Below are 57,113 nucleotides of genomic sequence, written 5' to 3'. Positions count from 1 at the left end.
CCTCCCCGGACGCCGTGCTGATCCGCCGGACCATGGCCGAGGTGACCCCCGTGGCCGACAAGGTCACCTCGTACTTCTACGCGCTGCTCTTCGTCCGCCACCCCGAACTGCGCCCGCTCTTCCCGCCCGCGATGGACACCCAGCGCGACCGGCTGCTCAAGGCCCTGCTCACCGCAGCGGAACACATCGACAACACGCCGGTCCTCGTGGACTACCTGCAACACCTCGGTCGAGGCCACCGCAAGTACGGAACCCGCCCCGAGCACTACCCGGCCGTCGGCGAGTGCCTCATCGGGGCGCTGAGCAAGTACTCCGGGTCCGTGTGGGACGCCGAGACCGAGGCGGCCTGGGTGCGGGCCTACACGACGATCTCCCAGGTCATGATCGACGCAGCGGCCGCCGACGAGCTGCGCGCGCCGGCCTGGTGGTACGCGGAGGTCGTCTCCCACGACCTGAGAACCTCGGACGTCGCCGTCCTCACCCTGCGCCCCGACCAGCCCTACCCCTTCCTCGCCGGGCAGTACGCGAGCCTGGAGACGCCGTGGTGGCCGCGGATCTGGCGGCACTACTCCTTCGCCTCGGCCCCCCGCTCCGACGGACTGCTGACGTTCCATGTGAAGGCCGTCCCCGCGGGCTGGGTCTCCAACGCGCTGGTCCACCGCGCCCGGCCCGGCGACGTGGTCCGCCTCGGCCCGCCGGCCGGCTCGATGACCGTCGACCACACCAGCGACCGCGGACTGCTCTGTCTGGGCGGCGGCACCGGCATAGCTCCCATCAAGGCCCTCGTCGAGGACGTCGCCGAGCACGGCGCCCGCCGCCCGGTCGAGGTCTTCTACGGCGCCCGCAGTGACCACGACCTGTACGACATCGACACGATGCTCAGGCTCCAGAAGTCCCACCCCTGGCTGGAGGTCCGCCCGGTGGTCGACCGCGACGGTCTGCTCCAGCTCCCCGACGCCATACGGGCCTACGGCCCCTGGACCGCGTACGACGCCTACCTCTCCGGCCCGCCAGGCATGATCCGCAGCGGAGTGGACGCCCTGCGCGGCGTCGGCATCCCGGCGGAGCGCATACGCCACGACTCGGTCGAAGAGCTCGTCGCCGCCGGACACTGAGCCGGCGCCGCAGACGTCACCCCAGATCGGGGGCGTGCATGGCGCGTACGCCCTCGATGTTGCCGTCGAGGTAGTGCCGTAGCGACAGCGGCACGAGGTGGACGGAGGCGATGCCGACCCGGGTGAACGGCACCCGGACGATCTCGTACTCGCCGATGGGCTCGTCGATCTCGGGGCCGTGCCGCAGGGCCGGATCCATGGACTCCAGACGGCAGACGAAGAAGTGCTGCACCTTCACACCGGTCGCGCCACCGTCCTCGCCGATGTGCTCGACGGTGTCGACGAAGCAGGGCACCACGTCGGTGATCTTGGCGCCGAGCTCCTCGTACACCTCGCGGTGCAGGGCGTCGACGACGGTCGTGTCCTCCGGCTCGACCCCGCCTCCCGGCGTGAGCCAGTACGGATCCATGCCGGGCTTGGTGCGCTTGATCAGGATCAGGTCGTCACCGTCCAGCAGAACGGCGCGGGCGGTGCGCTTGACCACGGGTCGGACGGTCATGGGAGAAATGTGGCCCGGCTGGTTCCACGTGAAACATCGCGAAACGTCACCGAACGACCTCACCCCGTGATACGCCGGGGAAACCCGTTCAGCACCAGTCGGCAGCCGTCCTCAGCAGCCATTCATGGGCCCGCGCGATGTGCGGCATCGCCAGCGTGCCGGTACGCGCCACCAGCACGTATGTCCGCAGCGGCGGTACCGCGGGCTCATGCAGTTCGATGACGTCACCCCGGTCGAGTGCGGCCGTACACAGATAGCGGGGCAGTACCGCGAGGCCGGCGCCCGCGATCGCACAGGCGAGGACCGCGCGCAGGTCGGGCACGATGACGGTGCCCGAGGCGGCGGGGCGCGAGTCGAAGACGGAGGCCCAGTAACGGGAGACGAAAGGCAGCGACTCGTGGACCTCGACGACGGGGAGGTTCTCCAGCGCGGACGCACCCTTGCGGCGCAGCGTCTGCGCACCGCTGAGCGCGGCCCGGTGCGGGGCGGCGACCAGGACGTGCTCCTCGTCGCACAACGGGGTGGCGGTGAGGAGCGCGCCGCGGGGCCGGACGGTACTGATGGCGAGGTCGTGGTGTCCGGCGGCCAGCCCCTCCAGGACCTCCTCGGCGGTTCCGAAGGAGGCACGCAGCGCGAGCCCCTGCCCGGCGTCGCCGGCCAGCTCGGTGAGGGCGGGAAGAGCCCGCTCGGCGGTGAACTCGGGGGGTCCGGCGAGATGCAGGGTCCGCACGGAGGACTCGTCGTCGAGACCGGTCTCGGCGATCTCGACCAGCGCGTCCAGATGGGGTGCGGCCTTGTGGGCGAGCTCGTCGCCGATGGTCGTCGGCGTGACGCCGCGGGCCTGGCGCAGGAACAGGGGGCGCCCCAGCTGCCGTTCCAGCGTGCGGATCTGGGAGGTCACGGCCGGCTGGGACAGGCCCAGCAGAGCGGCGGCGCGGGTGAAGGAACCAGCCCGGTGCACGGTCACGAAGGTGCGCAGCAAGGCCAGATCCACGGACGTTCCCCCCTTCCCTGCCCTTCTCCCGGCCCCGGGGCAGGGCCCAACTATAAATAAGTCGATAGGTCTCTGTCGCTACTGTGATTGGACACTGACAGACAGTCAACTAGCCTTGGTCGCGCGGTTCTTCGCGCGCAGAACCGTGGACGGTCCGAGCCACGAGGGGGGAGGCTCGGACCGTCCGATGTGCGTAGCGGGACACCGTCGGGGCGTCCGTCAACCGTTCACCGCGCCGACTCCTCCAGCGCACGCAGCACGTCCGCCACCAGGTCCTCGGGATCCTCCGCGCCGACCGACAGGCGGATGAAGCCCTCCGGCACCGCGTCCCCACCCCAGCGCCCGCGCCGCTCCGCCGTCGACCGCACTCCGCCGAAGCTCGTCGCGTCGTCCACCAACCGCAGCGCCTCGAGGAAACGCTCGGCACGCGCGCGCGTGGGCAGCGTGAAGGAGACCACGCATCCGAAGCGCCGCATCTGTCGTGCGGCCACCCGGTGGGACGGATCGTCGGGCAGCCCCGGATAGCGCAGACCGGTCACCTCGGGCCTCTTCCGCAGCGCCTCGGCGACGGCCAGGGCACTGGCGCTCTGCCGGTCGACGCGCAACGGGAGCGTGGCGATCGACCGGTGCGCGAGCCAGGCCTCCATGGGCCCCGGGATCGCCCCGACGATCTTGCGCCAGCGCCGTACGGCCGTCATCGGCTCGCCCTGGCGTCCTGTGACACAGCCGAGGAGGACGTCGCCGTGTCCGGTGAGCTGCTTGGTGCCGCTGGCCACCGAGAAGTCGGCCCCGAGTTCCAGCGGGCGCTGCCCGAGCGGCGTCGCGAGCGTGTTGTCGACGGCCACCAGGGCGCCACGCGCGTGTGCCGCCTCGACGAGCCGCCGGATGTCGCACACGTCGAGCCCGGGGTTCGACGGTGACTCGATCCACAGCAACTGCGCGCCGTCGAGGACACCGAGCTGGGCGTCGTCACCGGTCGGCGCGGTGCGCACCTCGATGCCGTACGCCTCCAGCTGGGCGCGGACCAGGGGCAGCGCCTGATAGCCGTCGCTGGGCAGGACGACGGCGTCCCCGGCGCGCAGCTGGGAGAAGAGCACCGAGGAGATCGCGGCCATGCCGGAGGCGAACACGAGCGTCTCAACACCGTCCTGCCCGGGCGCCTCCAGCTCGCCGATGGCCCGCTCCAGGTGCGTCCAGGTCGGATTCTCGTCGCGGCCGTAGGTGTACGGCCCCGTGGGCTCGCCCGGGAGGTGGAAGTGGGCGGCGAACACCGGACCCGGCAGGGTCGGCTCGTACTTCACCGGCTCCGGCAGGCCGGCCCGCACCGCGCGCGTGCCCTCGCCCGTGGGGAGCTCCCCGTCCCTGGCGGAATCGTTCATGCCACGCGTCCTTCCACGTCCTCGCGTACCGCGCTGAGCAGCCCCTCGCTCGCCTTCTCCACCATCCCAAGGCATTCCTCGAAACCGTCCCGACCCCCGTAGTAGGGGTCGGGGACGTCGAGATCGTGGCCGGCGGCGGGGTCGTACGCGCGCAGCAGGCGCACCTTGTGGGCGTCCTCGTCGGTGGGCGCGAGGCGGCGCAGTGCCCTGAGGTGGCCGGAGTCCAGGGCGATCACGAGGTCGAGACGCGCGAACCAGGACCGCTCGAACATCCGGGCGGTGTGCGCGAGGACGTACCCGTTCTCCTCGAGGACCGACACGGTGCGCGGGTCGGCGCCCTCGCCCACATGCCAGTCGCCCGTGCCCGCGCTGTCGACCTCGACCAGCCCGTCGAGGCCGGCCTCCGCCACCCGCGCGCGGAAGACCGACTCGGCCATCGGGGAGCGGCAGATGTTGCCGGTGCAGACGAAGCAGACGCGGTAGGTCATCGCGGGCTCAGTCCTTGTCGGGCAGGACGACGTTGAGCGCCCAGGAGACGACGGAGATGATCAGGCCGCCCACGACCGCGGTCCAGAAGCCCTCGACGTGGAAACTCAGGTCGAGCCTGTCCGCGAGCCACGACGTGAGCAGCAGCATCAGCGCGTTGACGACCAGTGTGATCAGGCCGAGCGTCAGGATGAAGAGCGGGAAGGTGAGCACCTTCACGATCGGCTTCACCAGGAAGTTGACGAGGCCGAAAAGCAGCGCCACCACGATGAGGGTGCCGACCTTCTTGCCCGTGCTGTCGCCGGTCAGAGTGATCTTGTCCAGCAGCCAGACGGCGACCGCCAGGGCGCCCGCGTTGGCGATCGTCTTGACTACGAAATTCTTCATGTGTCTGATCGTGGCAGAAGAGATCGGTTGCGAGCGTGGGCGAGGGCGATGAAGGCATTCCGGTTGGACGAACTGGAGGCGGAGCGAGCCGCCAACGACGGCGCTTATCTGCAGTTCCTGCGGGAGCGGAACATGTCGGTGGGGCTGTATGCGCTCGACGCCGGGCAGCATGATCCACAGAATCCGCACAACCAGGACGAGGTGTACCTCGTCGTGAGCGGGCGGGCCTCCCTCACCGTCGGCCTGGAGACCACCCAGGTGGCGCGCGGCAGCGTGGTGTACGTGCCGGCCGGGGTCGCCCACAAGTTCCACCACATCAGCGAGGACCTGCGGGTCGTGGTCGTGTTCTCGCCACCCGAGGGCTGATCGTCTCCGCCCGGGAGGTGATGCGCCGCCTCGAGATTCCCTAGGGGACCGGTCAGGGGAGGACAAGGGGTGCGAGGCCCCCGTACGCACATGCTTCGGACCTAGCATCGACGGCAGAACACCAGAAGGATCCGGCCCGCCAGAGGTGCCGGACACCGGAGCGAACGAGGACAGGGACGAGGACAAGGGCGATGCGAGAGATCTTTGCGGGACTGCCGTGGTGGGTGAAGTGGGTGGCGGTGCCGGTCATCGCCCTGGTCGTGTTCGGCGGACTGATAGCCAGTGTCGTCGGCTTCGTGATCGGCCTGCTCTTCAAACTGCTGGTCTTCGTGGCGCTGGTCGGCGGACTGATCTACGTCGTACGGAAGTTCACGTCGAGTTCCTCCTCGCGCGGCGACTGGTGAACGATGCCCGGGACCGGTGATCGGTAACAGGTATCGCCGGTTCCCTCGGCCGGGGGAAGTTTCCCGCAGGGCCCGTCCGTGAGCGGTGGCGGACGGTTAAAGTCCGGAACCCGACGTGGGGACGAGCCCCGCGAGCGGTCTTTCCCCCTCCCGTGTTCCCCGCACGGACCGCCCTCTCGCGCTTCGGGAGTGACCCTTGGCCACCGTTGACACCGCCTCAGCGGAACCGTACGCACCCCCCGCCCGCCCCTGTTCCACCACGCCCCCGCTCCAGCGCCCGCCGGGTGCCGGCGTCCCGGAACAGCCGCAGCCCGCGACCACGCTCATCGGTTCCGTGCAGCGTGCGATGCGCCTGCTGGAGAGGGTCGCCGAGCACGCCTGCGGGGCTCCGGCCAAGCAACTGGCCCGCGAGACCGGCCTCGCGCTCCCCACGGCGTACCACCTGCTGCGCACGCTGGTGCACGAGGGCTATCTCCACCGGGACAAAGGGTTGTTCTTCCTCGGTGAGGCGGCCGAGCGGCTGGGCAGCAGCGGAGCGGCGCAGAAACGTCGCAGCACGGTCGTCGACATCCTGGCCCACTGGCGTGATGCGATCGGTGCTCCCGTGTACTACGCCGTGTACCGCGAGGGCGAGATCGAGGTCATGTGTGTCGCCGACTCCCCGGGCAATCCGGCGGTCGAGGAATGGGCCGACTTCCGTGAGACGGGGCATGCGCACGCCGTCGGCCAGTGCCTGCTGTCCCAGCTCGACGAGGAGTCCCGCCGCGACCACCTGGACCGCTACCCCGTGCAGTCCCTCACCCCGTACACGGTCCGCGACGACCACACCCTGCTGCGGCGGCTGGACCGCGTACGGCGGACGGAGACGGTCGTCGAACGGCAGGAGTACGCGCTGGGCGCGGTCTGCGCCGCGATCCCCGTCACCGTGGGCACGACGGCCGCCACCATCGCCATCTCCCTCCCCGCCCACCAGGCCGATCGGCTGATGCCGACGGCCCGGCAACTGCAGGACGAGGCCGGGCGGATGCTGGGATCACTCGCGATCTCTATCAGTATCTGAAAACTCACTCCTTGTGATCTGTTGTGTACTTTCAGCAAGATGCCATGCAATGTGAGGGGTTCATTCCCAGCCATTCGACGGCCATGACGGGGTAAGGCGATGCGCGAGTCCGTGCAAGTAGTACAGGCAGAGGTCATGATGAGCTTTCTCGTCTCCGAGGAGCTCTCGTTCCGCATCCCGGTGGAGCTGGGCTACGAGACCTGCGATCCCTACGCCGTACGCCTCACCTTTCACCTGCCCGGTGATGCCCCGGTGACCTGGGCCTTCGGTCGGGAGCTGCTCATCGACGGGGTGGGCAGACCGTGCGGTGAGGGAGATGTGCGGGTCTCGCCGGTCGACCCGGATGCACTGAGCGAGGTCCTGATCCGGCTCCAGGTCGGGAGCGACCAGGCGGTGTTCCGCTCCTCGGCGGCACCGCTCGTGGCCTTCCTCGACCGCACCGACAAGCTGGTGCCGTTGGGCCAGGAGGGTGCGCTCGCCGACTTCGACGCCCATCTCGACGAGGCGCTGGACCGGATCCTGGCGGAGGAGCAGAGCGCCGGCTGAGGGGTGCGGCGGCGAACGGTGGCGGAACGCTTCGGCAGGGGTGGGGCTGTGCAGGAACGCTTCTTCTGAGCGGCGGCGGTGCCCCGAACCCGCCCTGGCGCCGGGCCTCCGAGCAAGAGGGAGGTCCCGGCCCCGACACCGCGCTGCCGAGGATCGAGGAGGCGCCGATTTGCCGTGGGAGTGCGCCAAGCGCCGGACGTGCGGGCCGCACCAGCGATCGTGCAGGCCGCACAACGATCGCAGGCCGCACAGCGATCGCAGGCTGCCTAGCGATCGTGCGGGCCGGTCGTCGGTACCGGCTCGCACGCACGCCGCGTCAGCGCTTGCGTCGCCTGCCGCGACCGCCTCGGGCCGCCTGCGGCGCCGGGCCTGCCGTACCGGCCGGCGTCGCCCCCGGTGCCCCCTCCGGGGCCGTCCCGGTCGCCGTACCGGGCTGCGGTCGGTCGGCCGAGACCACCAGGGCCGCCAGGGCCGTGGTCACCGGCACCGACGCGACCAGCCCGATCGAGCCCACCAGCGTGCGCACGATCTCCTCGGCGACCAACTCGCTGTTGGCGACCGTACCGACGCTGCTCTGGGCGATCGAGAAGAGCAGCAGCAGCGGCAACGCGGCGCCGGCGTAGGCGAGGACGAGCGTGTTCACCACGGACGCGATGTGGTCGCGGCCGATCCGGATGCCGGCCCGGTACAGCCCGCGCCAGCCCATCGACGGGTTGGCCTCGTGCAGTTCCCAGACCGCCGACGTCTGGGTGACCGTCACGTCGTCGAGGACACCGAGTGAGCCGATGATGATGCCGGCGAGCAGCAGACCGCTCATGTCGATCGACGGATACAGGCCGTGGATGAGACCGGTGTTGTCGTCCGTGTTGCCGGTCAGCGCGGCCCAGTCGATGAACCACGAGCCGAGGACGCCGATCAGCAACAGGGAGATGAGCGTCCCGAGGACCGCGACCGAGGTGCGGGCCGAGAGGCCATGACACAGATAGAGCGCGATCAGCATGATCGCACTCGACCCCACCACCGCCACGACCAGTGGGTTCGAGCCCTGAAGGATCGCGGGCAGGATGAAGAAGTTCAGGATCAGGAAGCTGATGGTCAGCGCGACCAGCGCCATGACGCCCCGCAGCCGCCCGACGACCACGACGGCGACGGCGAAGATGGCGGCGAGCAGTCCCAGGGGAACGCGGCGGTTCACGTCGGTGACCGAGTACTGCAGGTCCTTCGGCGCGGAGGGCTCGTAGGCGACCACGACCTCCTGGCCCTCGCGCAACTGCCGTGACTGGTCCGGCTGCACGATCTCGGTGAACGTACGGCCCTTGTCGTTGCCGGTGTCCACCCGGATGGTGGCCCGCTTGCAGGTGCCGTTCGCCTGCTGCTGGGCGGAGGAGCCCTCGGCCGTGGAGGTGTCGCCGGTCGGGGTGTCGCCCGAGGCGTTCACCGACGAGCAGCTCACGCTCACGACCTCGGTGACTGTCGCGTGCTGGGTCTGCCGGTCGAAGCCGACTCCCGTTCGCTCGTGCGGCGGGGCACCGCCGGGCCACAGCACGACCAGCCCGGCCAGCACGGCCACGGCGAAGGGGATGAGGACGGCCGCGATGACCTTGCGCAGGTGCTGGGAGACGGGAGCGGCCGGGCCGTGACCATGGCTGTGCGAGTGCCCGTGCCCACCGCCGGAACCCGGGCCGTTGCCCCCACCGGGGCCCGGGCCGTTGCCGCCACCGGGACCCGGGCCATGCCCACCGCTGTGTCCGTCGCCGGGGCCGTGTCCGTGCCCGTGTCCGTGGCCACCGTCCTGCCCACCACCAGGACCGCGCTCGCCCCCACCGGGGCCTCGCCCGGCGCCACTGGAGCCGTACTCACCATCACCGAACCCATGCCCGGCGCCACGGGAGCCGCGCTCCCCGCCACCGGACCCGGGTCCGCCATACCCGCCGCCCGGCTGCTGATCGCCGTCACGCCTCTGCGCACCGCCGAAGCCAGGGCGACCGCCGCCGTATCCAGGACCCTGGGGCCGGCCGCTGCCGGCGAAATCGCGATCGTCTCCAGGGCCAGGACCAGGACCAAGACCAGAGCCAGGACTGGCACCGGGACCGGCATCGGGGCCATGGCCGCGGCTGCGGCCGGTGCCGGAGCTGGGGCCGTGGCCGCCTCCGGCACCCGTTCCGCGGGGCGGCTCGGGCGGTGGGTACGGGGGATGGTGTGTCGTGGTCACCGACCGATCATCGCAAGAACGACCGGGGCCCCCTGTTCACCGCGCCCGAATTGCCGCTAGCGTGGGGTCAACCTTTGCACACGCGGGAGCTCGGAGCACCGGGCTGAGAGGGCGCTGACCTCCGTCTTCGCGATGTTTCACGTGGAACGTCACCGGAATCGAGTGATGTTTCACATGAAACGTCGGCAGACGGTAGCCGCTGCGTCGACCGCTGAACCTGTTACCGGGTAATGCCGGCGTAGGGAGTAGGTCTCATGACCAACAAGGACGCACGCACGCCTGCCTCCACGCAGATCTCCACGGAGATCTCCGCCAACGGGGAGGCCGGGAAGTCCATCGGCTGGCACAAGGCGTATGTCGAGGGCGCACGCCCCGACCTGCGGGTGCCGGTCCGTCAGGTGCACCTCACCAACGGGCAGTCGGTCACGCTGTACGACACGTCCGGTCCGTACACCGATCCGCTCGTCGAGACCGACGTCCGCAGGGGCCTGCCGCCGCTGCGGGAGAACTGGATCATCGCCCGCGGCGACACCGAGGAGTACGCGGGCCGCCCCGTCCGTCCCGAGGACGACGGCATCAAGCACACCGCACCGCGCGGTGGGCTGCGCAACCTCGACGCCGTTTTCCCCGGGCGGCCTCGTCTGCCGCGCCGGAGCCGCGACGGCAAGGCGGTCACCCAGCTCGCGTACGCACGCCGGGGCGAGATCACGCCCGAGATGGAGTACGTGGCCATCCGGGAGAACGTGTCGCCCGAGGTGGTCCGCGAGGAGATCGCGGCAGGCCGGGCGGTCCTGCCCGCGAACGTCAACCACCCGGAGATCGAGCCGATGATCATCGGCAAGCGGTTCCTGGTGAAGGTCAACGCCAATATCGGCAACTCCGCCGTCACCTCCTCCATCGAGGAGGAGGTCGAGAAGATGACCTGGGCGACCCGCTGGGGTGCCGACACGGTCATGGACCTGTCCACCGGTCGCAACATCCACACCACTCGCGAGTGGGTGCTGCGCAACTCCCCCGTCCCCATCGGCACCGTGCCGCTCTACCAGGCCCTCGAGAAGGTCGACGGCAGGGCCGAGGAGCTGACCTGGGAGATCTACAAGGACACGGTCATCGAGCAGGCCGAGCAGGGCGTGGACTACATGACGGTCCACGCGGGCGTGCGTCTGCCGTACGTCCCGCTGACGGCGAACCGCAAGACCGGCATCGTCTCGCGTGGCGGCTCGATCATGGCGGCGTGGTGCCTGGCCCACCACAAGGAATCGTTCCTCTACGAGAACTTCGAGGAACTCTGCGAGATCCTCGCCGCCTACGACGTCACGTACTCGCTCGGGGACGGTCTGCGGCCCGGTTCGATCGCGGACGCCAATGACGAGGCGCAGTTCGCGGAGTTGCGCACGCTCGGGGAACTCAACCGGATCGCGAAGCGTTTCCATGTTCAGACGATGATCGAGGGCCCGGGACATGTCCCGATGCACAAGATCAAGGAGAACATCGACCTTCAGCAGGAGATCTGCGATGAAGCTCCGTTCTATACGCTCGGTCCGCTGACGACGGACGTCGCGCCGGCGTACGACCACATCACCTCCGGCATCGGTGCCGCGATGATCGCCTGGTGGGGCACGGCCATGCTCTGCTACGTCACGCCCAAGGAACATCTGGGCCTGCCCAACCGTGACGACGTCAAGACCGGCGTCATCACCTACAAGATCGCCGCCCACGCAGCCGACCTCGCCAAGGGGCACCCCGGTGCGCAGGAATGGGACGACGCGCTGTCCGACGCCCGCTTCGAGTTCCGCTGGGAGGACCAGTTCAACCTGGCCCTCGACCCGGACACGGCCCGTGAGTTCCACGACGAGACACTGCCGGCGGAGCCGGCCAAGACCGCTCACTTCTGCTCGATGTGCGGGCCGAAGTTCTGCTCGATGAAGATCTCCCAGGACATCCGCCGCGAACACGGCGGAACGCGCACGGAGATCGAGGAGGGGATGGCCCAGAAGTCGAAGGAGTTCGCGGCGGCGGGCAACCGGGTGTATCTGCCGTTGGCGGACTGACACCCACCCGCGTCGGTCCACCGGCTCGTGTCGGCCCGTCGGCTGCCGCCCACCCGGGGCGGGCTCGTCGGCGCGTCGGTCCGGGGTGGTGCTCTCCGGTTCCGGTGAGCCGAGGCGAGCGCCGCCCCTGTGCCCACGGCGACCGACCCGGGGCGTCGCGGGCACGCCCATCGCGTGCCGGCGGTGAGGTCCGGCCCGCCCGGCCCGTCCCCGGCCCGTTCAGTCCGCCCGGCCCGTTCGGCTCATTCGGCCCGTCCGGTCCGTCCGGTCCGTCCAGCCGTCCGGCCTCCCAAGAGGCTTGCTCGTGGGGCGTGGGTCGGCAGACTGGCCCCATGACAGCGCGATCCATGAGCAAGGGCGCCAATCTGCCGGTCGACGCGTCGGCCGTGCGCGTCGAGATCAGCTGGGCCGAGAGGGCCGGTGGGCCGGACGTCGACGCGTCGGCACTGTTGTTGACCGCGGCCGGGAGGGTGCGCGACGACGGCGACTTCGTCTTCTACAACCAGCCGCGGCATGCCTCCGATGCCGTGACCCACCTGGGGAAGCGCAGTGACGCCGGTGTCACGACGGACGCGGTGGAGGTGGACCTGCGGGCGCTGGAGAGTGCGGTCGCGCGTGTGGAGCTGTGTGCGTCGGCGGACGGGGGCACCTTCGGGCAGGTGAATGGTCTGACACTGAGGCTGCTCGACTCGGGGAGCCTGGCCGAGCTGGCGCGCTTCGAGATGCAGGGGGAGACGGAGACTGCGTTCATCGGCGGCGAGTTGTACCTGCGCGAGGGGAGGTGGAAGTTCCGGGCGGTCGGACAGGGGTACGCCTCCGGGCTCGCGGGACTGGCCACCGACTTCGGCATCACCGTCGATGACGAACCGTCAGAGACGGTCGCTCCCCAGGCAACGGTCACCTCCCCGGCGACGGCCCTCGCCCCGGCACCGTATCCCCAGGCACCGCCCGTCCACCCTGCCCCGCCGGTTTCCCCTCCGGCTCAGGCACCTGCCGGTCCTCGCCTGACGAAGGGCGAGGAGCGACTCCCCGTCGACATGCGCAAGCGGCTGTCCCTGCGCAAGGAGCAGGTGGCCGTCAGCCTGAGCAAGCGGGGAGCGACGGGTGTCAGGGCGAGGGTCGTGCTCGTGCTCGACGCCTCCGGATCCATGGCCTTCCTCTACTCCCGGGGCGTGGTCGCGGACGTCGTGGAACGCATGGCGGCGGTGGCGGCCCAGCTCGACGACGACGGCGAGATGCAGGCCTGGACGTTCGCCTCCCACGCTGCCCGCCTGCCCGACCTGCGCCTGGGTGAACTCCCCGAGTGGCTGCGGCTGCATGTGCGGGTGGGGGAGATCAACCTCTTCCGTCGTGGCAAGAAGCCGAGGAGGGGCCTGGAACCCGGGCAGGTCGACATGCGGACGGTCGGTATCCAGAACGAGGAGCAGAAGGCGATCGCCCAGGTCAGAGAGTATGTACGGGAGAACCCGGCGGCCGCCCCGACCCTGGTGCTGTTCTTCTCCGACGGCGGTGTCTACCGGGACGCCGCGATCGAACGGGAACTGCGTGCCGCGGTGGAGGAGCCGATCTTCTGGCAGTTCGTGGGCCTCGGCCGGTCCAACTACGGGGTGCTGGAACGCTTCGACACCCTCCCCGGTCGCCGCGTCGACAACGTCGGCTTCTTCGCCGTCGACGACATCAGCACCGTCCCGGACCAGGAGCTGTACGACCGGCTCCTGTCCGAGTTCCCGTCCTGGATCACGGCGGCCGGCCGAGCGGGCATCCTCTGACCTCGCCAGGTCGCTCCCGGCAGCGAGCGGTGAGCCGGTCGCCGAGACCGGCAGTTCCCCGATTTCAGCCGGGCGTACGGCTTGCGCTCCCCTTCGGCGGGGGCGCAAGCCGAAGGCCTATTCCGGCTGGTTTTCCGGGCCTCCGAAGTCCGGGCTGGTGTAGTCCGGGCTGCTGAAGCTGGGGCGGGAGCCGGCCGAGCGTCCGTCGCCGGGGCTGGTGAAGCCCGGACGGTCGTAGCCGATCTTCGGCAGACGGCCGGTGGGCGCCGGCGGGGCCGGTTCGGGGTGCAGTGCGGCGGCCGTGCCGGGGTCGGCGAGGGCCTCGCGCAGAAACGGCAGGATGCCCCGTCGCAGCAGGGCTTCCCGCCAGGCTTCCTTGGCGCGGGCGACCTCCTCGCTCAGTTCGCCGTACGGCCCGGCCTCCAGGGAGGGCCGGTTACGCAGGGCGGTGAGCAGGAGTCCGACGGTGGCGACGAGGATCGCGGCCGCGGCGATGCCCCCGAACGCCCAACCGGCGGTCACCATGGCCTGGGCGAACGACTGCTCGGGGTCGAGCATCCGGAGGACGTATCCGACGAGCAGGAAGATCACCGCGGCGGTTCCGGCGAGAACGGGGGTGAGGACGGCGGCGACGGCGACGGCGCCCGCTCCGGCGGTCTCGGCGACCTGGGCCGCCTCCCCCATGGTGGCGGCGAGCCCCATCCCGCCCACGCCCGGCTCACCGGAGCCGGACGCATGGGTGGGTGACGACGGGGTGGACGGCGCCGGGTGGCGCAGTTCCTCGCGGACCTTCACGTAGTGCTGGTACTCGGTCGCCGCGGCCGCCGTGATGAGTGCGGTGGCGTTGAGTGCCATGGTGCGCAGTTGTTCGGCGTTGAGCCGCTGGCCGACAGCGGCCAGTTCCGGGTGGTGTGGTGCGGAGCGCAGCGCCTCGTCGAGGATCCGCTCGTACTCCTGGCGGTCCTCGCTGTGCAGGTGCTGCGGAACGCTGTTCATGTGCATCCCCCGATGCTCCGTAGGGCTTGGGGCTCGCATGCCAACGAGCCGTCGGGCAGAAACGGAGGGGAGCCTGCTACGGATAAGCCGATGGTAGAGCGGCGACGGCATGAGGTAACAGGGGGTTTGCCGAAATTGGCCCCTGGCCTGCGGCGTCGTCGAACGCGTCCGGCGTGGCCGTCGCCGGACGCGTGAACGGTCAGACGGCGAGCGGCAGTTGCTGGACCAGCAGCTTTCCGGCCATCGTCACGCCGCCGTCCATCGCGATGGCGAGTCCGTCGGCGTAGACGTGCGGTCCCTCGACCACGGGGCCGGCCGTGTCCTCGCCGTCCTCGGAACCGACCTCGCCCAGCAGGTACGGGATCGGGCTGTGGCCGTGAACGATGCGGGTCCCGCCGTACGTATCCAGCAGTGACCGGACGGCGTCGGCGCCGCCCTCGTCGCGGAAGGAGAAGCGCTTGGTGAACTTGCGGAAGAGATCCCACACTTCGTCCGCGTCATTGCGGGTGATCGTCTCGCGGATGGTGTCGTTGACCGCCTCGATCGAGTCGCCGTAGTCGAGGTAGGCGGTGGTGTCCGAGTGCACGAGCAGATGGCCGTCGACCTCCTCGACGGCGTCGAGGCGGGCCATCCACTGCAGGTGGTGGTCCTGGAGGCGGTCCATGTCGGACTTCTGGCCGCCGTTGAGCAGCCAGGCCGCCTGGAAGGTGGCGGTTCCGGCCCCGGAGTTGACGGGGGTGTCGCCGAACCGCTTGGCGCCGAGCAGGAGCAGTTCGTGGTTGCCCATGAGCGCCTTGCAGTAGCCGCCGGCCGCGGCGGCCTCGGCGGACAGCCGCATCACGAGGTCGATGACGCCGATGCCGTCCGGGCCGCGGTCGGTGAAGTCTCCGAGGAACCACAGCCGGGCGGTGCCCGCGCACCAGTGGCCGGCCGCGTCGATCAGGCCCTTTTCCCGCAGGGCGGCGACCAACTCGTCGAGGTAGCCGTGCACGTCGCCGACGACGAACAGCGGGCCGGGGCCGGTCGCGGGCTGCGGGGCCTGGACGGCCGCGGGGTCGACGGTGACCTGAAGGGTGTCGCCCCGGTTGATGACGGGCAGGTCGCGCTGGGTGGGTGTGTAGCCCTCGGGCTGCTCCAGCGGATCCTCGAGGGGCGGCGCCGCATTCCCGGGATGCGTGTTGTGAGCGTACGGACCGGTCTCGTGGACGTACGCGGGCACCCGGAAATCGCGCACCGTCGCCGTACGCTCCACCTCGGGTCCCTGACCGGCCCCCTGAGTCATCAGACCCCTCCACCATCGCGCCGCATCTGCACCGCTTCGGACTGCCTGGTCGCGACGGCCCGCGGTGCCGTGGGCCCATCATAGGAATGCGGAACGTTCCGTGTGATGACCCAGGGGTGCTGAATCGGAGCAAGCCTCCAGTTCATCGCGGCATTCGCCCCGATTGGACTGGCTTCGGCAGCCCTTCACTCACCCCGCGCACACCGTGCCCACACCCTCGCCCCACGCATCCCCGCTGTCACACACCGGGACTTGGAGAAGGTTACGGGTTCCGCTCCCGGCCGGCGCCGAGCCTCACCGGCACGGCCTCCACACGGCTTTCCGGCGGATGCCGTCAGCGGGAGACGGCGAGGGCACCGCCCGCCATGGACTTCCGTCCGGTGCCGCTCCCCCAAGCCTCACCGGGTCCGTGGCGGTCTGCCGTAGGGCGTCCGCAACGGCGCGGCCGCCCGGCGTCCGCCCCGTGGAGGACTGCGCCGGACGCTGCGAGGCGCTCGACCTGGAGTGCGCCGGTGCGCTGCGTCCGTACGCCCCCCTTTGGGGCCGGGTGACGACCGGCCCCGTCCCGCCGCGTGCCCCTGGGGTCACGCGCCGCCCGCCTTTACGTCTCCTCAGGCGCCCGTGGCGGACTCACCGTCGTGCGCTGCGGACGTCGCTGGGACGAGGTACGCACGATCAGTTCGGTCGGTATCACCTGTTCGACGGGCCGGTCCGACTGGGCGCCCTCGATGGCGTCGATGAGCAGCTGGATCACCGCCGTGCCGATGCGGCGCGGCTTCAGGGAAAGGGTGGTGATGGGGGGTTCGGTGTTGGCGTACACGGTGGACTCGCTGCAGCACACCAGCAGCAGGTCCTCCGGGACGCGCAGCCCGTAGCGGCGGGCGGCGGCGAGCAGGTCGGTGCCGTTGGGGTCGAACAGGCCGTAGACGGCGTCGGGGCGGTCGGGGCGGGCCAGCAGCCGGTCGGCGGCGACGGCACCCGCGCACGGGTCGTGGGCGGGGTAGGCCTCGTAGACCGGGTCCTGGCCGACGCGTTCGCACCAGTGCAGGTACGCGCTGGTCGACAGGTGGGTGTACGTGTCGGTGGTGGTGCCCGTGAGCAGGCCGATGCGACGGGCGCCGGCGTCGGCGAGGTGGTCCAGGATGTCGAGGACGGCGGCCTCGTGATCGTTGTCGACCCAGGCGGTGACGGGAAGCGCACCGGCGGGGCGGCCGTCGGAGACGACCGGTAAACCCTGCCGGACGAGTTCGCTGACCACGGGGTCCTGGTCGGAGGGGTCGATGACGACCGTGCCGTCCAGGGCGACGTTCGACCACACGTCGTGGCGCGAGGTCGCGGGGAGGATGACGAGCGCGTAGCCGCGGGCCAGGGCCGCGGAGGTCGCGGCGCGCGCCATCTCGGCGAAGTACGCGAACTCGGTGAAGGTGAAAGGTTCATCCCCGTACGTCGTCACGGTCAGACCGATGAGGCCCGACTTGCCGGTGCGGAGTGTTCTGGCCGCGGCCGAGGGGCGGTAGCCCAGTCGGTCGGCGACTTCACGGACATGGCGTCGGGTGGCATCGGGGAGCCTGCCCTTGCCGTTGAGGGCGTCGGAGACGGTCGTGATGGAGACTCCGGCGGCGGCGGCCACGTCCCTGATGCCCGCTCTGCCCGGCCGGCTGCCCCTGCGTGAGGTTTCCGCGCGGCTCACCTGGTGCTTCCCTGCTGCTGTCATGGCGAGCCGATAGTAGGGCTCATTCGGTGGGGTAGGGCGGACGCATATGCACGCGTTGACAGGCACGTTTCTGCATGGCCCCGAGGGGTCAAATGCCTTGGAAAACAAGTCAGTTGCTGGGCTTCATGCCAAGACGTGCAGTGTGGGCACGGATGAGCCTGCCAAGGCACCGATGTTTCGAAGAGGTCTCAACTCACCTGCACGGGGGATGCGCGCCACGGTGTGAGCCACCGGCGCGTAGATATATGTGTGGCGCGCCCCCCGTTTCGTACGCCTTCGTGCGGTGATGCCGCTGATGCGGTCAGTAGGAGGCGAGACGGCCTCCGCACGGTGGTTGGGCGGCGTCCGTACCCAGCACGGTGATCAGTTTCTCGGCCGCGATGTCCATCTCGGTGGCGTCCGTCGGTGCCTCGAGCGGCGCGTGTACGGCGGTGGCACGGGGGCGGACGCGCGGTGCGACGGGTCCGCGGCCGGCTGCTCGTGCTCAGCTGTTCGCACCAGGGCCGAATCCTCATAAGGTGTGCAGTATTCAAGCCGGTGGTGGTCACGAGGAGGACTGCGGTGAGCGAGACGAGCCCCAAGCTGCGCGCCGAGCTGGAGGGGATCCCCACCTACAAGCCGGGCAAGCCGGCCGCGGCCGGTGGTCCCGTGGCCTACAAGCTGTCCTCCAACGAGAACCCGTATCCGCCGCTGCCGGGCGTGCTGGAGCGGGTCACGGCCGTCGCCGCGTCCTTCAACCGTTACCCGGACATGGGGTGCACGGGCCTGGTGGAAGAGCTCTCCGAGCGGTTCGGCGTGCCCGCCTCCCACCTCGCCACCGGTACCGGCTCGGTCGGCGTCGCCCAGCAGCTGATCCAGTCGACGGCGGGCCCCGGCGACGAGGTGATCTACGCCTGGCGGTCCTTCGAGGCGTACCCGATCATCACGCAGATCAGTGGTGCGACCTCGGTGCAGGTGCCGCTGACGCCGGGGGATGTGCACGACCTGGACGCGATGGCCGACGCGATCACCGAGCGGACCCGGCTGATCTTCGTCTGCAACCCCAACAACCCCACGGGCACGGTCGTGAAGCGGGCTGAGCTGGAGCGGTTCCTGGATCGGGTGCCCGCTGATGTGCTGGTCGTACTCGACGAGGCCTACCGGGAGTTCATCCGTGACCCCGAGGTGGCGGACGGCGTCGAGCTGTACCGGGAGCGGCCCAACGTCTGTGTGCTGCGAACCTTCTCCAAGGCGTACGGCCTGGCCGGGCTGCGGGTCGGTTTCGCGATCGCCCACGAGCCGGTGGCGGCCGCGCTGCGCAAGACGGCGGTGCCGTTCGGTGTGAGCCAACTCGCACAGGAGGCGGCGATCGCCTCGCTTCAGGCCGAGGACGCGTTGTTCGGCCGGGTCGGCTCGCTGGTCTGCGAGCGCAACCGCGTGGTCGACGGGCTGCGGGACCAGGGCTGGACGGTGCCGGAGACGCAGGCGAACTTCGTGTGGATGCGGCTGGGCGAGCACACGGTCGCCTTCGCGGCGGCGTGTGAGCGGGCCGGTGTCGTGATCCGGCCGTTCCCCGGTGAGGGCGTGCGGGTGACGGTCGGGGAGGCCGAGGCCAACGACATCTTCCTGAAGGTGGCGGAAGGGTTCCGGAAGGAGCTGTAGGGCCTCCCTGTCCCAGGTCGGCTGCTGCTGGGCGCCTTGGTTTCACGTGGAACCGAGGCGCCCTCTCCATGCCCGGGTTCCACCGCTCCGCCCCAGGTGGGAGGGCCTGTCCCGATGAGGGACCCCCCGCCCTGCGGTCGTCGAACGGGTATGCGGCATAATTGCTTGTGAATGTGAACGCTTTCACAAGCGTGTGAGGTAAGGAGCGGCGACGTGGACCTGGCTTTGGCGCCGGAGACCCTGGCGCGATGGCAGTTCGGCATCACGACCGTCTACCACTTTCTGTTCGTCCCCCTGACGATCTCCCTGGCCGCGCTCACGGCCGGGCTGCAGACCGCCTGGGTGCGCACGGAGAAGGAGAAGTACCTCAGGGCGACGAAGTTCTGGGGCAAGCTCTTTTTGATCAACATCGCGATGGGCGTGGTCACCGGCATCGTGCAGGAGTTCCAGTTCGGCATGAACTGGTCGGACTACTCGCGCTTCGTCGGTGACGTCTTCGGTGCCCCACTCGCCTTCGAGGCCCTCATCGCCTTCTTCTTCGAGTCCACCTTCATCGGGCTGTGGATCTTCGGCTGGGACAAGCTGCCGAAGAAGATCCACCTGGCCTGTATCTGGATGGTCTCGATCGGCACCATCCTGTCGGCCTACTTCATCCTCGCGGCCAACTCGTGGATGCAGCACCCGGTCGGCTACCGGATCAACGAGGCGAAGGGGCGGGCCGAGCTCACCGACTTCTGGCTGGTACTGACCCAGAACACCGCGCTCGCCCAGGCCTTCCACACCCTCTCCGCGGCCTTCCTCACCGGCGGCGCCTTCATGGTCGGCATCTCCGCCTTCCACCTGCTGCGCAAGAGGCACATCCGTGAGATGAAGACCTCGCTGCGGCTCGGCCTGGTCACCGTCGCCGTCGGCGGTCTGCTCACCGCGGCCAGCGGCGACGTCCTCGGCAAGATCATGTTCGAGCAGCAGCCGATGAAGATGGCCGCGGCCGAGGCCCTGTGGGACGGCGAGGCGCCCGCACCCTTCTCCGTCTTCGCCTACGGCGACGTCGAGAAGGGCCACAACAAGGTCGCGATCGAGATCCCCGGCCTGCTCTCCTTCCTCGCCAACGACGATTTCAGCTCGCACGTCCCCGGCATCAACGACGTGAACAAGGTCGAACAGGAGAAGTTCGGGCCCGGCGACTACCGGCCCAACATCCCGGTCGCCTACTGGGGCTTCCGCTGGATGATCGGCTTCGGCATGACGTCCTTCACCATCGGCCTGGCCGGCCTGTGGCTGACCCGCAAGAAGTTCCTGCTGCCACAGCACCTGCGGGTGGGCGACGACGAGGTGCCGCACCTGGTCCTCTTCCGGAAGAAGGCCCTCAGCCCCAAGCTCACCAAGCTGTACTGGCTCGCGGCGATCTGGACCCTGGCCTTCCCGCTGATCGCCAACTCCTGGGGCTGGATCTTCACCGAGATGGGCCGCCAGCCGTGGGTCGTCTACGGCGTCCTGCAGACCCGCGACGCGGTCTCCCCCGGGGTCTCCCAGGCCGAGGTCCTCACCTCGATGATCGTCTTCACGGCCCTGTACGCCATCCTCGCCGTCGTCGAGGTGAAGCTGCTGGTGAAGTACGTCAAGGCCGGCCCGCCCGAGCTCACCGAAGCCGACCTCAACCCGCCCACGAAGATCGGCGGCGACTCCCGTGACGCCGACAAGCCGATGGCCTTCTCTTACTAGGCCGAGGGAGCTGCACAGCCATGGAACTGCACGACGTCTGGTTCGTCCTGATCGCCGTCCTGTGGACGGGCTACTTCTTCCTGGAAGGCTTCGACTTCGGGGTCGGTGTCCTCACCAAGCTGCTCGCCCGCAACCGGCCCGAGCGGCGGGTGCTCATCAACACCATCGGGCCCGTCTGGGACGGCAACGAGGTGTGGCTGCTCTCGGCGGGCGGCGCGACCTTCGCCGCCTTCCCCGAGTGGTACGCCACGCTCTTCTCCGGCTTCTACCTGCCGCTGCTGCTCATCCTGGTCTGCCTCATCGTGCGCGGTGTCGCCTTCGAGTACCGGGCGAAGCGGCCCGAGGAGAACTGGCAGCGCAACTGGGAGCACGCGATCTTCTGGACCTCGCTCCTCCCGGCGTTCCTGTGGGGCGTGGCCTTCGGCAACATCGTGCGGGGCGTGAAGATCGACCAGAACTTCGAGTACGTCGGCACCCTCGGGGACCTGCTCAACCCGTACGCGCTGCTCGGCGGTCTGGTGACCCTGACGCTGTTCACCTTCCACGGTGCGGTGTTCACCGCCCTCAAGACCGTCGGCGACATCCGGGAGCGGGCGCGGAAGCTGGCGTTCAAGGTCGGCCTGACCACCGCTGCCCTCGCGCTGGTCTTCCTGCTGTGGACGCAGGTCGACGGCGGTGACGGCAAGAGCCTGGTCGCGCTGGTCGTGGCGGTCACCGCCCTGGTCGCGGCGCTCGTGGCGAACCAGGCGGGGCGGGAAGGCTGGTCGTTCGCACTGTCCGGCGTCACCATCGTCGCCGCCGTGGCGATGCTGTTCCTGACGCTCTTCCCGAACGTCATGCCGTCGACACTCAACGACGAGTGGAGCCTCACGGTGACCAACGCCTCGTCGAGCCCGTACACCTTGAAGATCATGACTTGGTGTGCGGCGATCGCCGCGCCGGTCGTGATGCTCTACCAGGGGTGGACCTACTGGGTGTTCCGCAAGCGGATCGGTACGCAGCACATCGCTGAGGCCGCGCACTGAGTCCGAATCGGGGTGTGTTTCACGTGAAACACACCCCTTGAGAAGAGGGTGTGTTTCACGTGAAACCGATCGACCCGCGTCTGCTCCGATACGCCCGCGCCACGCGTCTCTTCCTGGTGGCGGTCGTCGGACTGGGTGTCCTCGGAGCGGCGCTGGTCATCGCGCAGGCGATGCTGATCGCCGAGGTGGTGGTCGGTGCCTTCCAGCACGGGCTGTCGGTCGCCGGACTCCGCACCCCCTTGCTGCTGTTGGTGGCTGTGGCGACCGGTCGCGCTCTGGTCTCCTGGCTCACCGAACTCTCCGCGCACCGTGCGAGCGCCGCCGTGAAGTCGGAGCTGCGGGGGCGCTTGCTGGAGCGGGCCACGCAGCTCGGCCCGGGATGGCTGAGCGGGCAGCGGACCGGTTCGCTGGTCGCCCTCGCCACGCGCGGCGTCGACGCCCTCGACGGCTACTTCTCGCGCTATCTGCCGCAGTTGGGGCTTGCGGTGGTCGTGCCGGTGGCGGTGCTGGCGCGGATCGTGACCGAGGACTGGGTGTCCGCCGCGATCATCGTCGGCACTCTGCCGCTGATCCCCCTCTTCATGGTGCTGATCGGCTGGGCCACGCAGTCGCGGATGGATCGTCAGTGGCGGCTGCTGTCCCGGCTGTCGGGGCACTTCCTCGACGTGGTGGCGGGGCTGCCCACTCTGAAGGTGTTCGGACGTGCCAAGGCGCAGGCCGAGTCCATCCGACGCATCACCGGTGAGTACCGCCAGGCGACCATGCGGACGCTGCGGATCGCGTTCATCTCGTCGTTCGCGCTGGAGCTGCTGTCGACGTTGTCCGTCGCCCTGGTCGCCGTGACGATCGGCATGCGGCTCGTCCACGGCGAGATGGACCTGTACATCGGCCTGGTCATCCTCGTGCTCGCACCGGAGGCGTATCTGCCGCTGCGGCAGGTCGGGGCGCAGTACCACGCGGCCGCCGAAGGGCTCGCGGCGGCCGAGGAGATCTTCGCCGTGCTGGAGACGCCGGTGCCGGCGTCGGGCAGGGGCGCGGTACCGGCGGGCGGTGTGGCCGTCGAGGGCGTGACGGTCCGCTATCCGGGCCGGTCAGCCGACGCCGTCTCCGACGTGTCCTTCACCGTCGAGCCCGGGGAGACGGTCGCGCTCGTCGGCCCGAGCGGCGCGGGCAAGTCGACCCTGCTGAACGCGCTCCTGGGATTCGTGCGGCCCGCCGAGGGCCGGATCCGGGTCGGGGGAGTCGATCTCACCGACCTCGATCTGGAGCAGTGGCGGTCCAGGATCGCCTGGGTGCCGCAGCACCCGCATCTGTACGCCGGGACGATCGCCGAGAACGTACGGCTGGCGTGTCCCGACGCCGATGACGCTGCCGTTCGCCGGGCGCTGGCGGACGCGGGGGCGCTGGAGTTCGTGGACGCGCTGCCCGACGGGGACCGGACGGTGCTCGGCGAGGACGGAACCGGGCTGTCCGCCGGGCAGCGGCAGCGACTCGCGCTGGCCCGGGCGTTCCTCGCGGACCGGCCGGTGCTGTTGCTGGACGAACCGACGGCCGCTCTCGACGGCGAGACCGAGGCCGAGGTCGTGGCGGCCGTGCGGCGGCTCGCGGCGGGGCGGACGGTTCTGCTGGTGGTGCACCGGCCGGCGCTGCTGGCAGTGGCGGACCGGGTGGTGCGGCTGGCGGAAGCCGAGGCTCCCCGGCACGTCGAGGTCGCGCCCGAGGACGCTGCCGCCCCCGTGGCGGAGGCGGCCGTCTCCGCCGCGTCGGAACCCGAGTCGCAGTTCCAGGCGGTCGAGGGCGGCGTCCTCGCCCGGGTCCGCGCCATGGCCGGTGCCCGGCGCGGCCGGCTCGCCCTCGCCCTCCTGCTCGGCAGCCTCGCCCTGGGCAGTGCCGTTGGGCTCATGGCCACCTCCGGGTGGCTCATCTCCCGGGCCTCGCAGCAGCCGCCGGTGCTGTACCTGATGGTGGCCGTGACGGCGACGAGGGCCTTCGGCATCGGGCGGGCCGTGTTCCGGTACGCCGAGCGGCTCGTGTCGCACGACGCCGTGCTGCGCATGCTCGCCGACACCCGGGTCGCCGTCTACCGGCGGCTGGAGCGCCTGGCGCCCGCCGGACTGCGCACGACCCGCCGGGGCGACCTGCTCACGCGGCTCGTCGCCGACGTGGACGCCCTTCAGGACTACTGGCTGCGCTGGCTGCTGCCCGCCGGTGCCGCCGTCGTCGTCTCGGCCGGGTCCGTCGCGTTCACCGCATGGCTGCTGCCCGAGGCCGGGGCCGTGCTCGCGGCGGGGCTGCTGGCGGCCGGAGTGGGCGTCCCGCTGATCACCGGTGCCGTGGCGCGCCGGGCCGAGCGCCGGCTCGCCCCCGCCCGGGGAGTGCTCGCCACCCGTACCGCCGACCTGCTCACCGGCACCGCCGAACTGACCGTCGCCGGTGCCCTGCCCGCCCGTACCGCCGAAGTGCGTGCGGCAGACTCCGTGCTCACCCGGATCGCCTCGCGCGCCGCCACCGCCACCGCGCTCGGGGACGGACTGACCGCGCTCCTCTCCGGGCTGACCGTCGCCGCCGCCGCCCTCGTCGGGGCGCAGGCCGTCGGCGACGGCCGGTTGGGCGGCGTGACGATGGCCGTCGTCGTCCTTGCTCCGCTTGCCGCGTTCGAGGCCGTTCTCGTGTTGCCGCTGGCCGTCCAGTACCGCCAGCGGGTGCGCAGGAGCGCCGAGCGGGTGTACGAGGTACTCGACTCCCCCGAGCCGGTGCGTGAGCCGGAGCGGCCCCGGCAGGCGCCCGCCTCGCCGTTCCCGCTCGTCGTCAAGGGGCTGTCCGCCCGGCACGCCGGCCAGGACCGGGACGCGCTCACCGGCGTCGACCTCACCGTGGCGCAGGGGCGCCGGATCGCCGTCGTGGGGACCTCCGGTTCCGGCAAGACGACACTCGCGCAGGTGCTGCTGCGGTTCCTGGACGCTGGCGCGGGCTCGTACACCCTCGGCGGGGTCGACGCGTACGCCCTGGACGGCGACGACGTACGGCGGCTGGTCGGGTTGTGCGCGCAGGACGCGCACCTCTTCGACAGTTCCGTCCGCGAGAACCTGCTGCTGGCGAAGAAGGACGCCACGCAGGACGAACTCCGGGACGCGCTGGCGCGGGCCCGGCTGCTGGAATGGGCCGACAGTCTGCCCGAGGGACTCGACACGCTCGTCGGTGAACACGGTGCCCGGCTGTCCGGCGGCCAGCGGCAGCGGCTCGCGCTGGCCCGCGCGCTCCTCGCCGACTTCCCCGTCCTGGTGCTGGACGAGCCCGCCGAGCATCTCGACCTGGCGACCGCCGACGCGCTCACCGCGGACCTGCTGGCCGCCACCGAAGGGCGGACGACGCTCCTCATCACCCACCGGCTGGCCGGTCTGGAGGCGGTGGACGAGGTGGTCGTGCTGGACGAGGGACGGGTCGTGCAGCGCGGTGCCTACGCGGAGCTGGCCGCCGTTGAGGGGCCGTTGCGGAGGATGGTCGAGCGGGAGGCGGCGGCGGAGGAGCTGGTGGGGGCGCGGTGACCGACGCCGCCGCACCGCCCCGGCTTCGGCCCCGCCCTGGCCCGGCAGGACGGTGGCGGAACGGCGGTGGCGTGGGGGCGTCGTCCTGACAGCCGTCGGCATGACACCCGTTGGGAAAGGCCGGACCATCCGGGGCACGTCCCCCGGGCGTATGACCTGAACGGACCGCCAGGCACAGGTCGTCCTGCCCGACGACGGCAGGGCGCCGGGCGGCCGCCCGGACCGCACCTGCACATCGAGGTGCGGGTCACACCCGAGACGGGGTCGGCGGCGGACCCGGTGCCGTGGTCGGCGGCACGCGAAACGCCCGTCGGTCAGGTCCGGCAGGCATGTCCGCCGGCCTAGTGCGAGGACCGGACCCGCTCGGCGACCAGCTGCTCGATGACGACGGCGACCCCGTCGTCGTTGTTGGCGACCGTCTGCCCGGAGGCCGCCGCGACGACGTCCGGGTGCGCGTTGCCCATGGCGTACGACCGACCTGCCCAGGTGAGCATCTCGACGTCGTTCGGCATGTCCCCGAACGCGACGACCTCCTCGTGCGAGATGCCGCGCTCGGCGCAGCACAGGGCGAGCGTGCTGGCCTTGGAGACCTCGGGGCCGCTGATCTCCAGCAGGGCACTCGGGCTGGAGCGGGTGACGTTGGCCCGGTCGCCGATGGCCAGCCGTGCGAGGGTGAGGAAGGCGTCGGGGTCGAGCGTGGGGTGGAAGGCGAGGATCTTCAGCACCGGTTCGCCGGCGCCGGGGGCATCCGGTGCCAGCAACTGCTCGGCCGGCGCGAGGAAGTCCGGGATCTCCATGTGCATCTTCGGATACTCCGGCTCTTGGTAGAAGCCGTAGGTCTGCTCGACGGCGTACATCGTGCCGGGCGCCGCCTCGCGCAGCAGCCGTACGGCGTCCAGCGCGTTCTCCCGGGCCAGCTCGCGCACCTTCACGAACCGGTGGGCGCCGGGGCCGCCGTGCAGGTCGACCACTGCGGCGCCGTTGCCGCAGATGGCCAGGCCGTGCCCGTGGACGTGGTCGCTGACGACGTCCATCCAGCGGGCTGGGCGGCCGGTGACGAAGAAGACCTCAATGCCCGCGTCCTCTGCGGCCGCCAGGGCCGCGACGGTGCGTGGGGAGACCGACTTGTCGTCCCGCAGCAGGGTGCCGTCGAGGTCGGTGGCGATCAGCCGGGGCGGGAGGGTGGCGGCCGGGGTCTCGGGCTGTCGAGTCGCTGAGGTCACCGGGTCATTCTCCCGTATCCGCCCGCACGGCCGTGCGGGAGCCCGCACAGATGAGGCGCGGCCGACCGACCGCCGATGCGGGCGCGGAGGAGAACGGCGGTCGATCGCGGAGGTCGGACAGCTGTGAAGGGCAGCCGGTTGCCGAGGCCGGACAGATGGGAGGAGCAGTCTGCTGCCGAGGTCAGCGCAGCTGCGCCGGTGCTTCCATGACGATCTGCTCGAAGACCTTCTCGTCGGCGGCGAAGTCGGAATCCGGGATCGGCCAGTGGACCACGAGCTCCGTGAAGCCGAGCTCCTGGTGCCGGCCGGCGAAGTCGACGAAGGCGTCCAGGGACTCCAGCGGGCGGCCGCGGTCCGGGGTGAACCCGGTGAGCAGGATCTTGTCGAGCGCGTGCACATCCCGCCCGAGGTCCACGCAGGCGTCCGTGAGTTTCTCGACCTGGCCGCGGATGGCCTGCACCGACTGCTCCGGGGTGCCGTTCTCGTACAGCTTGGGGTCTCCGGTCGTCACCCAGGCCTGCCCGTGGCGGGCCGCGAGCTTCAGCCCACGCGGGCCGGTCGCGGCGACCGCGAAGGGCAGCCGCGGACGCTGGACGCAGCCGGGGATGTTGCGCGCCTCGTGTGCCGCGTAGAACTCACCCGTGTACGACACCGAGGCCTCGGTGAGCAGCCGGTCGAGCAGGGGCACGAACTCGGCCAAGCGGTTGGCGCGCTCACGCGGAGTCCATGGCTCCTGCCCAAGGGCGGTCGCGTCGAAGCCGGTACCGCCGGCGCCGATGCCCAGCGTGACGCGCCCGCCGGAGATGTCGTCCAGGGAGATCAGCTCCTTGGCGAGGGTCACCGGGTGCCGGAAGTTCGGCGAGGTCACCAGCGTGCCCAGGCGCAGCTGGTCGGTGACGGACGCGGCGGCGGTCAGCGTCGGGATCGCACCGAACCACGGGCCGTCACGGAAGCTGCGCCAGGAGAGGTGGTCGTAGGTGTACGCGGTGTGGAAGCCGAGTTGCTCGGCACGCGTCCATGCCGAACGGCCGCCCTCGTTCCAGCGGCGGTACGGGAGGATCACGGTGCTCAGTCGCAGACTCATGAGGTCGAGCGTAGGGGGATGCCCGTGTTTCACGTGAAACGGTCACCGTACGCGGCCGGTCGGCCACAGAATGAGCCCACTCAGGATTGAGCTGCCCGAGTCCGATCACGATGGAGCTGCTCGAGCGGGACCCGGTGCGGCTGTCGAAGCCGGAGTTGGTGCGGTTGCCGCACACGAGGGCTCAGCGCGGCTCGGGAAAGCGCAGGTACTGCGGGGGGACGGTCTTCGTCAGCCACACCCCGTTCGCGCTGACGTGGAAGACGTGGCCGTCGCGGTGCATGGCCGCCGCGTCCACGGAGAGGACCACCGGTCGGCCGCGACGGGCACCCACCCGGGTCGCGGTCTCACGGTCGGGCGAGAGGTGCACGTCGTGCCGGTTCATGGGCCGCAGCCCCTCGGCCCGGATCGCCTCCAGGTAGCGGGCCACGGTCCCGTGGTAGAGGTACGGCGGTGGGGTCGCCGGGGACAGGCCGAGGTCCACCTCGATGCTGTGGCCCTGGCTGGCGCGGATGCGGTTGCCCTCGATCGCGAAGCGCTTCTTGTCGTTGGCGGCCACCACGTGGTCCAGTTCCTCCCTGGTGAAGGGGAAGCCGTGGGCCGCGGCGGCCGTGATCAGCGTGCCGATCTCGACCCAGCCGCCCTCGTCGAGGGTGAGGCCGATACGTTCGGGCTGATGGCGCAGGTGTTTCGAGAGGTACTTCGACACCTTCACGGTGCGTCGTTCGTCCATCCGCTCAGCATGACGGGAGAGACGTGGATCACGCATTTTGATTTGCGTCCGATGTTTGGTCCACAACCAACGGTAGTTATCCACAAGGGAATTGGCGTCTCTGTGGACAAGCAGCCTTCGTTCAGCGGTGGTTGGCCAACGTCAACTGTTCCGATGGGTCTTGGTAGCCGGGCGCCCAAGAGACCTGGCAGCACGCACCCGTTGGACCGACTGACACCCACCCACCGCCAACGGGCCTACAACGGCGGCTTCACACGCGCCAACCTCCTCAACACCCCCGGAGCGTAACGAGACAGCGCGTACGCGACCCGCGCCTCCGGTGTCACCGGAACCACCGCCTCATTACGGACGACCGCTCGAAGAATCGCGTCGGCGACCTTCTCCGGTGGGTAGTTGCGCAGCCCGTACACGCGCGAGGAGCGCTTCCGGCGGCGTGCCTCCTCCTCCGCGTCCACCCCGACGAATCTCGCCGTGGACGTGATGTTGGTGTTCACCAGGCCGGGACAGACCGTCGTAACACCGATGTCCTTCCCGGTCAGTTCGGCCCGCAGGCACTCGCCCAGCATCAGGACCGCCGCCTTGGAGGCGCTGTAGGCGGGCAGGGCCCCAGTGGGCTGGAACGCGGCTGCCGAGGCCGTGTTGACGATGTGGCCGCCCTGGCCGCGCTCGACCATCTGCCGACCGAAGAGACGACAACCATGAAGGACACCCCACAGGTTGACGTCCAGGACCTTGCGCCAGTCCTCGGGCGTCGTGTCGAAGAAGGAGCCCGACAGCCCTATGCCCGCGTTGTTCACCAGCACGTCCAACACGCCGTGTTCCACGAGGACCTTGGCCGCCAGCTTCTCCATCGCCTGCTCGTCGGAGACGTCCACTTCCTCCGCCCAGGCCTCCGGCGCGCCGATGCCGCGGGACATCTCGGCGGTGCGGGTCGCGCCCTCCGCGTCCCGGTCGACGGCGATCACGCGCGCGCCGGCCTCGGCGAAGGCGAACGCCGTGGCCCGCCCGATCCCGCTGGCCGCGCCGGTGACCAACACGAGTTGCCCGCCGAAGCGTTCGGCGTAGGGACTGGTGGCCCCGCGCCTGCCGGCGGTCGGCACGTCACGGGCCTCGCCGCCGTCCCCGGCGCGCCCTTCGGCGTCCACCGACGTGACGAACTCCGCGATCCAGGACGACAGCTGATCGGGTCGGGTACGCGGCACCCAGTGCTTCGCCGCGAGCGTCCGTCGCGTCAACCGCGGAACCCATTGCTCCAGTTCGTCGTACAGCCGCGGTGACAGGTACGCATCTCCCAGAGGCGTGATGAGCTGCACGGGCGCGTGCGCGTGCGCGTCGGTGCGCGGGCGGCGCAGCCGGGACCGCACGTTGTCGCGGTACAACCAGGCACCGTGGACGGCATCGTGGGGGAGTGAGGGGGTCGGATAGTCGCCGTGGGGGACCTTCTCCAGTCGCCGCAGGATGCCCGGCCAGCGCTTGCCGAGAGGGCCACGCCAGGCGAGTTCGGGCAGGGCGGGAGTGTGCAGCAGGTACACGTACCAGGACTTGGCGCCCTGGCCGAGGAGTTGGCCGACCCGGCGCGGAGTGGGCCGCCGCAGACGCTGGTTGATCCAGTGGCCGAAGTGGTCGAGGGACGGGCCGGACATCGACGTGAAGGAGGCGATCCTGCCCCGGGTGCGCTCGACCGTGACGAACTCCCAGGCCTGGACGGAGCCCCAGTCATGGCCCACCAGGTGCACCGGCCGGCCCGGGCTGACCGCGTCCACGACCGCCAGGAAGTCGTCGGTCAGCTTCTCCAGGGTGAACCCGCCCCGCAACGGCTTGGGCGCGGTGGAACGGCCGTGGCCGCGGACGTCGTAGATCACCACGTGGAAGCGGCCGGCCAGCCGAAACGCGACCTCCGACCACACTTCCTTGCTGTCCGGGTAGCCGTGCACCAGGACGACCGTCGGCCGCTCGGGGTCCCCCAGCTCGGCCACGCACAGGTCGATCCCGCCGGTCCGCACCCGGCGCTCGCGCGCACCCTCCAGCATCGTCACTTCACCTCCACCTTCCCGTCCGCCTTCCCGTCCGCCTTCGCTTCAGCCTTCGTGGCGGCGTGCCGGGCTTCGCATGTCTCTGCCCTTTCGCATGCCTCTGCCGTCGTCATGCCACCTCGCCCCGGCCGGTCCGTGCTGATTGCGGTACGTGTCCGTAACGTGACTCGGGCCGAATCTGGCACTTGTTAGAGAAGGCGTCAATAGGGCGGGACGCGGAGCCCTGGATCACGTCCCGTAACTCTCAAGCAGGGGATCCCTTACGGGCCCCTACACCTGAGGTCTGACGCGAAGACGGCTCTGAGGTCTGACGATTTCCGTGGCGTGCGTCACTACTTTCGAATACGTGACTGTGATCGCGACCGAAAGCCTGAGCAAGCGGTTCCCCCGGGTGACCGCGCTCGACCGGCTGTCCGTGGACGTCGGGCCGGGTGTGACCGGACTCGTCGGTGCCAACGGAGCCGGCAAATCAACGCTCATCAAGATCCTTCTGGGTCTCTCCCCCGCCACGGAGGGCCGCGCCGAGGTGCTCGGCCTCGACGTCGCCACCAAGGGCGCCGCCATCCGTGAGCGCGTCGGCTACATGCCGGAGCACGACTGCCTGCCGCCCGACGTCTCGGCCACCGAGTTCGTCGTGCACATGGCCCGCATGTCCGGCCTGCCACCGACGGCCGCCCGCGAGCGCACCGCGGACACCCTGCGTCATGTCGGCCTGTACGAGGAGCGCTACCGACCCATCGGCGGCTACTCGACCGGCATGAAGCAGCGCGTCAAGCTCGCCCAGGCCCTCGTCCACGACCCGCAGCTGGTCTTCCTGGACGAGCCGACCAACGGCCTCGACCCGGTCGGCCGCGACGACATGCTGGGCCTTATCCGCCGCATCCACACCGACTTCGGCATCTCCGTCCTGGTCACCTCCCACCTCCTGGGCGAACTGGAGCGCACCTGCGACCACGTCGTCGTCATCGACGGCGGCAAACTCCTGCGCTCCAGCTCCACCACCGACTTCACCCAGACCACGACGACCCTCGCGATCGAGGTCACCGACACCGACGAGCACCCCGACGGCACCCGCGCGGTCCGCGAGGCTCTCCACGCGCGCGGGGCCGACGTCCTGGACGCCGACAGCGGGCTGCCGGGCTCGGGCCACATCCTGCTGCTGACCGCGCGGGGCCAGGAGACGTACGACCTGGTGCGGGACGTGGTCGCCGACCTCGGCCTCGGCCTGGTGCGCATGGAGCAGCGCCGGCACCACATCTCCGAGGTCTTCAAGGACAGCGACGCGCAGCGGAAGGAGGCCGTCGGGCATGGCGGTTGAGCACTCCGTCCCCACCCCGTCGGGTGGGGACCAGACTCGCATCCACAACATCGGTTACCGCAGCTACGACGGCCCGCGCCTGGGCCGCTCCTACGCCCGCCGCTCCCTCTACTCGCAGTCCCTGCGCGGCGCCTACGGCCTCGGCCGTTCGGTGAAGTCCAAGGTGCTGCCCATGCTGCTCTTCGTGGTGATGTGCGTGCCCGCGGCCATCATGGTCGCCGTCGCGGTCGCCACGAAGGCCAAGGATCTGCCGCTGGACTACACGCGCTACGCGATCGTCATGCAGGCCGTCATCAGCCTGTACGTCGCCTCGCAGGCCCCCCAGTCCGTCTCGCGCGACCTGCGCTTCAAGACCGTGCCGCTGTACTTCTCGCGGCCGATCGAGACCGCCGACTACGTTCGCGCCAAGTTCGCGGCGCTCGCCTCGGCGCTGTTCATCCTCACCGCCGCACCGCTGCTGGTGCTCTACGTGGGGGCGCTGCTGGCCAAGCTGGACTTCGCCGACCAGACCAAGGGGTTCGCCCAGGGACTCGTCTCGGTGGCCCTGCTGTCCCTGCTCTTCGCCGGGCTCGGCCTGGTCGTCGCCGCGGTCACTCCGCGCCGCGGCTTCGGCATCGCGGCCGTCATCGCCGTCCTGACCATCTCCTACGGCGCGGTCTCCACCCTGCAGGCCATCGCCGACGCCCAGGGCAGCACCGGTGCGACCCCCTGGATCGGCCTGTTCTCGCCGATCACGCTCATCGACGGGGTGCAGTCCGCCTTCCTCGGCGCGAGCTCGGCGTTCCCCGGCGGGATAGGCCCCTCGAACGGGGAGGGCGTGGTCTACGTCCTCGTCGCCCTGGGCCTGATCGCCGCCAGCTACGGCCTCCTGATGCGCCGCTACCGGAAGGTGGGAATGTGACCACGCTCTCCCTCGACCACGTCTCCCGCTGGTTCGGCAACGTGGTCGCCGTCAACGACATCACCATGACCATCGGCCCCGGCGTCACCGGCCTGCTCGGCCCCAACGGCGCCGGGAAGTCCACCCTCATCAACATGATGGGCGGCTTCCTCGCCCCGTCCACCGGCACCGTGACCCTCGACGGCCAGCAGGTCTGGCGCAACGAGCAGATCTACCGGCACATCGGCATCGTCCCCGAGCGCGAGGCGATGTACGACTTCCTCACCGGCCGCGAATTCGTCGTCGCCAACGCCGAGTTGCACGGCCTGGGCGCCAAGGCCGCCCAGAAGGCGCTGGCGACGGTCGAGATGGAGTACGCGCAGGACCGCAAGATCGCCACGTACTCCAAGGGCATGCGCCAACGCGTCAAGATGGCGAGTGCCCTGGTCCACGACCCGTCGCTGCTGCTGCTCGACGAGCCCTTCAACGGTATGGACCCGCGTCAGCGCATGCAGCTCATGGAGTTGCTGCGACGCATGGGCGACGAGGGCCGCACGGTGCTGTTCTCGTCACACATCCTCGAAGAGGTCGAGCAACTCGCCTGGCACATCGAGGTCGTCGTCGCGGGACGCCATGCGGCCAGCGGTGACTTCCGCAGGATCCGCCGCCTGATGACCGACCGCCCGCACCGCTATCTGGTGCGCTCCAGCGACGACCGCGCTCTCGCGGCCGCGCTGATCGCCGACCCGTCGACCTCCGGCATCGAAGTCGACCTCGCCGAGGGCGCGTTGCGCATCCAGGCCGTCGACTTCGGCCGCTTCACGGTCCTGCTGCCGAAGGTGGCGCGCGACCACGGCATTCGCCTGCTCACGGTCTCGCCGTCCGACGAGTCCCTCGAGTCCGTCTTCTCGTATCTCGTCGCGGCGTAGGAGGCCGAAGATGTACGACCCCACTGTCGCCCGGCTCACCTACCGTGCCCTGCTCGGCCGCCGCCGAGCCCTCATCCTCGGCGCACTGCCGCTGCTGCTCATCGTGATCTCCGTGGTAGTGCGCGCTCTGGCCGGCGCCGACGACCAGACGGCGTCCGACCTGCTGGGCGGGCTCGCGCTCGCCACCATGGTGCCGATCATCGGCGTCATCGCGGGCACCGGCGCGATCGGCCCGGAGATCGACGACGGCTCCGTGGTGTACCTGCTGTCCAAGCCGCTCAAGCGGCCGACGATCATCTTCACCAAGCTCATCGTCGCTATAGCGGTGACCATGGTGTTCTCCGCGCTGCCCACGCTGATCGCCGGGTTCATCCTCAACGGCAACGGCCAGCAGATCGCCGTCGCCTACACGGTGGCCGCGCTGGTCGCGTCCATCGCCTACGCCGCGCTGTTCCTGCTGCTGGGCACGGTGTCCCGGCACGCGGTGGTCTTCGGACTCGTCTACGCCCTCGTCTGGGAGGCCCTGTTCGGCTCCCTGGTGCCGGGCGCGCGCACGCTCAGCGTCCAGCAGTGGTCGCTGGCCGTCGCCGACAAGGTCGCCGGCGGAGACCTCGTCACCTCCGACGTGGGGTTGACGACGGCGACGGTCCTGCTGGTCGCGGTGACCGTGCTGGCCACCTGGTACGCGGGACAGAAGCTGCGGGCGCTGACGCTGGCGGGCGAGGAGTAGGCGCCCACGGACTTCTTGACGGCGGCTTCACCTCTGTCCGGGCACACTGGGCAAAGGGGATACGACGGGAAGGGACGCCTGGGAGGGCGGAGATGGCGGACGAGGCGGCGCAGTACGACGGCCGGGAGCGCGAGGGCGGCCGCGGGCGGTCCGGGGACGGGGACGGCCGCATGGACCGGTCCCCGGACGGGACGTGGGACGACCTCGTGCTCGACGAGGACTTCATACGCGCCGCCGAGACGTCCGAGCCGTCCGCCCGCGCCCGGATGCTCACCGCCCGGTGGCGCACCGAGGAGCCCGAGCCGCAGCCGTGGCGCTCCGACGAACCGCCTGCGGGCTGGTTCTTCAGCAAGGCCCGCCGGCGACGGTGGCGGCGCCGGTAGGTGCCGTACGGCGCCCTTGGCCCCGCCTTCCACACCGGCTCCGCCCGCCATGAAGTCCCCTTCTTCGTACGGCCGTTTTATTCGGTGGCGTCCAACTCGTTCGGCGGGCAGAGTCGTTGTGTCCGCAGCGCCGGGACGGAACCGGCGTCAGGTACTGGGAGAGGAGCGGGACGATGTCCATGCACGGCAGTTCGTTCTGCTCCCGTCAGGGCAGCCCGCGGCGGGCTCCGGAGTAGTTACCCCTCCTTGGAGCTCGCCCCGCACGGGGAGCTGCCCGGGGCGGCCGCTTCGAGCACGCGATGTCGCTCTCGCGTGAGGCCGCCCACCCGGAGGATTGGCCGAGTGGTAAGGCACCGGCTTGCTAAGCCGTGGTCGGGTCTGAAAAGCCCGCGCACGTTCGATTCGTGCATCCTCCGCGAGACGTTGTCACTGGGACCGGGCCGGGTTCTTGGCCCGGGGTAAGGCGAGAAGGGCCCGGGGTGGGCCGGGCTGCCGGGGTCGCTCAGCCGTGTGGGTGCGGGAGCGTCGTGGCTGGTCGCGCAGTTCCCCGCGCCCCCGATCGCCTGCGGCGATCGTTGGGCCCCGCAGCCCGCAGCCCGCAGCCCGCAGCCCGCAGCCCGCAGCCCGCAGCCCGCAGCCCGCAGCCCGCAGCCCGCAGCCCGCATTGCCTGTGGGTGAGTGGCTCGCCTGGTCCCGCCGACCGCAGCCCGCATTGCCCGTAGACGCAGATCGCGTCGCTCCTGGACCGGCTGGCACGGGTAACCCGTCGGCCGCAACCCTCACAGGCCGGCCCTCGCAGGCCTTAATCACCGCAGACCACAACCCCACAGGCCAGCCCCCGCAGGCTTTGACCCCCGCAGGTCACAACCCCCGCGTGCCACGACCCCCAGACCACACCACTTCCGGACAACAGCCTCCCAGACCACAGCCCAGGTGGCCCCCGGCCCGCAGCTCTAGCTCAGCAGCCTCTCCAGGACCACCGCGATTCCGTCCTCCTCGTTCGAGGACGTCACCTCGTCGGCCACGGCCTGGAGTTCCGGGTGGGCGTTGGACATGGCTACGCTCCTGGCGGCCCAGGCGAACATCGGGATGTCGTTGGGCATGTCGCCGAAGGCGATCGTGTCGGCGGCCTTCAGACCCAGGCGGCGGGCGGCGAGGGACAGGCCCGTGGCCTTGGAGAGGCCGAGGGGGAGCAGTTCGACGATGCCCGCGCCGGCCATGGCGACGGTGACGAAACCGCCCGCGGCCTGGCGGGCCGCCTCGGCCAGCTCGTCGTCCGACAGCTCGGGATGCTGTATGTAGATCTTGTTCAGCGGGGCGGACCACAGGTCCGAGGCGTCCGTGAACGGCGTCGCCGGAAGCCTGCCGGTGACCGCGTATCCGGGGCCGACCAGCACCTCCCCCTCCAGCCCGTCCCGGCTCGCCGCCAGGTACAGCGGGCCGACCTCCGCCTCGATCTTGGCGAGCGCCACGCCGGCCAGCTGCCGGTCCAGGGTCACCGAGGTCAGCAGGCGGTGCGTGCCGGCGTGGTAGACCTGGGCGCCCTGGCCGCAGACCGCCAGACCGTCGTAGCCCAGGTCGTCGAGGATGTGCCGGGTCCAGGGGACGGCGCGGCCGGTCACGACGATGTGGGCCGCCCCCGCCGCGGTGGCCGCGGCGAGGGCGTCACGGGTGCGCTGTGAGATCGACTCGTCGGAGCGCAGCAGCGTCCCGTCGAGGTCGGTCGCGATCAGCCGGTAGGGGAAGCGCGGGGCAGCGGCCTTTTCCTCGGCCCGGCTCACTTGGCCACCGGCTCCAGGACCTCCCGGCCGCCGAGGTACGGGCGCAGCACCTCGGGCACGCGCACGGAGCCGTCGGCCTGCTGGTGGTTCTCCAGGATCGCCACGATGGTGCGCGGTACGGCGCACAGGGTGCCGTTGAGCGTGGCCAGCGGGCGAACCTGCTTGCCCTCGCGGACACGGATCTGCAGACGGCGGGACTGGAACTCGGTGCAGTCCGAGGTCGAGGTCAGCTCGCGGTACTTGCCCTGGGTCGGGATCCACGCCTCGCAGTCGAACTTGCGGGAGGCCGAGGAGCCCAGGTCGGCGGAGGCGACGTCGATCACGCGGAACGGCAGTTCGAGCGAGGTCAGCCACTGCTTCTCCCACTCCAGCAGGCGCTGGTGCTCGGCCTGGGAGTCCTCGGGAGTGACGTACGTGAACATCTCGACCTTGTCGAACTGGTGTACGCGGAAGATGCCCCGCGTGTCCTTGCCGTGCGAGCCGGCCTCACGGCGGAAGCAGGGCGAGAAGCCCGCGTAGCGCAGCGGCAGGCGATCGGCGTCGATGATCTCGTCCATGTGGTACGCGGCGAGGGCGACCTCGGAGGTGCCGACGAGGTAGAGGTCGTCCTTGTCGAGGTGGTAGACGTCCTGGGCCGCCTGGCCGAGGAAGCCCGTGCCCGCCATGGACTGGGGGCGCACCAGCGCCGGGGTGAGCATCGGCGTGAAGCCCGCGGCGGTGGCCTGCGCGATCGCCGCGTTCACCAGCGCGAGCTCCAGGAGCGCGCCGACGCCGGTGAGGAAGTAGAAGCGGGAGCCGGAGACCTTGGCGCCGCGCTCGACGTCGATCGCGCCGAGGAGCTGGCCGAGTTCCAGGTGGTCCTTGGGGGCGAAGCCCTCGGCGGCGAAGTCGCGGATGTCGCCGTGCGTCTCCAGCGTGACGAAGTCCTCCTCGCCGCCGACGGGTACGTCGGGGTGGACGAGGTTGCCGAGCTGGAGGAGCAGCTCCTGGGTCTCGTTGTCGGCCGCGTCGCGCTCGGCGTCGGCCGCCTTGACGTCGGCCTTGAGCTGCTCGGCGCGCTTGAGCAGCTCGGCCTTCTCGTCCGCGGAGGCCTTGGGGATGAGCCTGCCGAGCTGCTTCTGCTCGGCGCGCAGCTCGTCGAAGCGGACGCCGGACGACCTGCGCCGCTCGTCGGCAGACAGGAGAGCGTCGACGAGCGCGACGTCCTCTCCACGGGCGCGCTGGGACGCGCGCACACGGTCGGGGTCCTCACGGAGCAGGCGAAGGTCAATCACGTGCTCAAGGCTACCGGTGCGGGGTTGCGACTCACGACTCACTATTGCCGAACACGCCTTGCCTTCCGTTATGGGTTAATTGCCCTGTGTGTTCCTGCGGCCCATACGCGATCCGTCGGGTCAAGGAAAAGGTGTCTCACTCGCTGGAACGGGGCGGGCGCGGGGCGCCGGGTTGACCCGATTTCCTTGCGGCGAGCGGGATTTGAGGGGCCCGTTGTCCACAGGAATCCGCCCTCGAGGAAAGTTATCCACAGGCTGTGCGAAAGATCTGTGGACATCGGAATTGATCATTCCGAGAGGCGCTCACTGGACGGGTAATTCCTTGGTCAAACCCTTCCCGTGCCCACTTTCGGGTGGAAATGGGTAGCCCCAAAGGATTGATCGAAGGAAACGGGTGGACGAAGGGTGATCTGTCGGACCGGAGCCGCACTTGAGCGCTGTAGGGCGATTTGTCGACTGGATGGTGCTTCGTTGTCGACTTGTCCCCAGGTCGAGAACCCGCCCTGTGGATAACTTCTGTGGATAACGAAGATATGCAGGTAGGACTGGCTAGAAACGGCCGTCCTGGCAGCGCGCCACCCAGTCCGCCGCCGCCACGAACTCCTCGTCCGAGGTCCCCGGCAGCGGAGCCAGTATGTCTGCCGCGGTCACCTGCGCGCGCGGGTACGACCCGAGGAATCGCACGTCGCGGCAGATCCGCTTGAGCCCCGTGAGCGCCTCGGCCATGCGGCGGTCGGTGATGTGGCCGGCGGCGTCGATGCAGAAGCAGTAGTTGCCGATGCCGGCGCCGGTCGGCCGGGACTGCAGCACCATGAGGTTGATGCCGCGGGTCGCGAACTCGCCCAGCAGGTCGCGCAGGGCGCCCGGATGGTCGTCGCGCTGCCACAGCACGACGGACGTCTTGTCGGCCCCGGTCGGCGCCGGGGGCCGGGCCGGACGGCCGACCAGCACGAAGCGCGTCTGCGCGTTCTCCGCGTCGTGGATCTCGGTCTCCAGGGCCTCCAGGCCGTACCGGGCGGCCGCGAACTCACCCGCGAAGGCGGCGTCGTAGCGGCCCTCCTGCACCAGGCGGGCGCCGTCGGCGTTCGAGGCGGCCGACTCCCAGACCGCGTCCGGGAGGTTCGCCCTCAGCCAGTTGCGCACCTGCGGCTGCGCGGCGGGGTGGGCGGTGACCGTCTTGATGTCCGACAGCTTGGTGCCGGGCCGGACCAGCAGCGCGAAGGTGATCGACAGCAGCACCTCGCGGTAGATCATCAGCGGTGTGCCCGCGACCAGCTCGTCGAGGGTGGTGGTGATCCCGCCCTCGACGGAGTTCTCGATCGGCACGAACGCGGCCTCGGTCTCGCCGGTGCGCACCGCGTCCAGGGCGGACTGCACGGAGACGTAGGGAATCAGCTGCCGGGTGGCCGTTTCGGGCAGCGTGCGCAGGGCGACCTCCGTGAAGGTGCCCTCGGGGCCGAGGTACGCATAGCTCGCTGGCATGACCTCACCCTAACGGCCCTTGTGGAACGGGAGCGCACGCGTTTCACGGCCAGCCGCTCACGCGAGTGAATCCGCGTGACCCGAACCCGGCGTGTCTCATCCCTCCAGCAACCGCTGCCCCACGTACTCCCCCTCCGCCGCTCCGCCCGGCACCGCGAACAGCCCGCTCGCCTCGTGGCGGATGTACTTCGACAGCGCGTCCCCCCGGTCCAGCTTGCGCTGCACCGTGACAAAGCCGCGCAGCGGGTCCGCCTGCCAGCAGATGAACAACAGCCCCGCGTCCGGCACCCCGTTCGCGTCGATGCCGTCGTGGTAGGAGAACGGCCGGCGCAGCATCGCCGCGCCCCCGTTCTGGTCGGGGCGCGTGATCCGGGCGTGGGCGTTGAGCGGGACGACGAGATCGCCGTTGGCGTCGGTCTTCTCCAAGTCCATCTCGGTCGTCTCGGTGCCCCCGGACAGCGGCGCCCCGTCGGACTTCCGGCGCCCGATGACCTGCTCCTGGGCCTTGACCGACAGTTGTTCCCAGTCGTCGAGGAGCATGCGGATACGGCGTACGACGGCATAGGAGCCGTGGGCCATCCAAGCCGGGTCGGGTGCACCGGACGCCGGCACGAAGATCCGCTTCTCGAAGTCGGCGTCGGTCGGCTTGGGGTTGCGGGTGCCGTCCATCTGGCCCATGAGGTTGCGGGCGGTCATGGGGTGGGCGGTGGCGCCCGGCGTGCGGTTGAAGCCGTTCATCTGCCAGCGGACCTTGGCGGCGCTCCCCGCGTCCTTCTGGATCGCGCGCAGGGCGTGGAAGGCGACGAGGGCGTCGTTCGCGCCGATCTGCACCCACAGGTCGCCGTTGCTGCGGGACTTGTCGAGCTGGTCGGAGGAGAAGTCGGGCAGCGGATCCAGGGCGACCGGGCGCTGCTTCTCCAGGCCGGTGCGGGAGAAGAAGCTGTGGCCGAAGCCGAAGGTGATCGTCAGCGAGGACGGGCCCGCGTCCCGGGCCACGTCCGTGTCGTCGTGCGGTGCCGCCTCGCCCGCCATCAGCCGCCGGGCCGTCTCCGACCAGCGGCGCAGCAGCGCGGCGGCCTCCTTGCGGCCCGCGCCGGCCGCGAGGTCGAAGGCGACGAGGTGGCCGCGGGCCTGGAGGCCCTGGGTGATGCCGGGCTGATGTTTCACGTGGAACATCACCCGCCCGGATCCGATCGAGGACAGCGGGGTCGCCTGCGCGGGCGCGGCGGCATACCCGGCGGCCCCGCCCGCGGCGCCGAGCACGAGCCCGGTGGCGCCGGCGGTGCCGAGCAGTTTGCGCCGGGTCAGACCCCCGGGAGGGGAGGACTCCCCGGAGGCGGCCTCAGGGGCGGCCTCGGAGGGACGGACCGTCGGAATGGACTGGTCAGGCATGTGCGGTTCAGCCGATCTGCGCGTTCTTGGAGACGGTCACCTGGTCGATGTCGGAGGTCCGCACGGTCACGGCGATCTTCCACTCGCCGGCCATGGGGAGCTGCACTCCGTTCGCCGACCAGTGACCGGTGGTGATGTGGTCGGGGACGACGGGCAGCGGCCCGATGTTCTTGGCCTCGAGGGTGAAGGCGATCTTCACTTCGGGGACGTCGAAGGCGCGGCCGTTGGGACGGGTGACGTAGACGTGCATCTCGTTGGCGCCGGTCCGCGCGGGGTCGAGGTCCACGCTGACGACGCCCTTGCCGTCGGTGCCCCCGGTGTCGAAGGACATGTCGAGGGTCAGGGCCCCGGAGGCGGCCGACGAGGACGACGACGAGGCCGCCGTGGCCGCCTTGGCGTCCTGCTCGGTACGGCCGGGCTCGGTGGACGTCAGCGCGGTGGTGACGGCGAGCAGCACGACGGCGACACCGGCCTCGGCGAGCACCGAGCGGCGCAGGCCGAAGCGGTTCGGGTCGGCGTCGCGCAGCCGCTTCTGCCGCGCGGTCTCCACGGCGGCCCGCTGCCGGGCGAGCTGCGCGGCCCGCGCGGCGCCCCCGGAGCCGGAACCGGCCGCGGCCTGGCCGACGTCTGCCGGGTCGGCGCCCGCCTGTGCCGTCGCGGTCTTGCTGGAGGACGTCGTGCCGGTCACGGTCTCGCTGGAGGACGTCGTGCCGGTCGCCGTCTCCCCGGACAAGGCCTTCGCGGCGGCGGGCTCCTTCACCTCGGAGATCCCGGAGACCTCGGAGATCCCGGAGACCTCGGAGATCCCGGAGACCTCGGAGGTCCCGGATGCCTCGGCAACGGATGCCCCGGCAACTCCGGATGCCTCGGAAATCCCGGATGCCTCGGAAATCCCGGAGACCTCGGAAATCCCGGAGACCTCGGCGTCCGTCTTCGCCGCCTTTCCCTTCTCCTGCCCCTCTTTCTCCTGCCCCTCTTCTTCCTCCTGGCCCTCCTTCTCCCGCTTCTCCTCACGCGGGCCTTCCTGCTGGGAGGTCACCACCGTCTCCGTCAGCCGCGCCGTCCACCGGCGCGAGATCCAGGCCATGCCGACGAGCAGCGTCACCAGGCCGATCTTGACGAGCAGGAGCTGTCCGTAGCGGGTGTCGGTGAAGGCCGACCAGGAGCCGAGCTGACGCCACGACTGGTAGATGCCCGTCGCGACCAGGGTGAGGACGCTGCCGAAGGCGACCCGTGAGAACCGGCGGACGGCCACGGCCTCGACCGGCGTCTGCGACCGGTACAGCGTCACCAGGAGCGCGCACAGCCCGCCCAGCCAGGCGGCGACGGCCAGCAGGTGGAGGACGTCCACCGGCATCGCGATACCCGGCTGCAGTCCGGTGGAGGCGTGCTCGGCCATCGCCCAGCTCGCCGCGAGCCCGGCGGCGACGACCGTACCGCCGATGGCGAGCCCGAAGGTCAGGTCCCGCTTCTCCTCGTCCTCCCGCTTGTCGTACGCGCCGAAGAGCACGGCGATGAACAGCGCGGCGGCGGCGAGCAGCAGCAGCCGGGAGACCAGCGCGGCGCCCGTCTTGGTCTGCAGCACCTGCCCGAGCAGGTCGAGGTCGAAGACGTCACCCACCTTCCCCGAGCCGGTGTAGGAGCCGCGCAGGAGCAGCAGGAACAGGGTGGCCGCGGTGAGCGCCAGCCAGCCGGAGACCACGAGCCGCTGCACGGCCCGCACCGCGGTGCCACGCGGCCAGCAGGCCAGCACGAAGGCGGCCCCGCCGACCATGACGATGAACCCCGCGTACGACAGGTACCGCCCGAACCCGTACAGCCCGCCGACGACACCCCCGCCGGCTTCCTGGCCGGCGACAGAGACGCTGGTCTTGGAGGGGGAGCCGATGGAGAAGGTGTAGGCACCGGCGACGGGGTGGCTGTCGGCGGACACCACCTGGTAGGTCACCGTGTACGTGCCGTCGGGCAGCCCCGAGTGCAGTCGCACGGCGTAGGTCGTACCGCTGACGCTGGACGGCTTGCCGGTGTCGACGCGGTTGCCCTTGGGGTCGAGGACGCGCAGCGAGTCGCCGCCCATCGCGACCTGCTCGGAGAAGGTCAGCGACACCCGCGTGGGCGCCTTGTCGACCACCGCCCCCTGCGCGGGGTCGCTGCCGGTCAGCGCGGCATGCGCGGAGGCCGGCCCGGCGCCGGCGAGGAGCGCGCCGGTGACGGCGACGAACAGCAGCACCAGCATCCGGACCCGGGGCACGAGGACCCGCGTCCGGACCCGGGGCACGAGGACCCGCGTCCGGACCGGGGGCACGAGGACCCGCGTCCGGACCGGGGACACGAGGACCCGCGTCCGGACCCGGGGCACGAGGACCCGCGTCCGGACCGGGGGCACGAGAGCCCGCGTCCGGACCGGGGGCACGAGGGTCCCCGTCCGGGCCCGGGGAGCGAGGGCCCGCAGGCGGAGTCTCGGGGCGGTGGTCTGGGTCAAGGCGGTCCCTCCCTCAGTGCCCGGTCTTCGGGATGTAGGTGGCGGATTCCACCGGCATCTCGACCTCGACGGTTCCGGACTCGGCGAAGTGCAGTTCCACGGTCACCTTCTCGCCCTGCTTCGGCTTGCGCTTCAGCTTCTCGAACATCAGGTGGTTACCTCCGCTGGCGAGCACGAGCCGGCCGTGGGCGGGGACATCGAGGGAGTCGGCCTCCTCCATGGTTCCGCCGACGGTCTTGTGGACGGTGACGCTGCCCGCGACGTCGCTGGTGACGGAGGTCAGCCGGTCCTTCGTACCGCCGTCGTTGGTGATCGTCAGGAAGCCGGCCGCCATGGAGCCGGAGACCGGCTGCGGCATGTAGGCGGCGTTCACGGACAGGTCGGCGGCGGTGTCGTCGGGGGCATCGGATCCGCAGCCCGCGAGGACGAGGGATCCGGTCAGTACGGCGGCGGCGCAGGCGGCGAACCGCCTCACGGCTTCTGTCCCTTGACGATCTTGGGCAGGTCCTTGGTGTAGTCGTCGACCGTGGCGTCCTCGCCGTAGAGGAGGTAGCCGCCGTTCGTCTTCGGGGAGAAGGCGATGACCTGGGTGCCGTGGGTGGAGACCAACTTGCCGTTCTTGTCCTTGTGCGGCGGCTCGATGGAGATGCCGAGGGTGCGCGCGGCGGTCTGGATGGTGGTGAAGTCGCCGGTCAGACCGACCGCCTGCGGGTCGATGCCCTTGAGCCAGGTGCCGAGCGCGGCCGGGGTGTCACGGTCCGGGTCGGTGGTGACGAACACGACGCGCAGGTCGTCCTGCTCGGCCTTGGGCAGCTGCTTCTTCGCCACGGCGATGTTGCTCATCGTCAGCGGACAGACGTCCGGGCAGTGGGTGTAGCCGAAGTACAGCAGCGTCGGGTGACCGGCGGTCTCCTTGCGGAGGTCGTACTGCTTGCCCTGGGTGTCGGTCAGCACCAGGTTCGGCTTGGTGAAGGGCTGGTCGAGCACGGTCGCGGCCTGCTGCGAGCCGTCCTCGGAGACGGCGGCGACGGGGCTGCTGGAGCCGCTGTCGCCACTGCCGCAGGCGGAGAGGGTGAGGGTGGCCGCGGCGAGCAGCGCGGCCGCGGCGAACGTCTTCTTGCGCATGGAGATGTGTCCCGGTGTGGTGAAGGTCGGTGGGTGCCGGGGCGGAGAGGCCCCCGGCACCCACCGCGGACGGCCTGAGTCAGGAGGCGTCGCCGGTCTCGGTCCGGCGGCGGCCGGCGAGCACGCCGTACGCCACGCCGGCGGCGCCGACGACGATGCCGACGGTGCCGAGGACGCGGGCGGTGGTGTCGCTGCCGCCGGAGGAGTCGGACGCCTCGGTCGTGGCGGCGGCGGCCTCGGCGTCATCGGAGTCGGACCCGTCGGAGGCGTCCTCGGCGGACGAACCGTGGGAGTGGCCGTCGGCCGCGTCGGACAGGGTCAGCACCGGAGCCGGGTTCTCGGGCTCCTCGGCGCCCTTCTCCTGGACCTCGATCCAGCGCACGACCTCCTTGTTGGAGTACGTCTGGATCGCCTTGAAGACGACCTCGTCGGCGTCCTCGGGCAGCACGCCCACGGAGACCGGGAACTGCTGGATGAAGCCCGGCTCGATGCCCTTGTCCTCGGCGGTCCAGGTGACCTTGGAGACCGCCTCGGTGATCTGCCGTCCGTGCACCTCCAGCGGCTTGGCGAGCTTGCTCTTGGTGACCGCGATCTTCCAGCCGTCGATCGCCTGCGGCAGCACCGAGGAGAGCGGGTGGTCGGTCGGGAAGTTGATCTCGAGCTTGGTGGTCGAGGCGTTGTCGCGCTCGTTGGGGACGCGGAAGTTCACGACGGCGTAGCCGCCCTTGGCGGCCGTGCCCTCCGGCTGCACGGTGACGTGCGCGAAGGCGGGCGAGGACAGGACGAGGACGGCGGAGCCGGCGACCGCAGCGGCGGCGGCGAGACGAGAGACCTTCATGACGGCGAAAGCACTCCACTCTGAGTGAGGTCTGACGGTGAGGAGAGGCGGGGGCACGGAAGACGTGCGCACGCGCGCGTGCCGCACGACGGCGGCCGCTCCCCCCCCGTGTGTGGTGGAGTGCTGGTCGCGTCGTGTCAGGCAGCGAGGACGAGTGCGGCGGCGGCCGGCGGGCCGCGCCTGATCACCGTGTGCTGGAGTGCGTCGGCAGGCGGTTCGGGGGGTGTGGGCAGCGCGGCGCGCGGGGCGCGCGGGCCCCACTCAGGCGCGGCGGGCAGCCCCGCGAGCAGGGCGCGGGCCAGTGCGAGCGCCCCGCGCAGGGATCGTATGAGCGCGCCCTGCGCGACGCCGTGCGCCGACAGGTCCATCAGTCGCAGCAGGGCGGCGTCGCCGCGCCGCAGCAGCCAGCCGGCGGCGACTGCCGCGAGGACGTGGCCGAGCAGCATCGGCAGGGACGGCAGCAGCGACGCCGACGAGCCGGCCGTGGCCAGGGCGTCCCCGGGATGGTGCAGGGAACCCGTGGCCGTGTCGTTGACACTGCCGGTGCCGCTGCCGTTCCCGTAGACCCGCGCCTCGATGAGGATCCGCTGCGCCTGGGCGGGGCTGATCGCCGCCGCCGTGGTCCCGCACAGCAGCCGTGCGGCCCGTTCGACCAGCGCGGCGTCGGAGACGGTCGTCGCCGTCGACGCCACGGCCGCCGTGCCGTGCTGTCCGAGTCCGAACAGCGTGTGCAGGGCGGTCTGGCCGACGGCGAGCAGCGCGGCGATGCCCGGCAGCGACCGCTCGCGTCCGGCGAGCGGCGCCACGACCGCGAGGGCCCCGAGGAACCCGGCGCCCAGTGTCCACAGCGGAACCGTGGCGCAGGAGGCCATCGTGTGACCGGCCCCGGCCAGCACGACGCAGACCGCGGCGAACACCGCGGCCCGCAGCAGCCGGAGAGCACCTCCGGAGCGCGCCGTGCGCTGGTGGGGGTCAGTCATGGCGGGCTCATCATCGCACTGGCCTTACGACGCCCATACAGCAGGTCCACAACCTCCCGGGTGCAGGGAAGATCACCTTCTGGTGAGGACTGGTACGACTGGTGCTCCTGAGCCCCACATACACCGATTTCGTCTCGTCGCGCATCCCCCATATGGGCGGCCTCACGCGGAATTCGCGCTTACTTGCGGGGTGGGGCGGCAATACGTAACGGTATGTCGAGCCGCAGCCAGGAGGCTGGAGCATGAGCATCTGGTGGTCACTCCATTTGCGGCGCGAGGCCGCGAGCGTGCCGCTCGCCCGGCGCCTGTTGCTCGGCACGATGGAGACGGCGGGTGTCGACCCAGACGTCTCCTACGACCTCTCCGTCGCCCTGAGTGAGGCCTGCGCCAACGCCGTCGAGCACGGCGGGGACACGGCGCACGGCGGCTGTTCGGAGGCGTACCGCGTCACCGCTTACCTCGACGGCGAGAAGTGCCGCATCGAGGTCGCCGACTCCGGACCGGGTTTCAGCACCGAGCGCACGGTCCGTCCGGCCCGGGCCCACACCCACACCCACACCGACACCGAAGCCGAGGCGGGCCGCGGCCTGCACCTCATCGAGGAGCTCGCCGACCACGTCCACATCGGCAACAAGCCGGGACGCACCGGGGCGGTGGTGAGCTTCGACAAGATCCTGAAGTGGCGCAAGGGGGCCCCGCTGATCGCCGTGTGACGGGCAGTCAGGGGAGCAGCGTGCTCGCCATGACGCCGGGGCCGTCACTTGTCACCCGCGCCGGCCGCCCACCTCACCCAACAGTCGGCCGTTCCACGCCACCCAACAGTCGGTCGTCACTCGTCACCCGCGCCCGGCCGTCCCTCGTCACCCACAGCCGGCCGTCCCACGCCACCCACGCCCGGCCGTCCCACGCCATTCACAGCCGGTTCTCAGCCTTGGCTCATGTACCTGACGGGTGGCGTTTCTACATTCCGTGTCCATGACGGGAAACCACAAGAACAGGACCATCACCCGGCGCCGCGCCCTCGCGGTGACCGGCGGCACGGTCGCGGCCGGCGGGATCGCCGTCGCCGGGTACCAGTCGGCGTTCGCCGACACGGTGACGGAGGCGGAGGCGACCGCGTCGGCCTCGACCGGCAGCAGCTGCATGACGCTGATGTCGAGCGTCACGGAGGGGCCGTACTACCTCGATGGTGCCTTGGTGCGCAAGGACATCACCGAGGGCAAGAGCGGCGTCCCGCTCACCCTGCGGCTGACCGTCGTCGACGCCACCGACGGCTGCACCCCGGTCCCCGGCGCGGCCGTGGAGATCTGGCACTGCGACGCCTGGGGCTACTACTCCGGCTACACCACCGCCAACCCCGGCGGCTCGGCCCCCGCCGAGAGCGAGGACGGCTCCACCGCCAACGACAGCACCTATCTGCGCGGTTACCAGATCGCCAACGCCAACGGGGTCGTCAAGTTCGAGACGATCTTCCCCGGCTGGTACACACCGCGTACCTGCCACATCCACCTCAAGGTGCACACCGGCGGTCAGAAGGAGGACGGCACCTACGAGGGCGGCAAGGTCAACTACACCGGCCAGCTGTTCTTCGCCGACGACATCGCCGAGGAGATCTTCACGCTGGAGCCGTACGCGCGGCACTCCGGCAGCTACACGAGGCTCGACGACGACATGGTCTACGACGGCGGCGGCGCCTCCAGCGGTCTGCTCACCCTCCAGCCGGTCAAGAAGGCCGACCCGTCCAAGGGCTACAAGGGCTTCCTGACCATCGGCGTCGACCCGGACGCGGAGAACACCGGCGCGGGCGGCGGCGGTGGCGGCGAGGGCGGCACGCCGCCGGGCGACGCCCCGACCGGCGCCCCGCCGAGCGAGACCCCGTCGGCCTCGGCGTCCTCCTGAGGTACGGCCATGACGAGCCGTGAGGAAGAGGCGCTCGCGCAGGCCGCCGTGGCCGCGCTGACCGGGCAGCTGGCCCTGGCCCCCAAGCCCGGGCTGCCCGACCCGCGTGATCTTGCCGCTCGCGCCACCCGCGTGGACCACCGTGCCCTGCGCTGGTCGGCCAAGGCGCTCGCACCCGGCCTCGCGGCGATGGCCGCCGCCGCCCGCCGCACCGGCGAACCCTCGCCCCGGCTCCGCGCGGAACTGGGCGCGATCGGGCGGTCCACCGAACACTCGGTGGGCCTGGCCGGCGGCGGGCACCGAGGCGCGCTCTGGACGCTCGGCCTGCTGGTCGCGGCGGCCGCGCTCGACCCCCGCGCGCGGGGCGCCGACGTCGCCGCCACCGCCAAACGGATCGCCGCACACACCGACCGAAACGCCCCACGACGCCCGTCCCGGGGGTCCACGGTCTCGGCGAAGTACGGCGCGGCCGGCGCCCGCGGCGAGGCCCGGGCCGGCTTCCCGCACGTCCGCCGCGCCCTGGACACGCTCGCCCGGACCCGCTGTGCCGGAGCCACCGAGGCACAGGCCCGCCTCGACGCCCTCCTCACCGTGATGTCCACGCTCCAGGACACCGAACTCCTCCACACCGCGGGGCCGGCGGGCCTGCGCCACGTCCAGGCGGGTGCCCGCACGGTCCTGGAAGCGGGCGGTACGTCGACGGAGGCGGGCCGCGAGGCCCTCTCCGCCCTCGACGCGGACCTGCACGCGCGCGCGTGGAGCCCTCGGGGGAGTGCCGGCCTGCTGGCGGGGGCGCTGTTCGTGGACTCGCTGCCGGTCAGCGCGGTGATGCGGGCTGCCTGAGGTGGTGCGGGCTGCATCACCCCGTACGGGCTGCGTCACCCCGTACGGGCTGCGTCATCTCGTACGGGCTGCCTCACCTCGTACCGGGTGCGTGATCTCGTCCGGAGCCGGGGCTGTCGGGTGGCCCGCCGCCCGCGCCGGGCACATTCCCGGTCGCGGGCGGTACGCCGACGAGAAGGCCGGCCGCGAGGCCGTGTCGTGCACGCGCGCGTACGCGATCCGCCGGTCGACGCCCCGCGGGAACTCCTCAACCACGCGGCGGGTTCCCCGCCATGACGCGGCAGATTCCCCGTCATGACGCGGCAGGTTCTCCGCAACAAACGCTGCAGATGCTCCGCCACGACGCGGCAGCAACTCGCTGCCGGTCAACCGACCGGCACGGGCCGCCTGACCTCGCCGTTCCCCCGGACGGCGGCCGCCCGGCGCGCCGCCGGCCCCATCGCGTACGACGCTGCCAGCGTCACCCCGCCCAGCAGAAGCCAGCCCGGGGTGCCCCACTCCACCAGCAGCCAGGTCAGCACCAGCGGGCCCGTGGTGCGGGCGACGGTGACGCCCGTGCCGAAGAAGCCCTGGTACTCGCCGACGCGATCGGCCGGCGCCAGATCGAACGACAGTTGCCAGGAACCGGCCGACTGCCCCATCTCCGCCGCCACCTGAAGCACCGCCCCCAGCACCAGCACGCCCGCCGCCACCCCGGGAGAGGCGCCCGCCGACAGCGCGAACACCGCGCACGCGGCGCACATCACCCACCCCGAGCGCCGCACCGTGCGCGTGGCGCTGTCCAGGCCGGTGACGCCGCGCGCCGCCCGCACCTGGAAGACGGTCACCGCGGCGGTGTTGAGCACGAACAGCGCCGAGACCAGCCACGCCGGCGCCCCCGTCCGTGAGGTGATCCACAGCGGCAGGACGAGACTGAGCAGCGGCAGCCGCAGCAGCAGCACGGTGTTGAGGAGCGCGACGAGCGCGTACGGCCGGTCGCGCAGCACACCGAGGCCGCCGCCACGCGGGCGCACCGGGACCGGCGCCACCCGGGGCAGTCCGAGCAGCAGCAGCGCGCACACCAGGAAGCTCACCGCGTCGACCACGAACACGGCGAGGTACGCCGTCCGCGTCCCGGTGTGCAGCGCGAGCCCGCCGAGCCCGGCCCCCACCGCCAGACCGGCGTTGAGCGTCGCCTGCAACCGCGCCAGCAGCCCGGTCCGCTCCCCGGCGGGCACCAGCCCCGCCAGCAGCGCCTGCCGGGCCGCCGCGAGCCCCGACTGCGCGGCCGCGTACCCGCAGGAGACCAGCACGAACGGCACGAACCCGCGCACGAGCGTGAACGACGCCACCGCGAGCCCGGTCGCCAGCGCCAGCACCACCGCCGTGCCGCGCGGTCCGCGCCGGTCGGCCAGCCGTCCCAGCGGCACCCCGGCCAGCGACCCGGCCGCCCATCCGACGGTCAGCCCGAGCCCCACGCGCGCGGGGGAGAGACCGGCGATCTGGGTGAAGTACAGGGCGGACGTGGTGTAGTACGCGCCGTCCCCGACCGAGTTGCTCAACTGGGCCAGGGCGAGAAGCCGTTGCGGGGCAGCCTTGGTCATGCCCACGAAGCTAGAGGCCCAGTGGATCTTCCGACAGCACCAATGGCCTGCCGTATCAGTGGCCCAATCAGCCCGCCAACGACGCCCGGAGCCCCTGGAGCCCTGGAGCCCCTGGGACTGCTGGTGCCCCTGACCCTTCGACAGCCTGAAGCCGCACCGAGCCCGCGGCGACGCCGCACATCAGGCCGTGCTCAGCCCCCGTCCAGCACCTTAGCCAGCACATCCAACGCCTCCGGATACACCCGCTCCCGGGGCGTCCCGTAACCGACCACCAGGCCCTGCGGCCGTCTCTCACCGCCCTCGCGCGAGGGCGGGTGCGCGTGCCAGTGCTCGCCGAGCCGCCCGACCGCAAGGCCCTCCGCCTCCGCGCGCGCCAGCACCGCCTCCTCGTCGTCGACCTCCACCAGCGCGTGCAGCCCGGCCGCGATCCCGCGTACGCCCCGGCGCGCGCCCAGCCGGTCCAGGAGCAGGTCCCGGCGGCGCCGGTAGCGCAGCCGGCACGCGCGCACATGGCGGTCGTAGGCGTGGCTGTCGATCAGTTCGGTGAGCGCCAGCTGGCCGATGGACTCGGTGTGGTGGTCACTGTGCAGTTTGACGTCGGCCACCGCGTCGACCAGGTGCGGCGGAAGCACCATCCAGCCGAGCCGCAGCGCGGGCCCGAGGGTCTTGGAGGCGGTGCCCAGGTAGACGACCTCCCCCGGCGCCATCCCCTGGAGCGCGCCGACGGGCTGGCGGTCGTAGCGGAACTCCCCGTCGTAGTCGTCCTCGATGATCAGCCCCCCGCGCGCGCGTGCCCAGTCCGTCAGCGCCCGCCGCCGCTCCGGATGCAGGGTCACACCGGTCGGGTACTGGTGCGCGGGCGTGACCACCACGGCCCCGAGGTCCCCCAGCTCACGGGCGCACACCCCCCGCTCGTCGACCCGTACCGGCACCACGTCCGCGCCGTTGCGCCGCACGACCTCCCGGTGGAACGGCAGCCCGGGGTCCTCCATGCCCACCCGCGCGCCCTCCAGCACGCGCGCGAGCAGCGCCAGCCCCTGCACGTACCCGGAGGTGACCACGATCCGCTCGGGCGGCGCGACGACCCCCCGCGCCCGCCCCAGATACCCGGACAGCGCCGTGCGCAGCTCTATGCGCCCCCGCGGATCCCCGTAGTCGTACGCCAGTGAGGGCGCCGTCGCGATGGCGCGGCGCAGCGCCCGCAGCCAGGCCGCCGCCGGGAACGCCCCGACGTCCGGACTGCCGGGCCGCAGATCGAAACGCGGCTCACGCGCGCGTGCGTGGGCGCCCGGCGGTTCGGTGGCGACGGACGGCAGCGCGGCGACCCGGGTGCCCGACCCCTGCCGAGCCGTCAGATAACCCTCGGCGACGAGCTGGTCGTACGCGGCCTTCACGGTGTTGCGCGATATCCCGGTCTCGGCCGCGAGCCGCCGGGTGGCCGGCAGCCGCGTCCCGGGCGCCAGTCGCCCGTCCCGCACGGCGTCGCGCAACGCCCGCTCGAGCCCGGCCCGCCGTCCTTCGCCCGCGTCGGCCTCGAGATGCAGATCCACCCCGGCCAGGAACTCGTTCACGATCCCCCCTCGTGACCACCGCGCCCCCGAGGGGCGCGAGGCTCGCGTCCATGTGCGGCTGGGCCGCGTGGGCGCGGCCAACCACCCACTACCCGCGGACCGCGGACAAATGGCCGGGCACCACGCGGTACCCGGCCATGAACCCCACCTCAGCCCGTCAGGGACGCCATCCAGGCCTCGACCTCGTCGGACCGCCTCGGCAGCCCCGCCGACAGGTTCCGGTTCCCGTCCTCCGTCACCAGGATGTCGTCCTCGATCCGGACACCGATCCCCCGGTACTCCTCGGGGACGGTCAGGTCATCGGCCTGGAAGTACAGTCCCGGCTCGACCGTCAGCACCATGCCGGGCTCCAGCACGCCGTCCACGTACGACTCGGTCCGCGCGGCGGCGCAGTCGTGCACGTCCATGCCGAGCATGTGCCCGGTGCCGTGCAGCGTCCAGCGCCGCTGGAGACCGAGCTCCAGCACCCGCTCCACGGGCCCCTCGACGAGCCCCCACTGGACGAGCCGCTCGGCCAGCACCCGCTGGGCGGCGTCGTGGAAGTCCCGGAACTTCGCGCCCGGCCTCACCGCCGCGATCCCGGCCTCCTGGGCGTCGTACACGGCGTCGTAGATCTTTTTCTGGAGCTCGCTGAACCGCCCGTTGACCGGCAGGGTGCGCGTGACGTCGGCGGTGTAGTACGTGTGCGTCTCGACGCCGGCGTCGAGCAGCAGCAGTTCGCCCGAGCGCACGGGCCCGTCGTTGCGCACCCAGTGCAGGGTGCAGGCGTGCGGCCCGGCCGCGGCGATGGTGCCGTAGCCGACGTCGTTGCCCTCCACGCGCGCGCGGAGGAAGAACGTGCCCTCGATGTAGCGCTCGGAGGTCGCCTCGGCCTTGTCCAGGACGCGGACCACGTCCTCGAAGCCGCGGACCGTCGAGTCGACGGCCTTCTGCAGCTCGCCGATCTCGAAGTCGTCCTTGACGAGGCGGGCCTCGGAGAGGAAGACGCGCAGCTCCTCGTCGCGTTCGGCCGTGACCTTGTCGGTCAGCGCGGCCTCGATGCCGGCGTCGTGACCGCGGACCACGCGCACCGGGCCGGTGGCCTCGCGCAGCGTCTCGGCCAGCTCGCGCACGTCGGAGGCGGGGATGCCGTACAGCTTCTCCGCCTCGGTGAGGGAGTGGCGGCGGCCGACCCACAGCTCGCCCTGGCCGGACAGCCAGAACTCGCCGTTCCCGCGGTCGGAGCGCGGCAGGAGGTAGATCGTCGCGACGTGGCCGTCCCCCTTGGGCTCCAGGACCAGGACGCCGTCCTCGGTCTGGTTGCCGGTGAGGTACGCGTACTCGACGGAGGCGCGGAAGGGGTACTCCGTGTCGTTCGAGCGGGTCTTCAGGTTGCCCGCGGGGATCACCAGGCGCTCGCCCGGGAAGCGCGCGGAGAGCGCGGCCCGGCGGGCGGCGGTCTCGGCTGCCTGGGCGATCGGCTCCAGGTCACGCAGCTCCGTGTCGGCCCAGCCGGACGTCATGTTCTCGGCGAGCTCGTCGGACACGCCCGGGTACAGGCCGTTCTTGCGCTGCTTGATCGGCTCTTCGGTCTCTTCCGGGGTCTCCGGGTTGAGCTCTTCGGCCACGGTCATCCTCCTCGGTACGGCGCTGGACCCCCTCCATCGTACGGTCGCCCGGAAGGGGGCTCAGGGCCCGAGGACCTCTTACCTCGGCTCAGCCCGGCCTGCTCGCCCCGCGTTCGCGTCCTACTCGAAACGCGCCGCCAGCAGCACCACGTCCTCCGTGCCGCCCGTGGCGTCCTGCTCCTGCGGCAGCATCGTCCGCAGCACGTGGTCGGCGATGGCGCCCGGGTCGTGCCTCAGCGCCCTGGGGACGCCGGCGGCGGCCGCGTGCAGCCGGGCGAAGGCGCGGTCGACGGGGTCGCCGGTGCGGTGCAGCAGTCCGTCGGTGTAGAGCAGGAGGGTCTCGCCGGGCTCCGTCTCCAGTTCCACGCTCGGCGCCTCCCAGCAGGCGAGCATGCCCAGCGGCGCGGAGACGGAGGTCTCGACGAACTCCGTGCGCCGCGCGCCGACCAGCAGCGGCGGGCAGTGGCCGGCGCCGGCCAGGGTGATCTTGCGCAGCGCGGGCTCGCAGTAGGCGAACAGGGCGGTGGCGGAGCGGGCGGGCTCGGTCAGCCGCAGCAGCAGCTCCAGGTCGGACAGGACGGCGACCGGGTCCTCGCCCTCCATCACGGCGTACGCCCGCAGGGAGGCGCGCAGCCGGCCCATCGCGGCGACCGCGCTCGGCCCGGACCCGGTGACGGAGCCGACGGCGAGGCCCAGGGCCGCGTCCGGCAGCGGCAGCGCGTCGTACCAGTCGCCGCCCGCGTGCGGGCCGGTGCGGTGCCGGGCGGCGAGCTGGACGCCGGCCACCCTCGGCAGCCGCGAGGGCAGCAGTTCCTCCGCCATCGTCGCCAGGCACGCGCGCGTGCGTTCGACTTCGACGATCCGGGCGAGGTGCTCGGCGGCGTGGCGGACGTACAGGCCGACCAGGTGGCGCCGGCGCTCGACCGGTTCGGCGGGCTCGTCGTACAGCCAGACGGCGGCGCCCAGGCGCCCCGCGCCCTCGCCGGTGAGGGGCAGGGCGTAGCTGGCGGCGTAGCCGAGGCGGGCGGCGACCTCACGGTGGCGGGGGTCGAGGCCGTCCTCGGCGAACAGGTCGGGCTCGGAGATCTCGCCCTCGCCGCCGGGCAGTCCGTCGAGGATCCGGCCGAAGGACAGGGCGCTGCGCGGCACGGTCTCGATGTGGCCGAGATCGGCGCGGCCGAGACCGAGGCCGATCGTGGTGTCCGGGCCGAGTCCGTCGGCGGGTTCCAGGACGACGAGACCGCGCCGGGCGCCCACGAGGGCGGCGCCGGCGCGCAGCAGTTCCTGGAGGGCGTCGGACAGAGTGTCCGTACGGGCCAGTCGTTCGGTGAGTTCGTGGAGCGTGGTGAGGTCGGAGACCCAGCCGGCGAGACGGTCCTGGAGGAGGGCTCCCGCGCCGGGAGGAACCGGTGGGGCGGCCGAGGTGGCGGGCGCGGGCGCGACAGTGTGTGCGGGCGAGGGAACCGTTGAATCGATTCCGGCCACTTTCGGAGGGTGAGGGGCGTTCATGGTGTCCGGCTCTCGGACCGGTGCGTATTGCGCGAAAGCATCGCAAACCCCCATGTCGTTCTGCGCCGCTAGCAGTGTCTCCACATGTACACGCACTCGTGAGGAGATGTCCAGCATTGTCCTGCGGGTATTGCTGGTGTCCGTGGGGCCAGTGGGATTGTCGGGCACGCTGCTCCGGCTCCCTTGCGAAATAGCAAAGTTGGCTTAAAACTGACTCGGGTAACGGGTGATTGCGGTCGACTGGGCTTGCTCCACGGAGCGTCACAGCGGTCGTGATGGGTACGTACTCGGTGAGAACCAGGGGTCGTTGGGAGCCACCCGGAACCTGGTGACCGACCCGGGCGTCTTAGCCACCGACGACCGTGCCCCATCCTCCCGTGGCGGCGGCGGAGAGAAATACGCGCACGGCAAAACGCCAGACTTCGCCACCCCACGCCATGCCCATGCTCGAGGTGGGCGCAGTATGGACGGAGTGGCCGCGGAAGCAGCCAACGATCGAACCCCAGGGGTTCCCCTTGTCTGCGACAGGGGTGTGATGCGCCAACAGGTACGCCCAGTGAACTGATCGACACATGGTGTGATGTGGCCCACGGTGTTGCCAGCGGTGCAACGGAAAGGAACGAGCGCTGATGCGCGAGATCCTCGGAAGGCGACGCAGGCTCCTGTCCCAGCGCAGCGACGGGGGGCCTGAATTGATCGACGCGGCCCTTACCTTCGCGACGGAATGGCAGTGGCCCGTACTCCCGGGCGTGACGGCGGACCCCGAGGGGCGTTCCCGCTGCGGCTGCCCCGATCCGGAGTGTTCGGTGCCCGGCGCTCATCCCTTCGACCCCGGCCTCCTCGCGGCCACCACCGACGCGCGCATGGTGCGCTGGTGGTGGGCCAACCGGCCGACGGCGCCGATCGTCCTGGCCACCGGGGGCAAGGCGCCCTGCGCGGTCAGCCTGCCCGCCCTCGCGGCCTCCCGCGCGCTCGTCGCGCTCGACCGGCAGGGCATGCGCCTCGGCCCGGTCGTCGCCTCGCCCACCCGTTGGGCGATCCTCGTCCGGCCGTACTCCATGGAGCAGTTGGGCGAGCTGCTCTACGCGAAGGACTTCGTGCCGGGCTCCCTGCGCTTCCACGGCGAGGGCGGCTACATCGCCCTTCCCCCGTCCGAGACCGGCCAGGGGGAGATCCGCTGGGAGCGCGCGCCGCTGCCCGGTTCGGCCTCGCCCTGGGTGCCCGACGTGGAGGCCGTGGTGGACGCGGTCGTCGACGTCCTCACTCGTACGGGTGTGAGCGCGCCCGAGTTGTGAGGGTGTCCGGCGCGCGCGCCGGGGACGCCCGCGTTCGCTCGTTATCTTCCGCCTTATGCAGCGACATTCTGGGGGCCCACCCCCAGGCCCCCGATGGGTCCGTCTCCTCGCCCTCGGGGGCGCCGTGGCGTGCGCGATCGCCCTTCCCTGGGCCATGGCGTCCGCGGGGTCCGTGGGTGACGCAGGAAGACCCGCGGTGCGGGCGCCCGCACCGGCCGATCCCGGCGCGGGCGTCGAGAGCCGTACGGGCGTAAAGAGCAGGACGGACACCGAGAGCCGGACGGACGCCGATCGGGGTACGGATGCCAAGGCGCCCGCTGCGAATCCGTCCCGTTCTCCCCTGTTGCTCGGCCTGGGTCTGGCCACCGCCGCGCGCTGCGGTCCCGAACTCACCTCTCCCGACGGCGTCGAGGCGCAGACCTGTGTGCTGGTCCAGGGCGAGGAGACCTGGGCGCGCACCTACTACCGCAACGCCACCGGCCGGGCCGTGGACGCCGTCCTGAGCTTCATGGGGCCCAAGGGGCACACGGTGCGGATGCGCTGCGTCGTGGGCGCCGACGACGAGCCGGGGACCTGTGAGACGCCCCGTGAGCGCAGCCAGGGGGAGCCGGCGGCCTGCACGGCGGTCGCGGAGTTCGCCGAAGCGGGCGGCGACGGGTCGCTGCTGCTGCGTTCCGGCAGCAACTCACCGCGCGGCAGCGGCAGTTGACGTCCGGCGATCGCTGGATGAGCGCGGCCGGGCATGGAAAGACCCGGTTGCTGGCGACGGGGGATGCACCAGCAACCGGGCTACGGGAACGGTAACAAGAGATCGGCTCCAAGCAAATTCGATCTCCTGATTTCATCGGCTTTCCGGACACCGGCACATGACCGCTTCTGGCGCCGACTCACCTTGCGCCGACGGGAGTTGTGAGCGGAGTCACGCCTCCCGTCGGCGCCCGGGTGCCGA

At 71.1% G+C, this 57,113-nt stretch carries 47 protein-coding genes, 1 tRNA gene and 1 riboswitch (1 of these 49 cut by a window edge); of the genes, 22 read left to right on the top strand and 26 right to left on the bottom strand.

Features of this window, described 5'->3' with window-relative positions; translation table 11 throughout:
- On the top strand, positions 1 to 1,115 hold the 3' portion of the coding sequence (locus tag ACF1A1_RS05425) for a globin domain-containing protein (RefSeq protein WP_391645693.1). Its footprint begins 439 nt before the window's first position; only the last 1,115 of its 1,554 coding nucleotides appear in the window; its start codon lies off the left edge, out of view; it ends in the stop codon at positions 1,113 to 1,115.
- 16 nt (positions 1,116 to 1,131) lie between these two features.
- Here ACF1A1_RS05425 and ACF1A1_RS05420 read toward each other — a convergent pair whose 3' ends face one another.
- The 5 genes from ACF1A1_RS05420 to ACF1A1_RS05400 all read right to left on the bottom strand — a co-directional run bounded on the left by ACF1A1_RS05420 (position 1,132) and on the right by ACF1A1_RS05400 (position 4,860).
- The gene (locus tag ACF1A1_RS05420) at positions 1,132 to 1,614 is read right to left on the bottom strand and encodes an NUDIX domain-containing protein (RefSeq protein ID WP_391645691.1); all 483 of its coding nucleotides are present in this window, start codon (positions 1,612 to 1,614) and stop codon (positions 1,132 to 1,134) included.
- An 88-nt stretch (positions 1,615 to 1,702) separates the two neighbouring features.
- Positions 1,703 to 2,608, bottom strand: a complete 906-nt coding sequence (locus tag ACF1A1_RS05415) for a LysR family transcriptional regulator (protein ID WP_391645689.1) — start codon at positions 2,606 to 2,608, stop codon at positions 1,703 to 1,705.
- Positions 2,609 to 2,835: 227 nt separating this feature from the next.
- On the bottom strand, positions 2,836 to 3,987 hold the full coding sequence (locus tag ACF1A1_RS05410; protein WP_391645687.1) for a cystathionine gamma-lyase: 1,152 nt from the start codon (positions 3,985 to 3,987) through the stop codon (positions 2,836 to 2,838).
- Positions 3,984 to 4,475: a low molecular weight protein-tyrosine-phosphatase gene (locus tag ACF1A1_RS05405; RefSeq protein WP_391645685.1), complete on the bottom strand. Its 492-nt coding sequence runs from the start codon at positions 4,473 to 4,475 to the stop codon at positions 3,984 to 3,986. Before ACF1A1_RS05405 ends, ACF1A1_RS05410 begins: the two co-directional genes overlap by 4 nt.
- A 7-nt stretch (positions 4,476 to 4,482) precedes the next feature.
- On the bottom strand, positions 4,483 to 4,860 hold the full coding sequence (locus tag ACF1A1_RS05400; RefSeq protein WP_391645683.1) for a phage holin family protein: 378 nt from the start codon (positions 4,858 to 4,860) through the stop codon (positions 4,483 to 4,485).
- A gap of 48 nt (positions 4,861 to 4,908) precedes the next feature.
- On the opposite strand from ACF1A1_RS05400, the gene ACF1A1_RS05395 reads away from it, so the two are divergent.
- The 4 genes from ACF1A1_RS05395 to ACF1A1_RS05380 all read left to right on the top strand — a co-directional run bounded on the left by ACF1A1_RS05395 (position 4,909) and on the right by ACF1A1_RS05380 (position 7,236).
- On the top strand, positions 4,909 to 5,226 hold the full coding sequence (locus tag ACF1A1_RS05395) for a cupin domain-containing protein (protein WP_391645681.1): 318 nt from the start codon (positions 4,909 to 4,911) through the stop codon (positions 5,224 to 5,226).
- A gap of 191 nt (positions 5,227 to 5,417) precedes the next feature.
- Positions 5,418 to 5,630 carry a DUF5326 family protein gene (locus ACF1A1_RS05390; protein WP_391645679.1) on the top strand — a complete coding sequence of 71 codons (213 nt, stop codon included), beginning with the start codon at positions 5,418 to 5,420 and terminating at the stop codon, positions 5,628 to 5,630.
- A 196-nt stretch (positions 5,631 to 5,826) separates the two neighbouring features.
- Complete coding sequence (locus ACF1A1_RS05385; protein WP_391645678.1) at positions 5,827 to 6,690, top strand: IclR family transcriptional regulator; 864 nt, start codon at positions 5,827 to 5,829, stop codon at positions 6,688 to 6,690.
- A gap of 99 nt (positions 6,691 to 6,789) precedes the next feature.
- A complete protein-coding gene (locus tag ACF1A1_RS05380; protein WP_391645676.1) occupies positions 6,790 to 7,236 on the top strand; it encodes an SsgA family sporulation/cell division regulator in 447 nt (148 codons plus the stop codon).
- A gap of 316 nt (positions 7,237 to 7,552) precedes the next feature.
- Here ACF1A1_RS05380 and ACF1A1_RS05375 read toward each other — a convergent pair whose 3' ends face one another.
- The gene (locus tag ACF1A1_RS05375) at positions 7,553 to 9,448 is read right to left on the bottom strand and encodes a YibE/F family protein (RefSeq protein ID WP_391645674.1); all 1,896 of its coding nucleotides are present in this window, start codon (positions 9,446 to 9,448) and stop codon (positions 7,553 to 7,555) included.
- Positions 9,449 to 9,520: 72 nt separating this feature from the next.
- Positions 9,521 to 9,710: riboswitch (TPP riboswitch) on the top strand.
- Here ACF1A1_RS05375 and thiC point away from each other — a divergent pair.
- Complete coding sequence (gene thiC, locus ACF1A1_RS05370) at positions 9,703 to 11,499, top strand: phosphomethylpyrimidine synthase ThiC (protein ID WP_391645672.1); 1,797 nt, start codon at positions 9,703 to 9,705, stop codon at positions 11,497 to 11,499. Its footprint overlaps the riboswitch before it by 8 nt.
- A gap of 332 nt (positions 11,500 to 11,831) precedes the next feature.
- Complete coding sequence (locus tag ACF1A1_RS05365; protein WP_391645670.1) at positions 11,832 to 13,268, top strand: VWA domain-containing protein; 1,437 nt, start codon at positions 11,832 to 11,834, stop codon at positions 13,266 to 13,268.
- 117 nt (positions 13,269 to 13,385) lie between these two features.
- Here the strand turns inward: ACF1A1_RS05365 and ACF1A1_RS05360 are convergent, their stop codons facing one another.
- The 3 genes from ACF1A1_RS05360 to ACF1A1_RS05350 all read right to left on the bottom strand — a co-directional run bounded on the left by ACF1A1_RS05360 (position 13,386) and on the right by ACF1A1_RS05350 (position 17,260).
- On the bottom strand, positions 13,386 to 14,270 hold the full coding sequence (locus ACF1A1_RS05360) for a hypothetical protein (RefSeq protein WP_391645668.1): 885 nt from the start codon (positions 14,268 to 14,270) through the stop codon (positions 13,386 to 13,388).
- Between the two features lie 193 nt (positions 14,271 to 14,463).
- Positions 14,464 to 15,546, bottom strand: coding sequence for a metallophosphoesterase (locus ACF1A1_RS05355; RefSeq protein WP_391645666.1), 1,083 nt, complete (start codon positions 15,544 to 15,546; stop codon positions 14,464 to 14,466).
- Between the two features lie 601 nt (positions 15,547 to 16,147).
- On the bottom strand, positions 16,148 to 17,260 hold the full coding sequence (locus ACF1A1_RS05350) for a LacI family DNA-binding transcriptional regulator (RefSeq protein ID WP_391645664.1): 1,113 nt from the start codon (positions 17,258 to 17,260) through the stop codon (positions 16,148 to 16,150).
- A 561-nt stretch (positions 17,261 to 17,821) separates the two neighbouring features.
- Here ACF1A1_RS05350 and hisC point away from each other — a divergent pair.
- The 4 genes from hisC (at position 17,822) to cydD (ending at position 25,193) form a co-directional block, all read left to right on the top strand.
- Positions 17,822 to 18,901: a histidinol-phosphate transaminase gene (gene hisC, locus ACF1A1_RS05345; RefSeq protein ID WP_391645662.1), complete on the top strand. Its 1,080-nt coding sequence runs from the start codon at positions 17,822 to 17,824 to the stop codon at positions 18,899 to 18,901.
- Positions 18,902 to 19,114: 213 nt separating this feature from the next.
- Positions 19,115 to 20,623 (top strand): cytochrome ubiquinol oxidase subunit I, encoded by a 1,509-nt coding sequence (locus tag ACF1A1_RS05340; protein ID WP_391645660.1) that lies wholly within the window; start codon positions 19,115 to 19,117, stop codon positions 20,621 to 20,623.
- A gap of 20 nt (positions 20,624 to 20,643) precedes the next feature.
- Complete coding sequence (gene cydB / locus ACF1A1_RS05335) at positions 20,644 to 21,648, top strand: cytochrome d ubiquinol oxidase subunit II (RefSeq protein ID WP_391645658.1); 1,005 nt, start codon at positions 20,644 to 20,646, stop codon at positions 21,646 to 21,648.
- A gap of 59 nt (positions 21,649 to 21,707) precedes the next feature.
- Entirely contained in the window at positions 21,708 to 25,193 is a 3,486-nt protein-coding gene (cydD, locus tag ACF1A1_RS05330) for a thiol reductant ABC exporter subunit CydD (protein WP_391645656.1), read from the top strand.
- A gap of 341 nt (positions 25,194 to 25,534) precedes the next feature.
- Here the strand turns inward: cydD and ACF1A1_RS05325 are convergent, their stop codons facing one another.
- From ACF1A1_RS05325 to ACF1A1_RS05310, 4 genes are all read right to left on the bottom strand, one after another.
- Entirely contained in the window at positions 25,535 to 26,416 is an 882-nt protein-coding gene (locus ACF1A1_RS05325) for an HAD hydrolase family protein (protein ID WP_391645654.1), read from the bottom strand.
- A 181-nt stretch (positions 26,417 to 26,597) separates the two neighbouring features.
- The gene (locus ACF1A1_RS05320; protein ID WP_391645652.1) at positions 26,598 to 27,500 is read right to left on the bottom strand and encodes an LLM class flavin-dependent oxidoreductase; all 903 of its coding nucleotides are present in this window, start codon (positions 27,498 to 27,500) and stop codon (positions 26,598 to 26,600) included.
- Between the two features lie 181 nt (positions 27,501 to 27,681).
- Entirely contained in the window at positions 27,682 to 28,230 is a 549-nt protein-coding gene (locus ACF1A1_RS05315; RefSeq protein ID WP_391645650.1) for an RNA 2'-phosphotransferase, read from the bottom strand.
- Between the two features lie 236 nt (positions 28,231 to 28,466).
- Entirely contained in the window at positions 28,467 to 30,260 is a 1,794-nt protein-coding gene (locus ACF1A1_RS05310) for an SDR family oxidoreductase (RefSeq protein ID WP_391646383.1), read from the bottom strand.
- A gap of 355 nt (positions 30,261 to 30,615) precedes the next feature.
- Here ACF1A1_RS05310 and ACF1A1_RS05305 point away from each other — a divergent pair, with 355 nt between their 5' ends.
- The 6 genes from ACF1A1_RS05305 (at position 30,616) to ACF1A1_RS05280 (ending at position 34,919) form a co-directional block, all read left to right on the top strand.
- The gene (locus ACF1A1_RS05305; RefSeq protein WP_391646381.1) at positions 30,616 to 31,581 is read left to right on the top strand and encodes an ABC transporter ATP-binding protein; all 966 of its coding nucleotides are present in this window, start codon (positions 30,616 to 30,618) and stop codon (positions 31,579 to 31,581) included.
- Positions 31,571 to 32,482, top strand: a complete 912-nt coding sequence (locus tag ACF1A1_RS05300; RefSeq protein WP_391645648.1) for an ABC transporter permease — start codon at positions 31,571 to 31,573, stop codon at positions 32,480 to 32,482. The genes ACF1A1_RS05305 and ACF1A1_RS05300 overlap by 11 nt, the downstream gene beginning before the upstream one ends.
- The gene (locus ACF1A1_RS05295; protein WP_391645646.1) at positions 32,479 to 33,390 is read left to right on the top strand and encodes an ABC transporter ATP-binding protein; all 912 of its coding nucleotides are present in this window, start codon (positions 32,479 to 32,481) and stop codon (positions 33,388 to 33,390) included. Before ACF1A1_RS05300 ends, ACF1A1_RS05295 begins: the two co-directional genes overlap by 4 nt.
- A 10-nt stretch (positions 33,391 to 33,400) precedes the next feature.
- The gene (locus ACF1A1_RS05290) at positions 33,401 to 34,120 is read left to right on the top strand and encodes an ABC transporter permease subunit (protein ID WP_391645644.1); all 720 of its coding nucleotides are present in this window, start codon (positions 33,401 to 33,403) and stop codon (positions 34,118 to 34,120) included.
- Between the two features lie 92 nt (positions 34,121 to 34,212).
- The gene (locus ACF1A1_RS05285) at positions 34,213 to 34,503 is read left to right on the top strand and encodes a hypothetical protein (RefSeq protein WP_391645642.1); all 291 of its coding nucleotides are present in this window, start codon (positions 34,213 to 34,215) and stop codon (positions 34,501 to 34,503) included.
- A 328-nt stretch (positions 34,504 to 34,831) separates the two neighbouring features.
- Positions 34,832 to 34,919 (top strand) — tRNA-Ser (locus ACF1A1_RS05280).
- 537 nt (positions 34,920 to 35,456) lie between these two features.
- Here the strand turns inward: ACF1A1_RS05280 and ACF1A1_RS05275 are convergent.
- The 9 genes from ACF1A1_RS05275 to ACF1A1_RS05235 form a co-directional block, all read right to left on the bottom strand.
- Complete coding sequence (locus tag ACF1A1_RS05275; RefSeq protein WP_391645640.1) at positions 35,457 to 36,284, bottom strand: HAD family hydrolase; 828 nt, start codon at positions 36,282 to 36,284, stop codon at positions 35,457 to 35,459.
- Complete coding sequence (gene serS / locus ACF1A1_RS05270; RefSeq protein WP_391645638.1) at positions 36,281 to 37,558, bottom strand: serine--tRNA ligase; 1,278 nt, start codon at positions 37,556 to 37,558, stop codon at positions 36,281 to 36,283. The genes ACF1A1_RS05275 and serS overlap by 4 nt, the downstream gene beginning before the upstream one ends.
- A gap of 549 nt (positions 37,559 to 38,107) precedes the next feature.
- Positions 38,108 to 39,040, bottom strand: a complete 933-nt coding sequence (gene pheA / locus ACF1A1_RS05265; protein ID WP_391645636.1) for a prephenate dehydratase — start codon at positions 39,038 to 39,040, stop codon at positions 38,108 to 38,110.
- A 96-nt stretch (positions 39,041 to 39,136) separates the two neighbouring features.
- Positions 39,137 to 40,432, bottom strand: coding sequence for an iron uptake transporter deferrochelatase/peroxidase subunit (gene efeB / locus ACF1A1_RS05260; RefSeq protein ID WP_391645634.1), 1,296 nt, complete (start codon positions 40,430 to 40,432; stop codon positions 39,137 to 39,139).
- Between the two features lie 7 nt (positions 40,433 to 40,439).
- Positions 40,440 to 42,668: a copper resistance CopC/CopD family protein gene (locus ACF1A1_RS05255; protein WP_391646379.1), complete on the bottom strand. Its 2,229-nt coding sequence runs from the start codon at positions 42,666 to 42,668 to the stop codon at positions 40,440 to 40,442.
- A 259-nt stretch (positions 42,669 to 42,927) separates the two neighbouring features.
- Entirely contained in the window at positions 42,928 to 43,389 is a 462-nt protein-coding gene (locus tag ACF1A1_RS05250) for a copper chaperone PCu(A)C (RefSeq protein ID WP_391645632.1), read from the bottom strand.
- Positions 43,386 to 44,039: an SCO family protein gene (locus tag ACF1A1_RS05245; protein WP_391645630.1), complete on the bottom strand. Its 654-nt coding sequence runs from the start codon at positions 44,037 to 44,039 to the stop codon at positions 43,386 to 43,388. The genes ACF1A1_RS05250 and ACF1A1_RS05245 overlap by 4 nt, the downstream gene beginning before the upstream one ends.
- Before the next feature lie 79 nt (positions 44,040 to 44,118).
- Complete coding sequence (locus ACF1A1_RS05240; RefSeq protein WP_391645628.1) at positions 44,119 to 44,877, bottom strand: YcnI family protein; 759 nt, start codon at positions 44,875 to 44,877, stop codon at positions 44,119 to 44,121.
- Between the two features lie 137 nt (positions 44,878 to 45,014).
- Positions 45,015 to 45,857, bottom strand: coding sequence for a hypothetical protein (locus ACF1A1_RS05235; protein WP_391645626.1), 843 nt, complete (start codon positions 45,855 to 45,857; stop codon positions 45,015 to 45,017).
- A 242-nt stretch (positions 45,858 to 46,099) separates the two neighbouring features.
- Between ACF1A1_RS05235 and ACF1A1_RS05230 the strand changes: the two genes are divergently transcribed.
- The 3 genes from ACF1A1_RS05230 to ACF1A1_RS05220 all read left to right on the top strand — a co-directional run bounded on the left by ACF1A1_RS05230 (position 46,100) and on the right by ACF1A1_RS05220 (position 48,599).
- Positions 46,100 to 46,570, top strand: a complete 471-nt coding sequence (locus tag ACF1A1_RS05230; RefSeq protein WP_391645624.1) for an ATP-binding protein — start codon at positions 46,100 to 46,102, stop codon at positions 46,568 to 46,570.
- 262 nt (positions 46,571 to 46,832) lie between these two features.
- Positions 46,833 to 47,756, top strand: a complete 924-nt coding sequence (locus ACF1A1_RS05225) for an intradiol ring-cleavage dioxygenase (RefSeq protein WP_391645622.1) — start codon at positions 46,833 to 46,835, stop codon at positions 47,754 to 47,756.
- Between the two features lie 9 nt (positions 47,757 to 47,765).
- The gene (locus ACF1A1_RS05220; protein WP_391645620.1) at positions 47,766 to 48,599 is read left to right on the top strand and encodes a triphosphoribosyl-dephospho-CoA synthase; all 834 of its coding nucleotides are present in this window, start codon (positions 47,766 to 47,768) and stop codon (positions 48,597 to 48,599) included.
- A gap of 365 nt (positions 48,600 to 48,964) precedes the next feature.
- On the opposite strand, the gene ACF1A1_RS05215 is transcribed toward ACF1A1_RS05220, so the two are convergent.
- From ACF1A1_RS05215 to ACF1A1_RS05200, 4 genes are all read right to left on the bottom strand, one after another.
- Positions 48,965 to 50,182, bottom strand: a complete 1,218-nt coding sequence (locus ACF1A1_RS05215; protein WP_391645618.1) for an MFS transporter — start codon at positions 50,180 to 50,182, stop codon at positions 48,965 to 48,967.
- A gap of 191 nt (positions 50,183 to 50,373) precedes the next feature.
- Positions 50,374 to 51,753: a PLP-dependent aminotransferase family protein gene (locus ACF1A1_RS05210; protein WP_391645616.1), complete on the bottom strand. Its 1,380-nt coding sequence runs from the start codon at positions 51,751 to 51,753 to the stop codon at positions 50,374 to 50,376.
- A gap of 149 nt (positions 51,754 to 51,902) precedes the next feature.
- Positions 51,903 to 53,360 carry an aminopeptidase P family protein gene (locus ACF1A1_RS05205; protein ID WP_391645614.1) on the bottom strand — a complete coding sequence of 486 codons (1,458 nt, stop codon included), beginning with the start codon at positions 53,358 to 53,360 and terminating at the stop codon, positions 51,903 to 51,905.
- A 120-nt stretch (positions 53,361 to 53,480) separates the two neighbouring features.
- Positions 53,481 to 54,986, bottom strand: coding sequence for a PP2C family protein-serine/threonine phosphatase (locus tag ACF1A1_RS05200; RefSeq protein ID WP_391645612.1), 1,506 nt, complete (start codon positions 54,984 to 54,986; stop codon positions 53,481 to 53,483).
- Between the two features lie 512 nt (positions 54,987 to 55,498).
- Between ACF1A1_RS05200 and ACF1A1_RS05195 the strand changes: the two genes are divergently transcribed.
- On the top strand, positions 55,499 to 56,164 hold the full coding sequence (locus tag ACF1A1_RS05195) for a bifunctional DNA primase/polymerase (RefSeq protein ID WP_391645610.1): 666 nt from the start codon (positions 55,499 to 55,501) through the stop codon (positions 56,162 to 56,164).
- A gap of 55 nt (positions 56,165 to 56,219) precedes the next feature.
- On the top strand, positions 56,220 to 56,873 hold the full coding sequence (locus ACF1A1_RS05190; RefSeq protein WP_391645608.1) for a hypothetical protein: 654 nt from the start codon (positions 56,220 to 56,222) through the stop codon (positions 56,871 to 56,873).
- Positions 56,874 to 57,113 lie beyond the last annotated feature (240 nt).

Source organism: Streptomyces sp. NPDC014995 (genome assembly GCF_043080745.1).
In the GTDB taxonomy this organism is placed as follows: Bacteria; Actinomycetota; Actinomycetes; order Streptomycetales; family Streptomycetaceae; genus Streptomyces.
Note: the sequence above shows the minus strand (reverse complement) of the source record. Positions and strands in the feature narration are given on the sequence as shown.

What these genes read in the sequence shown, in the direction of transcription:
- ACF1A1_RS05380 (WP_391645676.1), top strand. Translation starts at nt 6,790, where the DNA reads ATGCGCGAGTCCGTGCAAGTAGTACAGGCAGAGGTCATGATGAGCTTT.
- ACF1A1_RS05240 (WP_391645628.1), bottom strand. Translation starts at nt 44,877, where the DNA reads ATGAAGGTCTCTCGTCTCGCCGCCGCCGCTGCGGTCGCCGGCTCCGCC.
- ACF1A1_RS05395 (WP_391645681.1), top strand. Translation starts at nt 4,909, where the DNA reads ATGAAGGCATTCCGGTTGGACGAACTGGAGGCGGAGCGAGCCGCCAAC.
- ACF1A1_RS05405 (WP_391645685.1), bottom strand. Translation starts at nt 4,475, where the DNA reads ATGACCTACCGCGTCTGCTTCGTCTGCACCGGCAACATCTGCCGCTCC.
- ACF1A1_RS05315 (WP_391645650.1), bottom strand. Translation starts at nt 28,230, where the DNA reads ATGGACGAACGACGCACCGTGAAGGTGTCGAAGTACCTCTCGAAACAC.
- ACF1A1_RS05255 (WP_391646379.1), bottom strand. Translation starts at nt 42,668, where the DNA reads ATGCTGGTGCTGCTGTTCGTCGCCGTCACCGGCGCGCTCCTCGCCGGC.
- thiC (WP_391645672.1), top strand. Translation starts at nt 9,703, where the DNA reads ATGACCAACAAGGACGCACGCACGCCTGCCTCCACGCAGATCTCCACG.
- ACF1A1_RS05215 (WP_391645618.1), bottom strand. Translation starts at nt 50,182, where the DNA reads ATGACCAAGGCTGCCCCGCAACGGCTTCTCGCCCTGGCCCAGTTGAGC.
- ACF1A1_RS05400 (WP_391645683.1), bottom strand. Translation starts at nt 4,860, where the DNA reads ATGAAGAATTTCGTAGTCAAGACGATCGCCAACGCGGGCGCCCTGGCG.
- ACF1A1_RS05225 (WP_391645622.1), top strand. Translation starts at nt 46,833, where the DNA reads ATGACGGGAAACCACAAGAACAGGACCATCACCCGGCGCCGCGCCCTC.
- ACF1A1_RS05230 (WP_391645624.1), top strand. Translation starts at nt 46,100, where the DNA reads ATGAGCATCTGGTGGTCACTCCATTTGCGGCGCGAGGCCGCGAGCGTG.
- ACF1A1_RS05360 (WP_391645668.1), bottom strand. Translation starts at nt 14,270, where the DNA reads ATGCACATGAACAGCGTTCCGCAGCACCTGCACAGCGAGGACCGCCAG.
- ACF1A1_RS05235 (WP_391645626.1), bottom strand. Translation starts at nt 45,857, where the DNA reads ATGACTGACCCCCACCAGCGCACGGCGCGCTCCGGAGGTGCTCTCCGG.
- ACF1A1_RS05290 (WP_391645644.1), top strand. Translation starts at nt 33,401, where the DNA reads ATGTACGACCCCACTGTCGCCCGGCTCACCTACCGTGCCCTGCTCGGC.
- ACF1A1_RS05350 (WP_391645664.1), bottom strand. Translation starts at nt 17,260, where the DNA reads ATGACAGCAGCAGGGAAGCACCAGGTGAGCCGCGCGGAAACCTCACGC.
- ACF1A1_RS05200 (WP_391645612.1), bottom strand. Translation starts at nt 54,986, where the DNA reads ATGCTGGACATCTCCTCACGAGTGCGTGTACATGTGGAGACACTGCTA.
- ACF1A1_RS05195 (WP_391645610.1), top strand. Translation starts at nt 55,499, where the DNA reads ATGCGCGAGATCCTCGGAAGGCGACGCAGGCTCCTGTCCCAGCGCAGC.
- ACF1A1_RS05190 (WP_391645608.1), top strand. Translation starts at nt 56,220, where the DNA reads ATGCAGCGACATTCTGGGGGCCCACCCCCAGGCCCCCGATGGGTCCGT.
- ACF1A1_RS05310 (WP_391646383.1), bottom strand. Translation starts at nt 30,260, where the DNA reads ATGCTGGAGGGTGCGCGCGAGCGCCGGGTGCGGACCGGCGGGATCGAC.
- ACF1A1_RS05245 (WP_391645630.1), bottom strand. Translation starts at nt 44,039, where the DNA reads ATGCGCAAGAAGACGTTCGCCGCGGCCGCGCTGCTCGCCGCGGCCACC.
- ACF1A1_RS05410 (WP_391645687.1), bottom strand. Translation starts at nt 3,987, where the DNA reads ATGAACGATTCCGCCAGGGACGGGGAGCTCCCCACGGGCGAGGGCACG.
- pheA (WP_391645636.1), bottom strand. Translation starts at nt 39,040, where the DNA reads ATGCCAGCGAGCTATGCGTACCTCGGCCCCGAGGGCACCTTCACGGAG.
- ACF1A1_RS05365 (WP_391645670.1), top strand. Translation starts at nt 11,832, where the DNA reads ATGACAGCGCGATCCATGAGCAAGGGCGCCAATCTGCCGGTCGACGCG.
- ACF1A1_RS05300 (WP_391645648.1), top strand. Translation starts at nt 31,571, where the DNA reads ATGGCGGTTGAGCACTCCGTCCCCACCCCGTCGGGTGGGGACCAGACT.
- ACF1A1_RS05285 (WP_391645642.1), top strand. Translation starts at nt 34,213, where the DNA reads ATGGCGGACGAGGCGGCGCAGTACGACGGCCGGGAGCGCGAGGGCGGC.
- ACF1A1_RS05220 (WP_391645620.1), top strand. Translation starts at nt 47,766, where the DNA reads ATGACGAGCCGTGAGGAAGAGGCGCTCGCGCAGGCCGCCGTGGCCGCG.
- ACF1A1_RS05355 (WP_391645666.1), bottom strand. Translation starts at nt 15,546, where the DNA reads ATGACTCAGGGGGCCGGTCAGGGACCCGAGGTGGAGCGTACGGCGACG.
- ACF1A1_RS05390 (WP_391645679.1), top strand. Translation starts at nt 5,418, where the DNA reads ATGCGAGAGATCTTTGCGGGACTGCCGTGGTGGGTGAAGTGGGTGGCG.
- cydB (WP_391645658.1), top strand. Translation starts at nt 20,644, where the DNA reads ATGGAACTGCACGACGTCTGGTTCGTCCTGATCGCCGTCCTGTGGACG.
- ACF1A1_RS05320 (WP_391645652.1), bottom strand. Translation starts at nt 27,500, where the DNA reads ATGAGTCTGCGACTGAGCACCGTGATCCTCCCGTACCGCCGCTGGAAC.
- efeB (WP_391645634.1), bottom strand. Translation starts at nt 40,432, where the DNA reads ATGCCTGACCAGTCCATTCCGACGGTCCGTCCCTCCGAGGCCGCCCCT.
- ACF1A1_RS05420 (WP_391645691.1), bottom strand. Translation starts at nt 1,614, where the DNA reads ATGACCGTCCGACCCGTGGTCAAGCGCACCGCCCGCGCCGTTCTGCTG.